Annotated in this window: 51 protein-coding genes and 1 riboswitch (1 of these 52 running past the window's edge); of the genes, 17 read left to right on the forward strand and 34 right to left on the reverse strand. The window is 69.0% G+C overall.

What is annotated here, in order from left to right; all coding sequences use genetic code 11:
* Positions 1-255 precede the first annotated feature (255 nt).
* A complete protein-coding gene (locus IE307_RS44935) occupies positions 256-1,602 on the reverse strand; it encodes a polysaccharide lyase 6 family protein (protein WP_191305626.1) in 1,347 nt (448 codons plus the stop codon).
* A gap of 43 nt (positions 1,603-1,645) precedes the next feature.
* Positions 1,646-2,080, reverse strand: a complete 435-nt coding sequence (locus IE307_RS44940) for an NUDIX hydrolase (protein WP_191305627.1) — start codon at positions 2,078-2,080, stop codon at positions 1,646-1,648.
* Positions 2,081-2,154: 74 nt separating this feature from the next.
* Between IE307_RS44940 and IE307_RS44945 the strand changes: the two genes are divergently transcribed.
* Together IE307_RS44945 and IE307_RS44950 are read left to right on the forward strand one after the other, a co-directional pair.
* Complete coding sequence (locus IE307_RS44945; RefSeq protein ID WP_191305628.1) at positions 2,155-3,087, forward strand: SPFH domain-containing protein; 933 nt, start codon at positions 2,155-2,157, stop codon at positions 3,085-3,087.
* A complete protein-coding gene (locus IE307_RS44950; protein WP_191305629.1) occupies positions 3,087-3,299 on the forward strand; it encodes a type II toxin-antitoxin system antitoxin in 213 nt (70 codons plus the stop codon). Before IE307_RS44945 ends, IE307_RS44950 begins: the two co-directional genes overlap by 1 nt.
* Here the strand turns inward: IE307_RS44950 and IE307_RS44955 are convergent.
* On the reverse strand, positions 3,296-4,030 hold the full coding sequence (locus tag IE307_RS44955) for a PIG-L deacetylase family protein (protein WP_191305630.1): 735 nt from the start codon (positions 4,028-4,030) through the stop codon (positions 3,296-3,298). The two genes, IE307_RS44950 and IE307_RS44955, sit on opposite strands and share 4 nt — an antisense overlap.
* Before the next feature lie 150 nt (positions 4,031-4,180).
* Between IE307_RS44955 and IE307_RS44960 the strand changes: the two genes are divergently transcribed.
* From IE307_RS44960 to IE307_RS44970, 3 genes are all read left to right on the forward strand, one after another.
* Positions 4,181-6,445 (forward strand): glycoside hydrolase family 3 N-terminal domain-containing protein, encoded by a 2,265-nt coding sequence (locus IE307_RS44960; RefSeq protein ID WP_191305631.1) that lies wholly within the window; start codon positions 4,181-4,183, stop codon positions 6,443-6,445.
* A gap of 125 nt (positions 6,446-6,570) precedes the next feature.
* Positions 6,571-6,837, forward strand: coding sequence for a 30S ribosomal protein S20 (gene rpsT, locus IE307_RS44965; RefSeq protein ID WP_089928157.1), 267 nt, complete (start codon positions 6,571-6,573; stop codon positions 6,835-6,837).
* Between the two features lie 78 nt (positions 6,838-6,915).
* On the forward strand, positions 6,916-7,713 hold the full coding sequence (locus IE307_RS44970; RefSeq protein WP_191305632.1) for a class I SAM-dependent methyltransferase: 798 nt from the start codon (positions 6,916-6,918) through the stop codon (positions 7,711-7,713).
* A gap of 1 nt (position 7,714) precedes the next feature.
* Here IE307_RS44970 and holA read toward each other — a convergent pair whose 3' ends face one another.
* Complete coding sequence (gene holA / locus IE307_RS44975) at positions 7,715-8,683, reverse strand: DNA polymerase III subunit delta (RefSeq protein ID WP_373306094.1); 969 nt, start codon at positions 8,681-8,683, stop codon at positions 7,715-7,717.
* Between the two features lie 87 nt (positions 8,684-8,770).
* A riboswitch (SAM riboswitch) is annotated at positions 8,771-8,903 on the forward strand.
* Positions 8,904-8,914: 11 nt separating this feature from the next.
* Here holA and thrC point away from each other — a divergent pair.
* Positions 8,915-10,171 carry a threonine synthase gene (thrC, locus tag IE307_RS44980; protein ID WP_191305634.1) on the forward strand — a complete coding sequence of 419 codons (1,257 nt, stop codon included), beginning with the start codon at positions 8,915-8,917 and terminating at the stop codon, positions 10,169-10,171.
* Here the strand turns inward: thrC and IE307_RS44985 are convergent.
* The 10 genes from IE307_RS44985 to IE307_RS45030 form a co-directional block, all read right to left on the reverse strand.
* Positions 10,155-12,962: a DNA internalization-related competence protein ComEC/Rec2 gene (locus tag IE307_RS44985; RefSeq protein ID WP_308436457.1), complete on the reverse strand. Its 2,808-nt coding sequence runs from the start codon at positions 12,960-12,962 to the stop codon at positions 10,155-10,157. The genes thrC and IE307_RS44985 overlap by 17 nt on opposite strands.
* An 896-nt stretch (positions 12,963-13,858) precedes the next feature.
* Positions 13,859-14,557, reverse strand: coding sequence for a ComEA family DNA-binding protein (locus IE307_RS44990; protein ID WP_191305635.1), 699 nt, complete (start codon positions 14,555-14,557; stop codon positions 13,859-13,861).
* 87 nt (positions 14,558-14,644) lie between these two features.
* Positions 14,645-15,538: a DegV family protein gene (locus IE307_RS44995; protein WP_191305636.1), complete on the reverse strand. Its 894-nt coding sequence runs from the start codon at positions 15,536-15,538 to the stop codon at positions 14,645-14,647.
* A 20-nt stretch (positions 15,539-15,558) separates the two neighbouring features.
* Positions 15,559-16,326, reverse strand: a complete 768-nt coding sequence (octT, locus tag IE307_RS45000; protein ID WP_229905661.1) for a diglucosylglycerate octanoyltransferase — start codon at positions 16,324-16,326, stop codon at positions 15,559-15,561.
* The gene (locus tag IE307_RS45005; RefSeq protein ID WP_191305637.1) at positions 16,287-16,892 is read right to left on the reverse strand and encodes a histidine phosphatase family protein; all 606 of its coding nucleotides are present in this window, start codon (positions 16,890-16,892) and stop codon (positions 16,287-16,289) included. Before IE307_RS45005 ends, octT begins: the two co-directional genes overlap by 40 nt.
* 8 nt (positions 16,893-16,900) lie before the next feature.
* Positions 16,901-17,284: a ribosome silencing factor gene (gene rsfS / locus IE307_RS45010; protein ID WP_030468098.1), complete on the reverse strand. Its 384-nt coding sequence runs from the start codon at positions 17,282-17,284 to the stop codon at positions 16,901-16,903.
* Between the two features lie 141 nt (positions 17,285-17,425).
* Complete coding sequence (gene cspE / locus IE307_RS45015; RefSeq protein WP_030468099.1) at positions 17,426-17,629, reverse strand: transcription antiterminator/RNA stability regulator CspE; 204 nt, start codon at positions 17,627-17,629, stop codon at positions 17,426-17,428.
* Between the two features lie 85 nt (positions 17,630-17,714).
* Positions 17,715-18,296: a nicotinate-nucleotide adenylyltransferase gene (gene nadD / locus IE307_RS45020; RefSeq protein ID WP_191305638.1), complete on the reverse strand. Its 582-nt coding sequence runs from the start codon at positions 18,294-18,296 to the stop codon at positions 17,715-17,717.
* Between the two features lie 182 nt (positions 18,297-18,478).
* Positions 18,479-19,558 carry a cytochrome P450 gene (locus IE307_RS45025; RefSeq protein ID WP_308436458.1) on the reverse strand — a complete coding sequence of 360 codons (1,080 nt, stop codon included), beginning with the start codon at positions 19,556-19,558 and terminating at the stop codon, positions 18,479-18,481.
* A 106-nt stretch (positions 19,559-19,664) separates the two neighbouring features.
* Positions 19,665-20,930, reverse strand: coding sequence for a glutamate-5-semialdehyde dehydrogenase (locus IE307_RS45030; protein WP_229905662.1), 1,266 nt, complete (start codon positions 20,928-20,930; stop codon positions 19,665-19,667).
* Positions 20,931-20,993: 63 nt separating this feature from the next.
* On the opposite strand from IE307_RS45030, the gene IE307_RS45035 reads away from it, so the two are divergent.
* Together IE307_RS45035 and IE307_RS45040 are read left to right on the forward strand one after the other, a co-directional pair.
* Positions 20,994-23,078: a RecQ family ATP-dependent DNA helicase gene (locus IE307_RS45035; protein WP_191305641.1), complete on the forward strand. Its 2,085-nt coding sequence runs from the start codon at positions 20,994-20,996 to the stop codon at positions 23,076-23,078.
* 40 nt (positions 23,079-23,118) lie between these two features.
* Complete coding sequence (locus tag IE307_RS45040; RefSeq protein ID WP_229905663.1) at positions 23,119-24,303, forward strand: cytochrome P450; 1,185 nt, start codon at positions 23,119-23,121, stop codon at positions 24,301-24,303.
* Here the strand turns inward: IE307_RS45040 and IE307_RS45045 are convergent.
* A complete protein-coding gene (locus IE307_RS45045) occupies positions 24,281-24,691 on the reverse strand; it encodes an anthrone oxygenase family protein (protein ID WP_191305642.1) in 411 nt (136 codons plus the stop codon). The genes IE307_RS45040 and IE307_RS45045 overlap by 23 nt on opposite strands.
* Positions 24,692-24,773: 82 nt before the next feature.
* On the opposite strand from IE307_RS45045, the gene IE307_RS45050 reads away from it, so the two are divergent.
* A complete protein-coding gene (locus IE307_RS45050; RefSeq protein WP_191305643.1) occupies positions 24,774-25,673 on the forward strand; it encodes an AraC family transcriptional regulator in 900 nt (299 codons plus the stop codon).
* Here the strand turns inward: IE307_RS45050 and IE307_RS45055 are convergent.
* Positions 25,655-26,038 (reverse strand): VOC family protein, encoded by a 384-nt coding sequence (locus tag IE307_RS45055; protein WP_191305644.1) that lies wholly within the window; start codon positions 26,036-26,038, stop codon positions 25,655-25,657. The genes IE307_RS45050 and IE307_RS45055 overlap by 19 nt on opposite strands.
* 38 nt (positions 26,039-26,076) lie before the next feature.
* Between IE307_RS45055 and IE307_RS45060 the strand changes: the two genes are divergently transcribed.
* Together IE307_RS45060 and IE307_RS45065 are read left to right on the forward strand one after the other, a co-directional pair.
* A complete protein-coding gene (locus tag IE307_RS45060; protein ID WP_191305645.1) occupies positions 26,077-26,661 on the forward strand; it encodes an alpha/beta fold hydrolase in 585 nt (194 codons plus the stop codon).
* Between the two features lie 12 nt (positions 26,662-26,673).
* The gene (locus IE307_RS45065; protein WP_191305646.1) at positions 26,674-27,939 is read left to right on the forward strand and encodes an MFS transporter; all 1,266 of its coding nucleotides are present in this window, start codon (positions 26,674-26,676) and stop codon (positions 27,937-27,939) included.
* Here the strand turns inward: IE307_RS45065 and IE307_RS45070 are convergent.
* The 7 genes from IE307_RS45070 to IE307_RS45100 form a co-directional block, all read right to left on the reverse strand.
* Positions 27,902-28,300, reverse strand: coding sequence for a VOC family protein (locus tag IE307_RS45070; protein WP_191305647.1), 399 nt, complete (start codon positions 28,298-28,300; stop codon positions 27,902-27,904). The genes IE307_RS45065 and IE307_RS45070 overlap by 38 nt on opposite strands.
* 174 nt (positions 28,301-28,474) lie before the next feature.
* Positions 28,475-29,602, reverse strand: a complete 1,128-nt coding sequence (gene proB, locus IE307_RS45075; RefSeq protein WP_191305648.1) for a glutamate 5-kinase — start codon at positions 29,600-29,602, stop codon at positions 28,475-28,477.
* 3 nt (positions 29,603-29,605) lie between these two features.
* Complete coding sequence (gene obgE / locus IE307_RS45080) at positions 29,606-31,057, reverse strand: GTPase ObgE (RefSeq protein ID WP_191305649.1); 1,452 nt, start codon at positions 31,055-31,057, stop codon at positions 29,606-29,608.
* A gap of 103 nt (positions 31,058-31,160) precedes the next feature.
* Positions 31,161-31,418, reverse strand: coding sequence for a 50S ribosomal protein L27 (gene rpmA / locus IE307_RS45085; protein WP_090071165.1), 258 nt, complete (start codon positions 31,416-31,418; stop codon positions 31,161-31,163).
* Positions 31,419-31,432: 14 nt separating this feature from the next.
* Entirely contained in the window at positions 31,433-31,744 is a 312-nt protein-coding gene (rplU, locus tag IE307_RS45090; RefSeq protein ID WP_030479431.1) for a 50S ribosomal protein L21, read from the reverse strand.
* 267 nt (positions 31,745-32,011) lie between these two features.
* Positions 32,012-35,101 (reverse strand): translation initiation factor IF-2 N-terminal domain-containing protein, encoded by a 3,090-nt coding sequence (locus IE307_RS45095; protein WP_191305650.1) that lies wholly within the window; start codon positions 35,099-35,101, stop codon positions 32,012-32,014.
* Between the two features lie 228 nt (positions 35,102-35,329).
* Positions 35,330-36,055, reverse strand: a complete 726-nt coding sequence (locus tag IE307_RS45100) for a TIGR03936 family radical SAM-associated protein (RefSeq protein ID WP_191305651.1) — start codon at positions 36,053-36,055, stop codon at positions 35,330-35,332.
* A 229-nt stretch (positions 36,056-36,284) separates the two neighbouring features.
* On the opposite strand from IE307_RS45100, the gene IE307_RS45105 reads away from it, so the two are divergent.
* Positions 36,285-37,688, forward strand: coding sequence for a S8 family peptidase (locus IE307_RS45105; RefSeq protein ID WP_229905664.1), 1,404 nt, complete (start codon positions 36,285-36,287; stop codon positions 37,686-37,688).
* Between the two features lie 296 nt (positions 37,689-37,984).
* Here the strand turns inward: IE307_RS45105 and IE307_RS45110 are convergent, their stop codons facing one another.
* The 4 genes from IE307_RS45110 to IE307_RS45125 are packed head-to-tail and all read right to left on the reverse strand — an operon-like array spanning position 37,985 to position 42,525.
* Positions 37,985-39,946, reverse strand: coding sequence for a TIGR03960 family B12-binding radical SAM protein (locus tag IE307_RS45110; RefSeq protein ID WP_191305653.1), 1,962 nt, complete (start codon positions 39,944-39,946; stop codon positions 37,985-37,987).
* Between the two features lie 44 nt (positions 39,947-39,990).
* On the reverse strand, positions 39,991-40,836 hold the full coding sequence (locus tag IE307_RS45115) for an ABC transporter permease (RefSeq protein WP_191305654.1): 846 nt from the start codon (positions 40,834-40,836) through the stop codon (positions 39,991-39,993).
* Between the two features lies 1 nt (position 40,837).
* Positions 40,838-41,611, reverse strand: coding sequence for an ABC transporter permease (locus tag IE307_RS45120; RefSeq protein ID WP_191305655.1), 774 nt, complete (start codon positions 41,609-41,611; stop codon positions 40,838-40,840).
* On the reverse strand, positions 41,611-42,525 hold the full coding sequence (locus IE307_RS45125) for an ABC transporter ATP-binding protein (RefSeq protein ID WP_229905665.1): 915 nt from the start codon (positions 42,523-42,525) through the stop codon (positions 41,611-41,613). The genes IE307_RS45120 and IE307_RS45125 overlap by 1 nt, the downstream gene beginning before the upstream one ends.
* 56 nt (positions 42,526-42,581) lie before the next feature.
* Between IE307_RS45125 and IE307_RS45130 the strand changes: the two genes are divergently transcribed.
* On the forward strand, positions 42,582-43,169 hold the full coding sequence (locus tag IE307_RS45130) for a GNAT family N-acetyltransferase (RefSeq protein ID WP_191305656.1): 588 nt from the start codon (positions 42,582-42,584) through the stop codon (positions 43,167-43,169).
* Between the two features lie 457 nt (positions 43,170-43,626).
* Here IE307_RS45130 and ndk read toward each other — a convergent pair whose 3' ends face one another.
* Positions 43,627-44,037, reverse strand: coding sequence for a nucleoside-diphosphate kinase (ndk, locus tag IE307_RS45135; RefSeq protein ID WP_191305657.1), 411 nt, complete (start codon positions 44,035-44,037; stop codon positions 43,627-43,629).
* A 152-nt stretch (positions 44,038-44,189) separates the two neighbouring features.
* On the opposite strand from ndk, the gene IE307_RS45140 reads away from it, so the two are divergent.
* From IE307_RS45140 to IE307_RS45155, 4 genes are all read left to right on the forward strand, one after another.
* Complete coding sequence (locus tag IE307_RS45140; protein ID WP_229905666.1) at positions 44,190-44,807, forward strand: hypothetical protein; 618 nt, start codon at positions 44,190-44,192, stop codon at positions 44,805-44,807.
* 292 nt (positions 44,808-45,099) lie between these two features.
* Positions 45,100-45,846, forward strand: coding sequence for a MarR family transcriptional regulator (locus IE307_RS45145; RefSeq protein ID WP_191305658.1), 747 nt, complete (start codon positions 45,100-45,102; stop codon positions 45,844-45,846).
* Positions 45,843-46,154, forward strand: coding sequence for a roadblock/LC7 domain-containing protein (locus IE307_RS45150; protein WP_229905667.1), 312 nt, complete (start codon positions 45,843-45,845; stop codon positions 46,152-46,154). The genes IE307_RS45145 and IE307_RS45150 overlap by 4 nt, the downstream gene beginning before the upstream one ends.
* A gap of 152 nt (positions 46,155-46,306) precedes the next feature.
* Positions 46,307-46,678, forward strand: a complete 372-nt coding sequence (locus tag IE307_RS45155; RefSeq protein ID WP_191305660.1) for a hypothetical protein — start codon at positions 46,307-46,309, stop codon at positions 46,676-46,678.
* Between the two features lie 65 nt (positions 46,679-46,743).
* Here IE307_RS45155 and IE307_RS45160 read toward each other — a convergent pair whose 3' ends face one another.
* From IE307_RS45160 to IE307_RS45185, 6 genes are all read right to left on the reverse strand, one after another.
* Entirely contained in the window at positions 46,744-48,186 is a 1,443-nt protein-coding gene (locus IE307_RS45160; RefSeq protein ID WP_191305661.1) for a DHA2 family efflux MFS transporter permease subunit, read from the reverse strand.
* Positions 48,187-48,226: 40 nt separating this feature from the next.
* Positions 48,227-48,709 (reverse strand): MarR family winged helix-turn-helix transcriptional regulator, encoded by a 483-nt coding sequence (locus IE307_RS45165; RefSeq protein ID WP_229905668.1) that lies wholly within the window; start codon positions 48,707-48,709, stop codon positions 48,227-48,229.
* A gap of 49 nt (positions 48,710-48,758) precedes the next feature.
* The gene (pulA, locus tag IE307_RS45170; RefSeq protein WP_191305662.1) at positions 48,759-54,158 is read right to left on the reverse strand and encodes a pullulanase-type alpha-1,6-glucosidase; all 5,400 of its coding nucleotides are present in this window, start codon (positions 54,156-54,158) and stop codon (positions 48,759-48,761) included.
* A gap of 94 nt (positions 54,159-54,252) precedes the next feature.
* Positions 54,253-55,497 carry a hypothetical protein gene (locus IE307_RS45175; RefSeq protein ID WP_191305663.1) on the reverse strand — a complete coding sequence of 415 codons (1,245 nt, stop codon included), beginning with the start codon at positions 55,495-55,497 and terminating at the stop codon, positions 54,253-54,255.
* 22 nt (positions 55,498-55,519) lie between these two features.
* Entirely contained in the window at positions 55,520-57,028 is a 1,509-nt protein-coding gene (locus IE307_RS45180) for an alkaline phosphatase D family protein (RefSeq protein WP_191305664.1), read from the reverse strand.
* A gap of 69 nt (positions 57,029-57,097) precedes the next feature.
* Positions 57,098-57,671: the 3' portion of an ESX secretion-associated protein EspG gene (locus IE307_RS45185; RefSeq protein ID WP_191305665.1), read on the reverse strand. 146 nt of this gene lie beyond the right edge of the window; 574 of the gene's 720 nt are visible here — the last part of the coding sequence; its start codon lies off the right edge, out of view; the stop codon is at positions 57,098-57,100.

A 57,671-nucleotide genomic window follows, 5' to 3' on the forward strand; every position in this document is an offset into this window, starting at 1 on the left:
CACCGCAGTCACATCAGCTTTTCGCTGACTTACTTCCGGGGCTGTGTTTGAAGCTTATTTGGTCTTGCTCTCCGGTGTCAAATCGGCCTCTCGGAGGCTCTTTCTCTTCCGGTTTTTTGGCCAGGCCCGTTCCGGTCTGTATTTCCCGGCCCGCTTCGCTCTGACATGGAGAACATTACACGGGCCTGTTTCGATCTCCAAATCGGGGGGTCCTGGTAACCGCCACACGGGCGGCTACCAGGACAAATGCGTTCGTCAGGGTGCGGAGACCCCGACATCGGCCTTCGTCAGCGGCTTCCGCACCGCCGACGAGTTGTACTCATCCGCCCCGACATCACGCGTGCCCGAGCGCGCCTGAAGGTCGAAGTCACGCGTCACATAGGAGTAGGTGCCCACCGACGCGTTGATGGCGGGACTACCGGACGCGAGCCGGAACAGTCCGTTGGCGTCCTTCACCAGCTTCGGGTCCACGGACTTGTAACCGGACGACGGCATGCTGCCGCCGGTACCACCCCAGATGACGTTGCCCTCGTACTTGACCGTCGAACCGGACTGCAGCGTGACGACGCCACCGGAAGATCCCCGGATGACGTTGTTCGCGAGCACGCAGTCCTTGGGCGCGTATGTACCCGTGTCGCTGTCGACCACCGCGCCCGTGCCGACCAGGGTGTTGAACGCGACCGTCACGCGGTCGGGACGGTCGTGCGACGTGGACGTCGGGCCGCTGTCGGTCTCCGAGCCCTTCCCGAACACGATCGCCCGGTCCCCGGTGTTCTGCACGTAGTTGTTGAACACCTTGTGGTCGTTCCCGTGGAACCGGATGCCACTGCCGAACAGCAGGTTGCCCTCGACGGTGGTGCGGTTGCCGTGACGCAGGACGATGTAGCCCTTGCTGTCGCGGATCGTGTTGAAGCGGATCGTGTTGTCCGAGGACTTCACGGAGATGGCCTCGGGATCACCGTTGGCCTTCTCGAACAGGTTGTGCTCGATCACCGCGTTCGCCGACTTCGACTGCTTGTGGCTGTACCCGAGCCGGATCGACTCGCCGCCGTTCGCGCCGGAGAAGCTGTGGTTGTAGAAGTAGTTGTGGTGGACCCAGGTCCTCTTGGCGATCTCACTGCCCGGACCGGTGATCTGCAGGTAGACGCCCTCGCTGCTGCGGTTCGAGAACGTGTTGTGGTCCACCTGGACGTCGTCGGCGCTCACGGTGAGCGAGGCGCCGTCCTTGTTGCCGTTGTAGGTGTTGCGGGTGATGCGCGTGGCCTGCGCTTCAGCCGGCACCGACAGCGTGCTGGTTCCGTTGAAGACGAAACCTTCGATCGTCACGTCCCGAACGGCCCCGAGTTCGAAGCCGCCCTTGTCAAACACGGTGCGGCCGGCGCTCGCGGCGGCCACGGTGATGCCCGACTTGGTGATCTTGACGGGTCGTTCGGCGGTGTGCACGCCCTCGGCCAATACGAGGCGCTGACCAGGTCGTGCGGTGTCGATCGCGGCCTGCAGGGAGGACACGGTCGAGACGCCGACGACAGCAGCGAAAGCAGGCACGTGAACGAAGGACGACAGCAGGGCGGCCGCGCCGACTGCGGCTAGTGATCGGATCATTCGCCAACTCCGGTGTTGGGTCGTCGGCGGCGGTAGGGCGAAGCTACCGCAAGATTCCGGCGGGTGGGGTGGTTCGGTACAACCCGAGGGCTGTGTCGAGTGACGGCACTCGCTCCAGTTGTCCGATGTCTGCGAGCGGGTGCCACTGGGCGAGGTCGGTCGTGCCACCCACCTCGTTGCGCAGCTCGCCACCCACGATCCGCACCTCGTACATGATGCGAAGAGCGTGGTAGTCGCGGTCCGGGTCCTGGCGGAGCTCGGAGTCGATGCCGAGCAGGCGGACCACCTCGGCGGCGTACCCGGTCTCCTCCTCGATCTCCCGGATGACCCCGTCGTACGGGTGCTCGCCGTGGTCGATGCCGCCTCCGGGCAGGATCCAACGTTTGCCCTTCGGGCCAAGCCAGCGCGCCAGCAGGATCTCGTCGCGTTCGTTGACGCACACCCCGTACGCGGCCACGCGCTGCTTCTTCGCCCTCATGCGACGCAGCGTAACTTGCGATCACCGCGAGAAAAGTGATATCACTTAGATACTACTTCGCTAGGGGGTCCTGGATGAGTGCATCCATCGAAACGACGGTCCAGATGCCGGCGCCTGTCGTCCGCGAGAAGCAAGCGCGGGAACTGCCCGGTCTCCTCATGTTCTTCGCTGGGTTGGCGGTGCTGGCTGTGAGCGTGTGGACGTTCATCGAGGGGATCAAGACGACCGACGCCGCCGACGGCGACCCGGCGGTCGGGCTGCTGCTCACCGGTGTGCTGTTGTTCCTGGCCACCGCGGTGATCTGGAAGGGGCTGTTCACGGTCGCGCCCGGCGAGGTGCGCGTGCTGCAGTTCCTCGGCCGTTACGTGGGCACGGCGCGCACGGACGGTCTGCGGTGGGCGAACCCGCTCACCACGAGGGAGAAGATCTCCGTCCGCATCCGCAACCACGAGACGGCGACGCTCAAGGTCAACGACGCGGACGGCAACCCGATCGAGATCGCGGCCGTGGTCGTGTGGCAGGTCGAGGACACTGCGCGCGCACGGTTCGAGGTCGACGACTTCGTGCGGTTCGTCGGCATCCAGACCGAGACGGCCGTGCGGCACATCGCCAACAGCTACCCGTACGACAACCACGCCGAGACCGGCCTGTCGCTGCGGGAGAACGCGGACGAGATCACCGAGACCCTGGCGATCGAGATCGCGGCACGGGTGCAGTCGGCGGGCGTGAAGGTGATCGAGTCGCGGCTCACGCACCTCGCCTACGCACCGGAGATCGCTCACGCCATGTTGCAGCGGCAGCAGGCGGGCGCGGTCGTGGCGGCGCGGACGCGGATCGTGGAAGGCGCCGTCGGCATGGTCGAGCTCGCGCTGGAGCGGCTCGCCGCCCACGAGGTCGTCGAGCTCGACGAGGAGCGCAAGGCGGCGATGGTCTCGAACCTGCTCGTCGTCCTGTGCGGTGACCGTTCCACTCAGCCCGTGGTGAACACCGGTTCGCTCTACACCTGATGGCAGACCGCAAAAGCGTTCTGCTCAGGCTCGATCCGGCGGTGCACGACGCGTTGAGCAGGTGGGCGAACGACGAGCTGCGCAGCACCAACGCGCAGATCGAGTTCCTGCTGCGGCGTGCGCTGGCGGACGCGGGCCGGCTGCCCGGCGAGGCGAAGAAGATGCCTCGCCGCGGCCGTCCCCCGAAGAACCCCGAGGGCGAGGAGTCCTAGAACTCGGGTGGTGCCTGGAGGTCGTGGGCGCGGAAGAGCACGGCGTGCTCGACGCCCATGGCCTTGCCTCCCATCGAGGTGAACATCGGGATGAGGTCCGCGGGGGCGGGATGCCCCGGCAACGCGGCGAGGTAGGCGGCGTGCGCTTCGAGGGAGGCCACGCCGCGCCTGAGCGGCTCCCCCGTCACGTCGACCCCGTGGGTGGCGTCATCGCCCATCGCGACCCTGAGGTACCAGCGCGGGGAGTGCGGTTCGAGGCCCTCGTCGACCTGCTCGGGGAAGATCCAGCGGTTGCCCGCGTCGCGCAGCGCGTCGAGGGTCGCGAGGCCCGCCGCGCGGTGGTCGGCCTGGTCGAAGCCCCACGGCGTCTCGATCTCGTACCCGCTGCCGATCACGACGTCGGGCTTGAACCGGCGGATCTCGCGGCAGATGTCGCGGCGCAGGTCCAGCCCGTGGACGAGGACTCCGTCGGGATGCTCCAGGACCGTCAGGTGCTCGACGCCGACGACGTCGCACGCGGCCCGTTGCTCGGCGACGCGCAGCCGGGCGGTCTCCTCCGGCGGGTTCGGCATCCCGGCCTCGCCGCGGGTGAGCAGGAGATAGCCGACCTCGATGTTGCCGGCGGTCCAGCGGGCGACAGCCGCGGACGTGCCGTACTCCATGTCGTCGGGGTGCGCGACGACGCAGAGCACCCGTCTGAACGACTCCTCGGGTAGTGCGGGCAGTGTCATGCGGCCATTTTCCTCCTTTCGGCCGAAGTGGCTGAGCAGGCGTTTCACCAGCATGAAAGCGTTTGCAGTGAGTTCGCCCGTTCGGAGGTGTGCCGGTCTGGGTCCTCACGCGATGGTGTGCGGCGGGCGCACCGGGAACGTGGAGGAGTCTTGTCTTTGTTCTCCCGCAAACGCGCCGGTCTCGGCGTGCTGGGTGTTGCTGTGGTGGTCGCGTCGCTGACACCGGCCGGTGGTCTGGCGGCCGGCAAGGAGGTCTACCTGGACAGCCGGGCGTCGACCGAGCGGCGGGTCGAGGACCTGCTCCGGAGGATGACGCTCGAGGAGAAGGTCGGGCAGATGGCCCAGATCCGCGTGGGAAAGCTGCGCGGTGACTGCAACAACGTCAACGGGCCGTTGGTGGACTCGTGCTTGAAGGCGGTGCTCTCCGACGCGCACGTGGGGTCGATCCTGTCCGGCGGTGGTGACTCACCGGTCGAGAACACGCCCAAGGCGTGGGCCGAGATGAACAACGCCATCCAGCGCTACGCGTTGGAGAAGAACCGGCTGAAGATCCCGATCATCTACGGCTCGGACGGCGTGCACGGGCACAACAACGTCATCTCCGCGACGATGTTCCCCCACCAGATCGGGCTCGGCGCGACGTGGAACCCCGGCCTGCAGGAGCAGATCGGCGTGTCCGCGTCGAAGGCGTTGCGCGCCACCGGTGTCTTCTGGAACTTCGCGCCCGTCTCGGACATCGCGCGGGACACGCGGTGGGGCCGTTACTACGAGACCTACAGCGAGGACCCGTTCCTGTCCGGGCAACTGGCGGCGGCGAACGTGCGCGGGCAGCAGTCGAAGGTGGACGACACCGCGCAGCTGACCGCGACCGCCAAGCACTTCGCCGGCTACTCGGCGCCGGAGAACGGGCACGACCGCGCGGCGGCGCAGATCCCGATCCGGCAGTTGCAGGACCTCGTGCTGCCGTCGTTCCAGGCGCAGTTCGACGCGGGCGTGCGCACGGTGATGATCAACTCCGGTTCGATCAACGGCGTGCCGGTGCACGCGTCGAAGTACATGCTGCAGACGCAGCTGCGCGACAAGATGGGGTTCAAGGGCGTCGCGGTCTCGGACTGGCAGGACATGCGGTACCTGGTGGACCGGCACAAGGTCGCGCCGGACTACAAGTCGGCGATCGCGATGAGCGTCAACGCCGGTGTGGACATGGCGATGGAACCGTCGAACGCGGCCGAGTTCACGTCGTTGCTGCTGGCGAACGTGCGTGACGGTTCGGTGTCGCGCGGGCGGATCGACCAGGCCGTGCGGCGGGTGCTGAAGCTCAAGTTCGACCTCGGGCTGTTCGAGAAGCCGTACGTGGACCCGGCGAAGGCCGACGGCAACGTGGTGGGCGTGGACCGGGACCTGGCGCGCAAGGCCGCCGCCGAGGGCACCGTGCTGCTGAAGAACGACGGCGTGCTGCCGTTGTCCTCTGCTGCGAAGAAGATCGTCGTGACCGGGGAGACCGCGGACGACGTGCGCCGCCAGCTCGGTGGCTGGACCGTCGAGTGGCAGGGCGTGCCGGACGACTCGCCGTTGCCGCCGACCGCGACCGTGCTGACGGGTGTGCGCGAGGCCGTTCCTGGTGCGTCCGTGGTGCACGCTCCGACTCAGGCCGCGGCGGTGGCTGAGGCGGACGGCGCGGACGCGGTGGTCGTGGTGCTGGGTGAGAAGCCCGGTGCGGAGGGTCCGGCCGACACGGAGAACCCGGTGCTGACGCCTGAGCAGCAGGCGTGGGTGGACGCGGTGCAGGCGACCGGCAAGCCGGTGGTCGTGGTGCTGCTGACCGCGCGTCCGCAGGTGCTCGGCGCGGCGGCGGACGCGAACGCGCTGGTCGCGGGCTGGTTGCCGGGCAGCGAGGGCGGCAGGGCGATCGCCGACGTGCTGTTCGGCGCGGTCAACCCGAGCGGCAGGCTGCCGATCTCGTGGCCCAGGGCGCTCGGTGACCCGACGCTGACCTACGACCAGCTGCCGGGCGCGAACACCTCGGCGGGCGCGAAGTACGACCCGCTCTACGCGTTCGGGCACGGGCTGTCGTACACGTCGTTCACGACCTCGGGGCCGTCGGCGGCGGCGGACCGTTCGAACGGGGTGGTGAAGTTCACCGTGGCGAACACCGGTGCGCGTGCGGGTACCGCCGTGGTGCCGGTCTACGTGCGTCAGCCGGCCTCGCCCGTGCTGACGCCGGACGCCCGCCTGGTGGGCTTCACCCGCGTGGAACTCGCTGCGGGACAGTCGAAGCAGGTCGAGGTGTCGTTCAAGCTCTCGCAGCTGGCCCTGACCGCCGGCGACGTGGACGGCGACGGGCGGCGTGAGGTCGCCCGCGGCGGTTACGAGGCGGTGGTCGGCGCCGAGAAGGCCGCCTTCACGGTGCGCTGAGCTGGCCTGATATCCTTCGTCGTCGTGAACGCGCGGCTCTCCGCCGTGGAGGAGACCCGGTCCTCGTGACCGGTGCCGACATAGCGCGCCACGAACCCCGGTTTCGACAAGAAGGGTGATGTCGCATGGCGAACATCAAGTCCCAGCTCAAGCGGATCAAGACCAACGAGAAGGCCCGCCTTCGCAACAAGTCGGTCAAGTCGTCCCTGAAGACGGCCATCCGCAAGTTCCGCGAGGCTGCCGAGGCCGGCGACAAGGCGAAGGCCCTGGAGCTGCTGCAGGACGCGTCCCGCAAGCTCGACAAGGCCGCCAGCAAGGGCGTCATCCACGCCAACCAGGCCGCCAACAAGAAGTCGGCCATGGCGCTGCGCGCGAACTCCCTCGAGGGCTGATCTCGCTCGCCAGAGCTTTGGTGAAGGGCCCCATCTCCTCCGGGAGGTGGGGCCCTTCCTCGTGTAGGGGTAGAGCTCATGGAATCGCTGCCACGTCTGGACTTCTTCGAGCTGCACGACCTCGACGGCACCCCGCCCGTGCTGCGGACCCTGCACACGGAGTCGATCCTGACCATCTACCGGCTGACCGATGCCGCGCGCGAGTACTCACGCCCGTTGGCGCTGGCTCTGCGATCAGGCGCGGACCACCGGATCGTCGACCTCTGCTCGGGTTCGGGCGGACCGGTGCCGTTGATCCAGCGGCGGCTGCACGCCTCGAGTGTCCACACCCAGGTCACGCTGACGGACCTGGTGCCGAACGTGCCCGCTTTCGAGCGTGTTTCTCGCCGCCGTGCGCCCGGCTCGTGCTGCTCGGTGGACTACGTGGCGACGTCGGTCGACGCCACGGACTGCCGGGTGGAGGGCACGCGGACGATCTACGGCGCGTTCCACCACTTCCCGCCGCCGCTGGCCGCCCGCATCCTGCAGAACGCCGTCGACACCCGGCAGCCACTTGTCGTCGTGGACACCAAGAGGTCGTGGCTCTACGTGCTGGTCTTCCCGTTCTTCCTGACCCTGGCGGTGTTGCTGGCGGCGCCGTTCCAGCGCAATCCCCTGCCGCGCTACCTGCTGCGGCTGCTGCTGACGTACGTCGTGCCGGTGCTGCCGTTCATGATGTTCTTCGACAGCGTCGTGTCGTTCCTGCGCATGTACGGCCGCGCGGAACTGCGGCGGATCGTCGACGGCCTGGACGGCACCGAGTCGTTCACGTGGACGATCGGCGTCGAGCCCGGCTTCACGGGAGCCCAGTACCTGATCGGGATCCCGCGGCCCTGACTCAGCGGCGGCTGTGCGCGGCCACGATCCGGAGCACGGCGCGTTCCAGCGCGTAGTCGGCGTCGGCCGCCACGCCCTTCACGTCCGCATTGAGCCCCGCGACCACCTGCATCGCGTCGGCGAGACCCGACTGGTCCCAGCCGCGTGACTGGGCCTGCGCCTTCTTGATCTTCCACGGTGGCATGCCGAGCGGCCCGGCCAGGCTGAACGGGTCGGCGCGGCCCACGGCGGACACCCGCGCGACCGTGCGCACCGCGTCCGCCAGCGCGTCCGCGACCAGGACGTGCGGCACGCCGAGCTGCATGGCCCAGCGCAACGCCTCCATGGCGCCCGCCCTGTCCCCGACGACGGCCTTCTCCGCGACGGCGAACCCCGTCACCTCGGCCTTGCCCTGGTGGTAGCGGCGGATCTCGTCGACCGTCACCTTGCCGTCGGTGTCGGAGACGAGCTGCGACGAGGCCGCGGCGAGCTCGCGCAGGTTCGTGCCCACGGCGTCGATGAGCGTGGCGACGGCCTCCGGGTCGATCTTGCCGCCCGCGCGCCGCACCTCGTTGCGCACGAACGCCTCGCGCTCCGCGGCCTTGGTGACCTTGGCGCACTCGGTGACCGCGGCTCCGGCCTTCTTCAGCTGTCCCGGCAGGTCCTTGGCCGCCTTGCTGCGACCACCGCCGGTGTGGACGACGACGAGCGTGACCCCGTCCGCGGGCGCCTTGACGTAGGAGAGCACCGTGTCGGCGACCTCCTTGCTGATGTCCTGCCCGTTCTGCAGGACGATCACGCGACCCTCCGCGAACAGCGACGGGCTCACCAGTTCGGCCAGCTCCGGAGGCGTGAGATCAGTCACCTGGACGCGGGTGAGATCGGCCGTCGAGTCGACCTCGCGCGCGGCCTCCAGAGCCGCTCGAACAGCCCGTTCGACCAGCAACTCCTCCTCGCCGATGACGAGGTGCAGTGACTCCAGTGCGCTCACGCCCGGCATCCTCCCACGTCTCGAATCGTGGGCGTTTGTGGCTCGGTGACAGACCTATGCCGTAACTTGGTGGCCACAACTGAACACCGCTCATCCAGAGGGGCAGAGGGAACGGCCCGACGAAGCCCCGGCAACCGGCGTCAACGCCGCAGCACATCGCTGCGCGCAGACGATCACGGTGCCAATTCCGACCCGTTAGATTTCGCGGGACAGATGAGGAGATACCTCGCGATGACTGCTGTCACTGTGCCCACCGGCACCAAGTTCGACCTCGGCCCTGCCCGTGCACTGCTGTGCCGGGAATGTGGGAATGAAACCCCTCTCGCTCCTGAGTACGCCTGTCTCGAGTGTTTCGGGCCGCTGGAAGTGGCCTACGACTTCGGGAAGATCCGGCGCGAGGACATCGAGGCCGGCCCCAGGTCGATCTGGCGCTACCGCGGCCTTCTCCCTGTTCCGTCCACTGTGGAACAGCACCCGAACACCGACCCCGGCGGCACCCGCCTGGTCGAGGCGCACAACCTCGCCAAGGCCCTGGGAGTCCGCAAGATCTGGGTCAAGGACGACACCGGCAACCCCACGCACTCGTTCAAGGACCGCGTCGTCGGCGTGGCGCTCGCCGCCGCCCGCGAACTCGGTTTCAAGGTGCTGGCCTGCCCGTCCACCGGCAACCTGGCGAACGCCGTCGCCGCGGCCGCCGCCCGCGCGGGCTGGAAGTCCGTCGTTCTCGTGCCCTCCAACCTCGAGCGCGCCAAGATCCTCATGAGCGCCGTCTACGAAGGCGCCCTGATCGCCGTCGACGGCAACTACGACGACGTCAACCGCCTCGCCCAGGAACTCGCCGCGGAGAACGAGGACTGGGCGTTCGTGAACGTCAACGTCCGCCCGTACTACGCGGAAGGCTCGAAGACCCTCGGCTACGAGGTCGCCGAGCAGCTCGGCTGGCGCCTGCCCGACCAGATCGTCGTGCCGATCGCGTCCGGCTCGCAGCTCACCAAGGTCGACAAGGCGTTCCGCGAACTCGGCCAGCTCGACCTGGTGGAAGCCTCGCCGTACAAGGTGTTCGGCGCGCAGGCCACCGGCTGCTCCCCGATCTCCGCCGCCTTCAAGGCGGGCCACGACGTCATCCGCCCGGTCCGCCCGGACACGATCGCCCGTTCGCTGGCGATCGGCGCCCCGGCCGACGGCCCGTACGTGCTCGACGCGGTGCGCCGCACCAACGGCGCCATCGAGGACGTCACCGACGAAGAGGTCGTCGAGGGCATCAAGCTGCTCGCCCGCACCGAGGGCATCTTCGCCGAGACCGCCGGCGGCGTGACCGTCGCGACGGCGAAGAAGCTGATCGAGTCGGGCCAGCTCGACCCCGACGCCGAGACCGTGCTGCTGATCACCGGCGACGGCCTCAAGACCCTCGACGCGCTCGGCGACACGATCGGCCCGCGCGCGACGGTCCCGCCGTCGGCCGAAGCCGTCATCAAGGCACTGGGTTAAGCACCTCCTTCCGGCTTGGGGACGCACGCGCGTCCCCAAGCCGTTCTCGTCTCACAAGGCGATCGCGTCCGTCTGAAGCCAGCCGGTGCGCGGGAACCGCTGCAAGCCGTCCACCACGTGCGGTCCGACCGCCTCCACGGTGGCGCGCCACGCCACGATCCGTTGCGGCCACGGGGCTTCCGCCTTGAGCGCGTTGTAGTGGTAGTCGTCCCAGTCCTCCGGCCCGATCCGCAGGTCGTCGTCGAACACGTGCTCCACGACGAGGTCGTACGCGTCTTCCGTCGTCTCGGCATTCGTCGGGGGCAGCACGTGCGTGGTCGTCGCCTTGTACGTGACGGCGCGCGTGCCGTCTTCGAGTGTTTCGCAGATGTAGTAACCGAAATCGGGCTTGAGTTCGTCGTGCGGCCACGGCGTCGCCGTGTAGTTCTTCTGCCACAACGCCCACGCGAGACCCGGCGTGCCACCGGGGATCGGGTAGCGAGCGTTGAACAACCTGACCCAGACCATGTCTTCTCCTTCGTACGATTCGGTTCCCCGGCAGCACCGCCAGGTCGCCGTCCTTGTCCGTGCGCAACACCAACGCACCTCCCGCCCGCAACACGTCGATGACGTGCGGGCTCGGATGCCCGTACCTGTTGCCCGTGCCGACACTCACCAGCGCCACCCGCGGCCGCACAGCCTTGAGGAACGCGGGCAACGAGTACCGGGAGCCGTGGTGCGGCACCTTGAGCACCTCGGCGTTCAGGTCCCGCTCCCCCAGCAACGCCGCCTGGCCGGCCAGTTCGACGTCACCGGTGAGCAACACCCGGCCTGCCCTCGTGTGCGCTTTGAGCACGAGCGAGTAGTCGTTCACGGTCGTGTTCTCGTCCTCGGCGACCGGCGGCCGCCTCGGCCCCAACACCTCCAACTCCAGTCCCGGCAAGGCGAACCGCTCCCCCGCCTTCGGCTCGACAACCCGCACGCCGTGAGCGCGCGCTCGCCTGCTGACCTCCTTCCACGCCCACTCGGGCTCTCTGAGCGGCCCGACCGCGACCGCCCCCACCGCACGCCCGGTGAGCACGGCGTCGAGACCGCCAACGTGATCCGCGTGCAGGTGCGTCAGCACCACCAGCGGGATCTTCTTGATTCCCAACGTCTTCAGACACCGGTCGACCGCACCGGGGTCGGGCCCGGTGTCGACCAGCACCGCCGTCTCGGCGTCATCGGTGGCCAGGACCAGCGCATCGCCCTGCCCCACGTCGCAGCTGACGACCTTCCACCCCTCGGGCGGCCACACCGGCGCCACGACTTTCAACGGCACCAACACGACGAACCCGCCGACGAGCACCGCGACGACCAACGTTCGCGTCTTCTTGAACCGCAACAACAACACGACCACGACGGTGACGGCCGTGAGCGCGATCGCCCCCGTCCAACCGTCCGGCCAGCCGACCGCCGCACCGGGTACGGCCGACGCTTGCCGCCCGACCACGACCAACCAGCTGACCGCCGGCCCGGCGACATGGGTGACGAATTCGGCCGCCTGCGGTGAGAGCGGCGCGACGGCTGCCGCCACCACACCCAGCACCGTCGCCGGCGCGACCACCGGCCCGGCGACCAGGTTGGCCACCACCGACACCAGGCTCACTTGCCCGGACAGCCCCGCCACCACCGGAGCCGTGGCCAGGCTCGCGGCCATCGGCACGACGATCGCCTCGGCCAGCCCGTTCGGCACACCACGTTTCTTGAGCGCCCGTGCCCACTTCGGCGCAACGAGCACCAACGCCGCCGTCGCCACCACGGACAACGCGAACCCCGGATCACCGCCCAGCGCCGGATCGTGCAGCACCAGGACGAGCACCGCCGTCGCGAGACTCGGCACCGCGGACCGTTGCCGGCCCAGCACCAACGCCAGCAACGCAACGGCACCCATGACCGCCGCCCTGAGCACGCTCGGCTCCGGACCGGCCAGGATGGCGAACCCGACCAGGGCCATCAGCGCCGCGACGGCCGCCGGACGCGGGCCGAGCCGCCTCGTCAGGAGGTAGACCGCCCCGCAGATGATGGCTAGATTCGCGCCGCTGACGGCAAGTAGGTGAGCGAGGCCGGCTGTCCGGAACTCGTCGACGATGCGCGGCACCATCCGTTCGGTGTCGCCCACGACCAGCGCCGGCAGGAGTCCGGCTTCCTCGTCGTCCAGCACCGCGCTGGCCTGTCTGAGGCCGTCGCGGTGTTCGTCGGCCCAGGTCTGCCAGATCGGCGGCGGTCGCGGGTTCTGCGGTGGGCCGCGGACTCTCAACAGCGCCGACGCCAGGTCGCCGCCTCGGGGTGGGGCCAGCGTGCCTTTGACCGTGACCTCCTGGCCCGGCAACAGGTCTCGCCACCTGTCCGCCGGGGCGAAGAGCACCAGTTGGGCTCCGTTCGCCGTCGCCCTGATCACGACGTTCTCCACACCTGCCTGGGTGCCGCCGAAGCCTGCGGCTCGGATTCCTTTCGGTCGGGTGGTGAGCTCGACGGTGAGGGTGGTGCTGCGGCCTTCGTCGGCGGCTTGGCGGAGTGGGTGGGATTCGGCCCTCAGGACGTGGCCGCCCACCCAGGCCGCTGCCACCGGACCCGAGATCAGGAGGGCGATCGCGGTGGTCTTGGTCCACCACGCCCTTCGCCAGGCCGTCAGGCCGATGGCTCCTGCTGTCAGGCCGGTGATGGCTCCTGCTTGCCAGCTCAGGAAGAGGCCGGCGACGGCTGTCGTCCAGACCGCTGCGGCTGCTGGGACCAGGCGGTAGTCGTGGGTCAGCGGGAGTTTGCGGGCCACCTGGGCCTCCCTTGGTCGGTGGGAGGGCTTGGGTCACGGGTGGGGCTGCCTTGGCGGGGTTGGGGCAGCTTCGGGCGACGGGGGTGGTGAGGGAGGGGGTGTGGCTGGACCTGGGGGCGTCGGGTTGCGGGGTGGTGCCAGGTGGTGTCGATGCGGGGTGGGCGGGTGATGCGGACGGATCGCACGGCTGGCTCCAATCGGCGGGAGGGCACAGGACGGTTCGGGGCGGGTGGATTTGTTGGTGTGGCGGCAGGTTCGAGGGGCAGCACGGTTGGTGCGCGGAGGTGGCTGGGGTGATGGGAGCGGCTGGGGTGTTGGGGAGCGGCTGGCGATGGGGATGGCTGGGGCTGTTGGGGTTGCTGGGTGTTGGAAGCGGCCGGGGCGTTGGAAGTGGCTGGGTGTTGGGGTGGTTAGGACGCGGAGTTGTTGGGGTGGCGGAGTTGAGGGCGGATGGGGTCGAGCGGGTTGAGGCGTGACGGGACCGGCCGAGGCTGGTCGGCCTGAGGTGAGTGGGGCGGGGTGTGGCGGTCAGCGCCTGGAAGGAAAGGCTGATGCCGAGCCCGGTTCGGCGGACGGGCGGCGGGCGCTGGGGTGCGGCTCGGTTGCAGCGCACAGGCGGCAGGGGCGTGGGCGGAGAGCCGGTGTGGTGGGGATCGGAGGTGGGAGCGGGGTCGGGCTTGGGGGTGGTGGGAAGGCTGCGGCGAGCAGGTGGCGGAGGGCTGTGGTCAGGGGGCGGCGGCTGGGGCGGGGTGGTGTTGGGGAGCGGTGCAGGGCGGAGGCGAGGGTCAGTGGGCGGGTGAGGTGGTTGTGGTCGGCGGGGATCAGGGAGTGGCGGGTCAGGTGGTGGTACTGGGCTTTGGTGCGGTGGTAGAGGGCCAGGGCCTTGGCGGTGGCCGTCATGTGTGGACCAGGTCGGCCAGCTTGGCCAGTTTTGATTCGCCGATGCCTTCGACGTCGCGGAGTTGGTCCACGGAGGCGAAGGGGCCCTTGCGCACGCGGTGGTCGACGATGCGTTGGGCCGTCACCGGGCCCACGCCGGGGAGGCCGTCCAGTTCGGTGGCGGTGGCGGCGTTCAGGTTCAGCTTCGACTGGGCCCCGCCTGGTTGAGGCGCGCCGATTTGGGGTGGGGGTGGGATGCCTACCGCTATCTGCTCGCCGTCGGTGAGTTTGCGGGCCAGGTTCAGGTTGTGGAGGTCGGTGCCCGGCTTCATGCCGCCTGCCAGGTGGATGGCGTCGGCGACCCTGGCGCCTGACGTGGCTGTGACCAGCCCTGGTGTGGCCACCTCGCCGATCACGTTGACGACCAGCTCGGGGGCTGGGGCCGAGGTGCTCACCAGTGCGAGGTCCGGGGCGGGTTCGGCGGCGGGGCTCTGCCACCAGCTGCCCAGGCCTATCACGGTGCAGGCGACGGCCACGCCCAGCGCCAGCAGGCCTCGGCGCGGGAGGTGCGGCAGGCGGAAGCGGCGGCGGGGTGGGCCGTGTTCGTCCGAGTCCTCTGAGCGGGCGTAGACCAGGGTCGGGTCGGCTCTCACCTTGTCGGCCAGGGCTGCCAGGCGTTCGGTCGGGAGGGGGTCCGGGTGGGAGCGGGGGAGCATGCGAGGGACGTTACGGAGCGGGGTGGGCGGGGAGGTGGGGTCGGCTCCGGGTCTGTGGATTACTCGCTGGTTGTGGACAGGTCGCGATCACTCGCCGGTCGGGGACGGGGAATTGTCGGGGGTGTGTGGGAGGCTGTCCGGTCCTCCCGGCAGCACCACGACGCCCAGCACGCCTGGGCCCGTGTGCGCGCCGATCACCGCGCCCACCTCCGAGATCACGCATCCCGTCGAGCCGGGCAGGCGTTCGTCGAGGCGGGTCGCCAGTTCGGCGGCGCGTTCGGGTGCGGCGAGGTGGTGCACGGCCAGTCCGACGGGGCCGTCGCCCGCCGCGGCCGCCGCCAGGTCGACCAGGCGGCCCACGGCGCGGCTCATCGTGCGGACCTTCTCCAGCGGCACGATCCGGCCGTCGTCCATGTGCAGCAACGGTTTCACGGCCAGCGCCGTGCCCACCAGCGCCGCCGCCGTGCCGATGCGGCCTCCCCGGCGCAGGTGGTCCAGGGTCTCGAGGCAGAAGAACATCCGCGTCTGGCCGGCGGCCGCCGAAGCGGCGTCCTCCACCTCGGCGGACGAGTGCCCGGCGGCGACGGCCGCGCACGCGCGCAACACCGAGAAGCCGAGGCCCATGCCCGTCGACCGCGAGTCGACGACACGGATCCGAGAAGGGCCGACCTCTTCCGCCGCCAGCCGTGCGGCCTCCCACGTCCCCGACAGCTCACGGGAGAGATGCACGGACACGACCTCGTCCGCTGTGGACAACGCCTCGCGGTACACGTCGGCCATCTCGCCGGGTGTGGGACGTGAGGTGGTCACCCTGCGGTGCTCGGCGAGGGCATTGGCCAGCTCGAAGGGGCCGAAGTCGACGCCGTCGAGGCGTCCGGCACCGTCCACCGCGACGTGCAGCGGCACCACGGTGATCGCATGGCGCTTCGCGAACCCCTCGGGCAGGTATGCCGTGGAGTCGGTGACGATGGAGATGCGCACGAGCGACGAGCCTACGGGGCTCACTCGTCCGAGGGACTCAACGCCACGGACGAGATGAAGCCCGGAGAAGAGATGAGCTCCGCCATCGCCTTGCCCACGAGTTCGTGGCCCTCCCAGCCCCAGTGCATCCCGTCCGGGTTCCCGGCACCGGACCGCACGTGCTCACCGATCACCGCGGGCAGGTCCAGCAACGGCACATCCGCACCTGAGGCCCACCCGCGCACGGCCGCGACCGCAGCCGCGTGCCCCTGGTGCGCGTACGCGTACGTAGCCGCGCGATGCACCGACGGCACGATCCCGACCGCGGGCATCGTGTACTGGAGGTTGCGGACGGACTGCAGCATGTCCCGCAGGTAGCGCGCTGTCAGCGCGGGAGGCAGCGACGCGCGCGTGTAAGGCGCCAACCGGGGCTGCACGAACTGATAGCCCGCACGCACCCGCCGCCGCAGCCAGTCCGGCCGCACATAACGCAGCCCCTCGCGCAGATACGTGGGCAACGGCGAGGGCAGCGTGTCCATGCTGCCCACCGCGAACACCAGCACGTCCGTGCGGGGCAGCAACGACCAGATCCGCGGATCCCCGGTCAACGCCCACCAGGCGTCCCGCGCCGTCCACCCGAACCCGGCCGCCAGCTCCGCCGAACCACCCAGAGCGGAAGCACAGACGTTGTGCCACAGCTGTGGATGATCAGCGGGCAGCGGCCCGGACGGCCCGAAGAACGACAGCGAGTCCCCGAGGACGAGCAGTCTCAACGCGTGGTGCCCGCGTTGTACGACGACAGCCGCCACCGGTCGTTGCGGCGGGTGAACACGGTCCAGTGGCAGTTCGAGATGCCGCCGAGCTGCGACCAGTTCTCCACCGGCAGGTCGAGCAACCGCCCGGTCAAAGCGCTGATCAGGCCACCGTGCGCGCACAGCAGGACCGTCTCGGAGAACTCCGCGTCGACCTCCCGCACGACCTGGATGGCCCGTTCGGCCACGTCGACGCGGGACTCGCCGTCGGGCGGGGTGTAGGTCGGGTCGGTGCGCCACACGGCGACGGCACCCGGCCACTCCTGCTCCACCTCGGCGATGGTCAGGCCCTGCCACTTGCCCAGGTGGGTCTCGCGCAGGCGCTCGTCGATCCGCAGCGGAACGTCCGCGGACGACGTGAACACGCCGGCGGTGTTGCGCGCACGCTGCAGGTCGGAGGCCACGACGACCTCAGGTTCGAACCCGGCGAGCACCGGCACGGCGAACCTGGCCTGGTTCAAGCCGGTCTCGGTGAGCGCCGAGTCCAGATGACCCTGCAGACGACCTGTCGCGTTGTAGTCGGTCTCACCGTGCCGCCACAGCACGAGCCGGCTCAGGGCCATCAGCTACCTCATTCAGCCGTGGAGTCCGCGGGGACGTCCGCTTCGAACTCGATGCGCGGGCAGTCCTTCCACAGCCGCTCAAGGCCGTAGAAGCTGCGCTCCTCGACGTGCTGCACGTGCACCACGACGTCGACGAAGTCCAGCAGCACCCACCGGCCCTCACGGGCCCCTTCGCGGCGCACCGGCTTCGTGCCGGCCTCCCGCAGCTTCTCCTCGATGTTGTCGACGATCGCGCCGACCTGCCGCTCGTTCGGAGCGGACGCGATCACGAACACGTCCGTGATCACGAGCTGGTCGGAGACGTCGAGCACCGTCACGTCGTGCGCCTTCTTGTCGGCCGCTGCGTTCGCCGCGACCAGCGCCAGCCGTCGTGCCTCGTCGGTGGCTGCCACGTCACTCCTCTGACTTCCGGCGGGCGTCGATACGCCCACACGAGTTACTGAGGGTACCGGCGCGCGCCAACGGGTACTTCACACGCAGGCATGACGAAGGCCACCTCAGCGCCCTGAGGTGGCCTTCACCTGCGCCGATGCTTAGAGCGGGCGGACCTGCTGGGCCTGAGGGCCCTTCTGGCCCTGACCGACCTCGAACTCGACCTTCTGGTTCTCTTCGAGCGAACGGAAACCCTTCGACTGGATCTCCGAGTAGTGCACGAAGACGTCTGCCGAGCCGTCGTCGGGCGCGATGAAGCCGAAGCCCTTTTCAGCGTTGAACCACTTCACGGTGCCAGTAGCCAAAGTCTTGCCTTCCACGAACCAGCAACAACCCGCTGATTGTTGCTCCCCGCGCGCTCGGATGCACGCAAAATCCACTCGAACGTGGTTACGACTCGGAGTACAGGCCTGTTTTGGCGATGTATTGGACGACCCCGTCGGGCACGAGGTACCAGACCGGCTGACCTGAGGCGGTACGTGCACGGCAGCCGGTTGACGAAATGGCCATGGCCGGGATCTCGACGAGTGAGACAGCGCCCGGCGGCAGGTGCCGGTCGTTCAGCGTGTAACCCGGACGGGTGACCCCGATGAAGTGAGCCAACTCGAACGCGTCCGCCGCGCGTTTCCACGACAGGATCTGCTCCAGCGCGTCGGCGCCCGTGATGAAGAACAGGTCGGCGTCCGGGTACTGCTTCTTGAGGTCTGTGAGCGTGTCCACGGTGTACGTGGGCCCGTCGCGGTCGATGTCGACCCTGCTGACCGAGAACCGGGGGTTGGAGGCCGTGGCGATGACCGTCATCAGGTAGCGGTCCTCTGCGGCGGAGACCTCCCGCGACGCCTTCTGCCAGGGCTGACCCGTCGGCACGAAGATCACGCGGTCCAGGTCGAACCTGGCCTGCACCTCGCTGGCGGCCACGAGGTGGCCGTGGTGGATGGGATCGAACGTGCCACCCATGACGCCGATGCGCATCGATCCAGCGTAGACCGGCGCCGGGCCGCTCCCGAGACCCAGCGCCGGTCGTGCTGATCACACCGAACGGCTCAGGGGGAGGACGAGCCGTGCGGGTCGCGGCTCACCCCGAAGCAAAGCCGCGCGCACTGGAGGAACGCGCGGACCGCTCCCCCATTACGCGACTCGGCCAAGATTTTTCTTCACCAGGCCACGACGAGCTTCAGCGGGCCTCTGACCAGCGAACCCTTGCGGAACTCGACGGGCTCCGCGAGCCGCAGGCCGGGCATGCGGCGCAGCAACGCGCCCAGCGCGACCTGCAGTTCCATCCGCGCGAGCTGGGAGCCGAGGCAGAAGTGGATGCCGTGACCGAACTGCATGTGCTGCCCGACCTCACGCTCCAGGTCAAGCTCGGCGCTGTTGGCGTACATCGCCTCGTCACGGTTCGCCGACGACACGACCACCAGCAGGGCGTCGCCTTGCTTCACCAGTGCATTGCCGACCTGGACGTCCTCGGTAGCGATGCGGGTGAAGCCGGCGCCACTGCCCAGCGGGATGTACCGCAGCAGCTCCTCGATGGCGTTGGGCAGCTTCTCCGGGTTCTCGCGCAGGCTCTTCATGTCGTCCGGGTGCTCGAACAGCGTGATGACGCTGTTGGCGAGCATGTTGGCCGTGGTCTCGTGCCCGGCAACGAGGAGCGTGATGCCGAACCGGACGAGCTCGTCCTCGGACAACCGGTCTTCGTTGTCGCGTGGGGCGACGAGTGCGCCCATCAAATCGTCCGTGGGATGCGCACGGCGCTTCGCGACCAGGTCAACGAAGTAGGCGTGCAGCTTCATCATGCCGTGCATGGCCTCTTCGGGCGTGTACCCGCCGACCGTGGACACCACCTGGTTCGACCACGTCTGGAAGTCGTCGCGGTCCTCGAACGGCACGCCGAGCAGCTCGCAGATGATCGTGACCGGGAACGGCATGGTGAAGCCCTCGACCAGGTCACCGGGGTTGGGCAGGCGGTCGAGGAGGTCGTCGGTGATCTGCTGGGCACGCGGCCGCAGCTCCTCGATCCGGCGCACCGTGAACGCCTTGGACACCAGCCGGCGCATGCGCGCGTGGTCGGCGCCGTCGTGCGTGAGGATCGACCCGCCCGGTGCGATGAGCGGCAGCATCCGCGGCACGTCCTGGCCGACCGTCAGCGCACGGCTGAACCTCGGGTCGCCCAGGACGAACTTCGTCTCTTCGTAGGACGTGACGAGCCAACCCTCGCCGCCGTACGGATACGTCACGCGCGAGACAGGCTCATCACGCCGTAGACGTTCATAGGTCGGATCGAGGGTCAGGCCGTCAGTTTCGGAGAACGGATAGGTGGGAGCCATGTCTCCGAACGTAGAGCTACGCCTTCGGGCGTGTGTGCCCTTCGCCCCACACGACCCATTTAGAGGACGTCAGCTCGGTCAGGCCCATCGGACCGCGTGCGTGCAGCTTCTGCGTGGAGATGCCGATCTCCGCGCCCATGCCGAACTCCGCGCCGTCGGTGAAGGCCGTGGAGGCGTTGACGAACACCGCCGCCGCGTCCACACGGGCCGTGAACCTGCGTGCCGCCGTGACGTCCTTCGTGACGATGGCCTCGCTGTGGCCGGAGCCGTACGTCGCGATGTGCTTCACCGCGTCGTCGAGGGAGTCGACGACCTTCGCGGCGATGTCGAGGCTCAGGTACTCAGTACCCCAGTCGTCGTCGTTGGCTTGAAGGACATCCGCCTGCCGTGCGAACTCCTCGTCGCCGTGGATCGTCACGCTCTCCTGCTGCAACGCCTTGGTGATGCGCGGGACGAACTCGTGCGCGACGTCCTTGTGCACCAGCAGCGACTCCGCCGCGTTGCACACGCTCGTCCGCCGCGTCTTGGCGTTGAGGACGATCGCCTCGGCCATGTCGAGGTCGGCGTTCGCGTCCACGTAGACGTGGCAGTTGCCGACGCCGGTCTCGATCGTGGGAACCGTGGCCTGCTCGACGACGGCGTTGATGAGACCGGAGCCGCCGCGCGGGATCACCAGGTCGACCAGGCCGCGCGCGGTGATGAGGTGGGTGACGGACGCGCGGTCGTGGCACGGCAGCAGCTGCACGCAGTCGGCCGGCAGGTTCACGCTTTCGAGTGAGTCGCGCAGGACCTCGACGAGCTTGGTGTTGGAGTTCTCGGCGGTCGAGGACCCCCGCAGCAACGCCGCGTTGCCCGACTTCAGCGCGAGACCGGCGGCGTCGACCGTGACGTTCGGGCGGCCCTCGTAGACCATGCCGACGACGCCCATCGGGACGCGGACCTGCTTGAGCTCGAGCCCGTTCGGGAGGATGCCGCCGGTGATCACCTGACCGACCGGGTCGCCCAGTCCCGCAACGGTTTCCAGGCCGACGGCGACGCCCTCGATGCGGCTGTCGTTGAGGGTCAGGCGGTCGAGGATGTTGTCCGGGAGACCCGCTGCCTTGCCCGCGTCGAGGTCCTTCTGGTTGGCCTCGATGATCTCTGGCGCGCGCTTGCGGAGCGCGGCGGCCATCTCCAGGAGCGCGGTGTCCTTGCGCTCGCGGGTGGCGAGGACGAGTTCGTCGGCGGCGACTCGGGCGCGGCGCGCTGCCGCGTGCACCTGGTCACGCAGGTCATCAGTCACGCCACACAGCTTACGACCAGCGACAATCACAATTGTCAGAGTGGCCTGGCAAGCTTGCTCCTCATGGACGACATCGCGTTGCGAGAACTGGCGGAGGAACGGCTCCGGGCACTGGCGGGCCCGAAGGCTGCTCTGCGCGAGGACCAGTGGACCGCGATCCACACGCTCGTGGCCCAGCGCCGCCGGGCTCTCGTCGTCCAGCGCACGGGCTGGGGCAAGTCGGCCGTGTACTTCATCGCGACGGCGCTGCTGCGTCAGCTCGGTGAGGGGCCGACGGTCATCGTGTCGCCGTTGCTCGCGTTGATGCGCAACCAGATCGACGCGGCGGCGCGGGCCGGGGTGCACGCCGTGACCATCAACTCGGCGAACCCCGGCGAGTGGGACGCCGTGCAGGAGCAGGTCGCGGCCGGCGAGGTCGACGTGCTGCTGGTGAGTCCCGAACGGTTGAACAACCCCGATTTCCGCGATGCGGTGCTGCCCTCCTTGACGGCGTCGGCGGGCATGCTCGTCGTCGACGAGGCGCACTGCATCTCGGACTGGGGGCACGACTTCCGGCCCGACTACCGCCGGTTGCGGACGTTGCTGACGGAGCTGCCGGCGGGTGTGCCGGTGCTGGCGACGACGGCGACGGCCAACAACAGGGTGGTCCACGACGTCACCGAGCAGCTGGGGCTCGGTGCCGACGAGGGCACGCTGGTGCTGCGCGGGCCGCTCGACCGCGACAGCCTGCGCCTGTCGGTCGCCCTGCTGCCGACCGCGGAGTCACGGCTCGGGTGGCTGGCCGAGCAGCTCGACCGCATGCCGGGTTCCGGGATCATCTACACGCTGACGGTCGCCGCGGCGGACGACATCGCGGCGTTCCTCGCCTCGCGCGGGTTCGCGGTGGCCGCCTATTCGGGCAAGACCGAGCCCGCCGAACGGGAGCGGGCCGAGACCGACCTGCTCGAGAACAAGGTCAAGGCGCTCGTCGCGACCTCCGCGCTGGGCATGGGTTTCGACAAGCCGGACCTGGGGTTCGTCGTGCACGTCGGTGCACCATCGTCGCCCATCGCGTACTACCAGCAGATCGGTCGTGCGGGCCGTGGCGTCGAACGTGCCGAGGTGGTCCTGCTGCCCGGTCACGAGGACCGGGACATCTGGGCGTACTTCGCGTCCTTGGCCTTCCCGCCCGAGGTGGTGGTGCGGCAGGTGCTGTCCGCGCTCGACGGCGCGGGCAGGGCGCTGTCGACGGCGGCGCTGGAGCCGATGGTCGAGCTGTCGCGCGGCAGGCTCGAGGTGGTGCTGAAGGTGCTGGACGTCGACGGCGCGGTCCGGCGCGTGAAGGGCGGCTGGGAGTCGACGGGCCGGCCGTGGGAGTACGACGGTGAGCGGTACGCGCGCATCGCGGAGGCACGCAGGGCCGAGCAGCAGGTGATGATCGAGTACCAGCGCACCGGTTCGTGCCGGATGAAGTTCCTGCAGGACCAGCTCGACGACCCGACCTCGCACGAGTGCGGTCGTTGCGACAACTGCACAGGCGAGCGGTTGTCCGTCGAGGTGTCCGAGGTGGCGGCGGAGGCCGCCCGCGAACGGCTGCTGCGCCCCGGCCTCGACGTGGCGCCGCGCAAGATGTGGCCGACGGGCATGAACGCGATCGGCGTTCCGCTGTCCGGCAAGATCCCCGCGACCGAGGTGGCGGCGACGGGCCGGGCGCTCGGTCGCCTCACCGACATCGGCTGGGGCAACCGGCTGCGCGACCTGCTCGCGGACGGCACCGACCGCGAGATCCCGGACGACGTGTTCGCGGCGTGCGTGAAGGTGCTGACGGCGTGGGGCTGGGACGAACGGCCGGTCGGCGTGGTGACGGTCGGTTCGCGCCGGCGCCCGCAGCTGGTCGGCAGCTTCGGTCAGAAGATCGCGGCGATCGGACGGCTGCCGCTGCTCGGCACCGTGTGGCTCGGCGAGTCGACGCACCGGGCCAACTCCGCCCAGCGGCTGGCAGGGCTGGTCCGGGCGGGCGAGGCGCCGGACGTGTCCGGTGTGGACGGTCCGGTTCTGCTGGTGGACGACCACATCGACACCGGGTGGACGATGACGGTGGCGGCTCGGATGCTCAGGAAGGAGGGGGTGTCCGCCGTGCTGCCGTTCGCGCTGGCGGTGACGAACTGAGCCTGCCGAACTGGCTCTGCCCTGTGGCACTGTCAGCGGCATGACTCCGGACGTCGTGCGGTACCGGCAGGCCGATCTCCTCGCGGGCCTGTACCGGCGGTTCGGACCGGTCGTGCGGGTGGGGCCGCACACCTACCTGCTCGGGCCCGAGGCGAACCGGTTCGTGTTCGCGCACTCCGAGCTGTTCGAGGTGGAGCGGGCGTTCCAGTCGCTGGTGCCGGTGGACGGGCCCACGTCGTTGATCGTGAGCGACGGTGAGGACCACAAGCGGCGGCGGCGGTTCGTGCAGCCGGCGTTGGCGCATCGGCAGATCGCCGGGTACGTGCCGGTCATGCGGGAGAACGCCGAGGCCATGGTGGACGCGTGGCGGCCCGGTGAGGTCGTGGACGTCTACCAGGAGTTCCGGCGGGCGATTCGGCGCAGCACGATTCATGCGCTGTTCGGAGAGGAGTTGGCGGAGGAGTCGGACTTCTTCGGTGCGCACCTGCAGGTGTTGATCAACCTGATCGACCGCAACCCGGCGGTGGTGAAGGTGCTCCGGACGATGAGGGCGCCCGCTTGGCGCGACGCCATGAGGGCGCGCAGGGTCGTCGACGCTCGGGTCTACCAGGCGATCGAGGAGACGCGTCAGGGCAAGGAGGCCGGTGACGTGCTCGCCGCTCTCGTGGAGGGGGACGGGCTCAGCGATCTGGAGGTGCGCGACCAGGTCGTCACGCTGATCGCGGCCGGGTACGAGACGACGAGCGGCGCCATGGCGTGGGCGGTGTTCAACCTGTTGCGGCACAACGGGGTCTGGGAGCGGGCGCGGGAGGACGACGAGTACCTGGCGAACGTCGTCAGCGAGACGCTGCGGCTGTACCCGCCGGCGGTGGTGTCGGCGCGGGTGGCGGCGCAACTGTTCGAGTTCGCCGGGAAGAAGATCAAGCAGGGCGCGTTCCTGCTGTACAGCCCGTACGTCACGCATCGGCTGGCCGAGATCTACCCGGACCCGCTGAGGTTCGATCCCGATCGCTGGGAGTCGAAGCCGGCGCCGCACGAGTTCCTGCCGTTCGGTGGCGGGCCGCACCGGTGCGTCGGGGCCGGGCTCGCCACGACCGAACTGACGGTGATGCTGAAGGTGTTGCTGGAGAGGCCGAAGCCGGAACTGCTCCCCCAGCGGTTGGTGGCGACCGGGCTCGCCGCGATGCGTCCGAAGAACGGGCTCAGAGTCCGAGCAGCAGGGTGACGGTCGAGGCGAGGCAGCAGGCTGCGCGCACGTGGTTCCAGAGCGTCCACTTGCGCAGGTACTCGGGCCAATAGGCGTCGTCGGTGCGTTCGAGGCGGTTGTTCATCGGCACGTTGACGGCCATGGTCAGCACGAAGCAGCCGAGGACGTAGAGCAGGCCGCCGGCGATCCGGCCCTGGAAGACCTCGATGCCGCACACGACCGCGGTGCCGAGGAACACCAGCAGGAACACCGGGTTCTGGATGCGGGCGTTGATCCGCCGCATGGCGCCGCGGGCGTGCTCGGGAGTCAGGTCCGCGAGGCCGGGCATGACGGCGACGGAGAAGGCGAAGAACACGCCGGCCATCAGACCGGTGGCGGCGACTGCGATCAGAGTGGTTGTCCCCATGGCGACAACTCTGACGTTCGGCGACCGGACTCTCAATGACAGTTCATCGCGCGGGCTTGCTCGTTCGTCCAGAATCAACGGCATGACGGACGCGCTGGGCGAGGCACTGCACCTGTTGAGGATGTCCGGCACCTTCTACTGCCGCAACGAGCTCACCGAGCCGTGGGGCGCGACGATGCCCGACATGGGCGACTGCCTGTGGTTCCACGTCCTCACCAGCGGCCGGTGCGACGTCGAGGTCGACGGCCAGGTCATCTCGCTCGAGCCCGGTGACGTACTGCTCGTCCCTGGTGGGCAGCGCCACCGGCTGTTCTCCGGGGAGGCGGAGTCGCCGGTCGTGACGACGCTGCCGCACGAGTTCGAGACCGACAACTACGCGATCCTGCGGCACGGTGGCGGCGGCGCGGTGACACATCTCGTGTGCGGCGCGGTCCGCTTCGAGCACCCGGCCGCGAAGCACCTCGTCACCGTGTTGCCGAACGTGCTGTACGTGCGGCGTGCCGATGACATGCGCGCCACGATCGACCTCATGGCGGCCGAGGCGAAGGCCGTGCGCCCCGGCGGTGAGGCGGTCATCACCAGGCTCGCGGACGTGCTGGTGATCCAGACGATCCGCTCGTGGCTCGCCAACGACCCGGCCGCGCGCACTGGCTGGCTGGGAGCGTTGCAGGACCAGCAGATCGGGCAGGCGCTCGCGCTGATCCACCGCGATCCCGCGCAGCCGTGGACAGTTGAACGCCTCGCGCACCAGACCGCCATGTCGCGGTCGGCGTTCGCGGCGCGGTTCACCGAACTCGTCGGCGAACCGGCCATGCGCTACGTCACGCGGTGGCGCATGCACGTCGCGATGAACCGCCTCAAGGACCGTGACAGCACGGTAAGCGAGATCGCCCGCGGCCTCGGGTACGAGTCGGAGGCCGCGTTCAGCCGGGCGTTCAAGCGGGTCGTCGGGGTGTCGCCCGGTCAGGCGCGGGCGGGCTGAAGCAGGTCCCAGCGGTTGCCGTAGAGGTCCTCGAAGACGGCCACGCGGCCGTAGACCTCGTCGCGCGGCGTCTCCCGGAAGTGCACGCCGTACTCGACCATGCGGGCGTGGTCGCGGTCGAAGTCGTCGGTGTTCAGGAAGAACCCGACGCGGCCACCGGTCTGGTCGCCCACTCGTGCCTGCTGCTGACCTGTGTCAGCCTGTGCCAGCAACAGCGACGTCCCCTCCCCCGGCGACACCACGACCCAGCGCTTGTCGCCCTGCGGAAGGTCCTCGACCAGCGTGAACCCGAGTCCCTCCACGTAGAAGCGGATCGCCTCGTCGTAGTCGCGGACCACCAACGTCACCAAACCAATAGATCGCACGGCGATGAGTATCGACGACGAGAGAGGTCTACTCCCACATGGCCGACTCACTTGTACTCCTGCACCCCGGTGGCGCGGACCCCTCGGCGTTCGGGCCGCAGTTCGACGCGCTCGCCGACTTCGCCCTGCACGCACCCCATCGCGTCGACCAGGCCACTCAGGACCACACGGAGATGGCGCGGGAGACCGTGGCGTTCCTGGAACGGACCGGGCCCGCACATCTGCTCGGCTGCAGCGACGGCGCCACGATCGCGCTGCTCACCGCCACCCTCAGACCTGATCTCGTGCAACGCCTTGTGGTCGTGTGCGGTGTCTACCACCACACGGGCTGGGATCCGGCCACGGAACTGACGCCGATGCACCGCCGTTCGCCCGCGTTGACCGGAGCAGACCTCGAAAAGGTGCCCAACCGGACACTCGTCATGATCGGTGATGACGACGAGGTGACCCTGGAGCACGCCACGGCCATGTACCGGTCGCTGCCGAACGCGGAGCTGGCGGTCGTTCCCGGCACGTCACACGGGCTGCTGCACGAGAAACCCGCGCTGTGCAACGCGATGATCGTCGACTTCCTGACCAACGATCCAGTCGAGACGTACGCACCGATTCGTCGCCGTATGTGATTGGGTGCGTCTATGGCGGTTACTTCGGAGAAGCATCGACTGCCCGTGCGCACGCTCGTCGCGTCGAGCGCGGGCAACGCGGTGGAGTGGTACGACTGGGGCATCTACACGGCCTTCAGCATCTACTTCGCCACGCAGATCTTCCCCTCCGGCAACGAGGCCGCGGCGCTGCTGAGCACGTTCGCGACTTTCGCGCTCGCCTTCTTCTTCCGCCCGCTCGGCGGCTACCTGCTGGGCCGGTTCGCGGACCTGAAGGGCCGCCGCACGGCGATGCTCTTCACCATCGTGCTGATGTCGGGCGGTTCGGTGGTGATCGGGCTGCTGCCGACGTTCGAGCAGGTCGGCTGGCTGTCGCCGGCGTTGCTGGTACTGGCGCGCATCGCGCAGGGCATGGCGCTGGGCGGCGAGGTGTCGAACGCGTCGGCGTACCTGGCGGAGATCGCACCCGCCTCCCACCGCGGCCGGTACTCGTCGTTCTTCTACATCTCGACGGGCGCGGCGGTGCTGATCGCGTCGCTGCTCGGGTTCTTCCTGTCGCGCAACCTCGACAAGGCCGCGATGGCCTCCTACGGCTGGCGTGTCCCGTTCCTGATCGGCGGTGTCCTCGGCCTCATCGGACTGTGGTTGCGGCGCGAGCTCAAGGAGACCGACCAGTTCGAGGAGAACAAGGCCAAGGCCGAGAGCCTGCGCAACCCGCTGCTGATGACGTTGAAGGAGCACCCGAAGGCCGTCGGGCAGCTGATCGGCATCACGCTGCTCTCGACGCTGAGCTTCTACACGTTCTTCAGCGCGCTGACGCCGTTCGCCGTGAAGACCAAGGGCGCCAACGACATCGACGTGTTCCTGGCGCTGTCGATCGGCACGGTCGTGTTCATCGCGCTGCAGTACCCGATGGGGTGGACGGCCGACCGGTACGGCCGCAAACCGCAGATGCTCGTGTGGGCGGCGGCGATGGCGTTGCTCGTCGTGCCGCTGTCGACGCTGGTCAAACCCGGTCTGGCGAACCTCGTGGTCGTGTTCGCCGTGGGACTCGGGCTCTACACGGCGATCACGTCGATCGCACCCGCGATCATGAGCGAGCTGTTCCCGACCGAACTGCGCGGCCTCGGCATCGGCGCCTGGTACAACCTGACCGTCGCCGTGTTCGGCGGCACCGCCCCGCTGGTCATCCAGGCCGTGGGCGGCACCATCTTCTTCTGGTACGTCGCGGTCGCCGCCGTGATCACGTTCCTCGTGACCCTCACGCTTCCGGAGACAAGGGGTGTTCGGTTGAGCTGAGGCAGAACTCGTTGCCCTCGGGATCGGCCAGCACGAACCACACGCCGTCGCGGCTCACCACGGACGCGCCCAGGTCGACGAGCCGCGCCACCTCGGCCTCGACGTCGTCGCACCACAGGTCGACGTGCACGCGGTTCTTGACGGTCTTCGGCTCCGGCACCCGGTTGAAGAAGAACCGCGGCGACCCGGCGAGCAGCACCGACGGGTCGTCCTCCGGGTCGTCGATCCCGATGGCGCTCAGCCGCGACAGCTCAGCGTCGTCGTACGGCGCGATCTCGTGGTCGTCCAGCGCCTGCGCCCAGAACCGGGCGAGCGACGCGGGATGGGCGCAGTCGATGACGACGTCATGCATCCGGGCCATGCATCCGACACTAGGGCCTGTGTCGAAGTCTGGTTCGATGAGAGTCGCGCTTGAGGTGGTTCCTGGTGGTGCGGCCGGACGGCCCGCGTACCGGTGTTGTACGTGGGTCGTCCGGCCGTGCCGCCAGGGGCCGCCTCGGGCCCGGCTGTCGCGGATCAGACTTCGACACAGGCCCTAGCGGTGCAGCGGCACCAGATCATCGGCGTGCACGACCTCGCGGCGCTGCTCCTCCGGCAGGTCGTGGGTCTTGCGGCCGATCAGCGACGGCAGCTCCGCGGAGTCGTAGCCGGCCACACCGCGGGCCACGACCTCGCCCGCGAGGCTGACCAGTTCCACGACGTCCCCGGCCTCGAAGTCGCCGTCCACGCCGGTGATCCCGGCGGCCAGCAGCGAACGACGCCGGCCCACGACCGCGGCGACCGCGCCGTCGTCGAGGTGCAGGCGGCCGTTGGCGTCGGTGGCGTAGCCGAGCCAGAAGCGGCGGGCGGTGAGACGCGAACCCGTTGCGGCGAACGCGGTGCCGACGTCGGCCGAGGTCAGGGCGCGACCGGCTTCGGTGGCGCTGGTGAGCAGGACCGGGATGCCCGCGGACGAGGCGAGCCGTGCCGCGGCGAGCTTGGAGGCCATGCCCCCGGTGCCGAGGCCGGAGGCGCCCGCGGTCCCGGCCTTCACACCGTCCACATCGGACGCTGACGCCACCTCGTCGATGCGGACGGCTCCCGGCTTGCGCGGGTCGCCCGAGTAGAGCGCGTCCACGTCGGACAGCAGGAACAACGCGTCCGCGCCGACCAGGTGCGCGACCAGGGCCGCGAGGCGGTCGTTGTCGCCGAAGCGGATCTCCTCGGTGGCGACCGTGTCGTTCTCGTTCACGACCGGCACCGCGCCGAGGGCCAGCAGGCGGTCGAACGTGCGCTGGGCGTTGCGGTAGTGGGCACGCCGCACCACGTCGTCGGCGGTCAGCAGGACCTGGCCGACCGTCAACGAGTAACGGCCGAACGAGTTCGCGTAGGCGTGCGCGAGGGTGAGCTGCCCGACGCTCGCCGCGGCCTGCTGGGTGGCGAGGTCACGCGGGCGGCGGGAGATCTTCAACGGCGCCAGGCCGGCGGCGATCGCGCCCGAGGACACGAGCACGACCTGGCTGCCCGCGGCGGAACGAGCGGCGAGGGCGTCGACCAGCGCGTCGAGGCGCGCTGGGTCGAGGCCACCCTCTGCCGTGGTCAAAGAAGAAGAACCGACCTTGACCACGATGCGGTGCGCCGAGGCGACCGCGGTTCGAGCTTGTGAGACCACAGGGGCCGTCACGTCTTACTCCTCGTCGAAGTCGTCGCCGTACTCACCGGGCGCGCGGCGGGCCTTCTTCAGGGCCTTGCGCTCGTGGGCGCCGATGCGGTCGTTGCGCTCGAGACGGATGTCCGTGCCACGCCCGGTCATCGTCATCGCGATGCCGGCCGGGGTGGTCGGTTCCCAGTCGAAGATCAGGTCGCCGATGGTGACCTGGCAACCGGGGACGGCGCCCATCTTCACGAGCTTCTCCTCGACGCCCAGCCTGTTGAGGCGGTCCGCGAGGTAACCGACGGCTTCGTCGTTGGAGAAGTCGGTCTGGCGGATCCAGCGCTCGGGGCGTTCGCCCTTGACGATGAAGCCACCCTCGACCGAGGGGTCCTCGGTCACGGTGAAGCCCTGGTCGTCCACGGCGGTCGGCCGCAGCACGATTCGGGTCGACTCCTTCTTCGGCTGGGCCGCGCGGTACTCGTTCACGACCTCGGCCAGCTTGAAGGTCAGCTCGCGCAGGCCCTGGCGGGACACGGTCGACACCTCGAAGACCGGCAGGCCGCGGGCCTCGATCTCGGGGCGGACGATGTCGGCGAGGTCCTGGGCGTCCGGGATGTCGACCTTGTTGAGGATCACGACGCGCGGGCGGTCCTCGAAGTTGCCGCCGAGAGCCGGCGTGTACTCCGAGAGCTCTTTCTCCAGCGCGTCGATGTCCGCGATCGGGTCGCGGCCCGGCTCGTACGTCGCGCAGTCGACGACGTGCGCGAGAACGGCGGTGCGCTCGATGTGGCGCAGGAAGTCGAGGCCGAGGCCCTTGCCCTGCGACGCACCGGGGATCAGGCCGGGGACGTCCGCCATCGTGAAGATGGTCTCGCCCGCGGTGATCACGCCGAGGTTCGGGACCAGCGTGGTGAACGGGTAGTCGGCGATCTTCGGCTTCGCGGCGGAGAGCACGGAGATCAGCGACGACTTGCCGGCCGACGGGAAGCCGAGCAGGCCGACGTCCGCGACGGACTTGAGCTCCAGCACCAGGTCGCGCGTCTCCCCGGGCTCACCGAGCAGCGCGAAGCCGGGGGCCTTGCGGGCCCTGGACGCGAGCGAGGCGTTGCCCAGACCGCCGCGGCCACCGGCGGCGGCGATGAGCTGGGTGCCCTCGCCGACGAGGTCCGCGACGATCTCGCCGGCCTCGGTCAGCACGACGGTGCCGTCCGGGACGCGGAGGACCAGGTCCTCGCCGTTGGCGCCGTCGCGGTTCGCACCGGCGCCGGCCTTGCCGCTCGTGGCGGAGGCGTGCGGGCGGAAGTGGAAGTCGAGCAGGGTGTGCACCTGCGAGTCGACGACGAGGATGACGTTGCCGCCACTGCCCCCGTTGCCGCCGTCCGGGCCGCCGAGCGGCTTGAACTTCTCGCGGTGCACTGAAGCACAACCGTTGCCCCCGTTGCCGGCGGCAGCGTGGATCACCACCCGGTCTACGAAGCGGGCCACGGAAATACTTCCTCTCAAAAGACTGGGACAAACAACGAGGGGCGGTTCCGGTTGACCCGGTCCCGCCCCTCGCAGAGGTCTAACTACGTCGCGGAAACGGTCCTCAGACCGCGACCGGAACGATGTTGACGGTCTTGCGACCGCGCTTCGAACCGAACTCCACCGCACCGGGCAGCAGGGCGAACAGCGTGTCGTCCTTGCCGATGCCGACGCCAACGCCGGGGTGGAACTTGGTGCCGCGCTGACGGATCAGGATCTCGCCGGCCTTGACGACCTGACCGCCGTACCGCTTCACGCCCAGGTACTGAGCGTTGGAGTCACGGCCGTTGCGGGAACTGGATGCACCCTTTTTGTGTGCCATGAGAAGTCAGGTCCTCACTTACCGGTGATGCCGGTGACCTCGACGCGGGTCAACTTCTGACGGTGACCCTGTCGCTTGTGGTAGCCGGTCTTGTTCTTGAACTTGTGGATGCGAATCTTCGGGCCCTTGGTGTGCTCGACCAGCTTGCCGGTAACCGAGAACTTCGCCAGGGCAGCCGCGTCAGCGGTGACGTCAGTGCCGTCGACCACGAGCAGCGCCTGGAGGGAGATTTCGGTGCCCGGCTCGCCCTCGAGCTTCTCGACCTCGACGATGTCGCCGACAGCGACCTTGTACTGCTTGCCGCCGGTCTTGACGATCGCGTACATCAGGACGGAAGTCTCCTGCTACTCGATGGTGACGGGCCATGTGCCAACCAGTCTGGGAAGGTGTTTCCACCAAGTGACACCAGAGGAGGCACACGACAGGACCCGTCGGATGGCGGGCCGTCGACAAGGTTACGGGAGTGGGTGCGCCGGGAGCAAACCGGGGTGCCCCGATCACGTTCCCGCAGGCTGTGCGGTCGCTCACAACGTTGTCCCGCAACGCAAAACCGGGGCCGCCCCAGCAGGCGACCCCGGTCTCACTTCCGCTCGTCAGTCCTCCTGGACCGGCGGTCCCGCGGGCCGCGACACGGCGCGGCGCCTGCGAGTGGTGGTGGTGACCACCGGTGCGGGCATCTGGACCTCGGGCTGCTTGGGCACCTCGACGACGACCGGGGCGGGTGCCTCGGTCGCGGCGGGGGCGCCGGCCGCGCGCTTGGCCGCACGGCGCCGCGGACGGGCCGCGGGGGCCTCCACGGCGGCCGCAGGGGCCTCGGCGACGGGTTCGGGCGCGGAGACCGGCTCAGGGGCCGTCGCGGGCTCCTGCTCGGGCTCGACGGCCGGAAGAGGCCGCTGCGAACCGATGCGGCCGGTCACGACGGGCTGCTGAGCGCCGATGCGACCCGTCACGACGGGCTGCTCCTGCTCGGGCTCGGCGGGCCGCTGGGCTCCGATGCGACCGGTCACGACGGGCTTCTCGGCGACCGGGGCGACCGGCTCGACGAGTTCCTCGGCCGCTTCCTCGATCACCGCGGGTTCGGTCTCGGAGACCACCACGGGGTCGACCTCGACCGGCTCCGGGTCCTCGGCGACCTCGTGCGGCACGTGACCGTTGAGCGCCTGCTCCTCGACCACGACCGCGTCGACGACAGCCTGCGGCTCCTTGTCGCGGCCACGGCGACGGCGGCGACGACGGCCGTGGCCCTCGTGCTCCTGGTCGGCCGCGACCACGTCCTCGGAGGTGTCCTCCGGCTCGCCGGGCTCGACGACCTCGGGCTCGACCGGTGCCTCGGGGGCCTCGACCGAGGCCTCGACGACCTCGGTGGTCTCGGCCGCCTGCTCGCCGCCGCCCTTGTTGCGGCGCGACTTGCGGCCACCGCCCTGGGCCTGCTGTTGCTGCTGCTGGCCGCCACCACCGCCACCACCGTGCGAGTGCACGGGCTCGGTGGACACGACGACGCCACGGCCGCGGCAGTGCTCGCACGTCTGGCTGAACGCCTCGAGCAGGCCGGTGCCGACCCGCTTGCGGGTCATCTGCACGAGACCCAGCGAGGTGACCTCGGCGACCTGGTGACGCGTGCGGTCGCGGCCGAGGCACTCGGTCAGGCGGCGCAGCACCAGGTCGCGGTTCGACTCGAGCACCATGTCGATGAAGTCGATGACGATGATGCCGCCGATGTCGCGCAGCCGGAGCTGGCGGACGATCTCCTCCGCCGACTCCAGGTTGTTGCGCGTGACGGTCTCTTCGAGGTTGCCGCCGGAACCGGTGAACTTGCCGGTGTTGACGTCGATGACCGTCATCGCCTCGGTGCGGTCGATGATCAGGTAGCCGCCCGAGGGCAGCCAGACCTTGCGGTCGAGCGCCTTCATCAGCTGCTCGTCGATGCGGTACTCGACGAACGCGTCGTTGTTGCCGACGTGCTTCTTCAGGCGGTCCTGCAGGTCCGGCGCCACGTGGCGGACGTAGGAGTCGATGACCTCCCACGCCTCGTCGCCCTGGACGACGAGCTGCGCGAAGTCCTCGGTGAACAGGTCGCGGACGACCTTCACCAGCAGGTCCGGCTCTTCGTAGAGCAGCGCCGGGGCCTTCGTGGAGGTGGTCTCGGACTTCTCCTTGATGACCTTCCACTGGGCCTGCAGACGCGTGACGTCGCGGCCGAGCTCCTCCTCGGAGATGCCCTCCGAGGCGGTGCGGATGATCACGCCGGCGTCCTCGGGGACGACCCTCTTCAGGATGTCCTTGAGGCGCTTGCGCTCGTTGTCCGGCAGCTTGCGGCTGATGCCCGTGGCACCGCCGCCCGGCACGTAGACCAGGAAGCGGCCGGGGAGGCTGATCTGGGTGGTGAGGCGCGCGCCCTTGTGGCCGACCGGGTCCTTGGTGACCTGGACGAGCACCGAGTCGCCGCTGGAGAGCGCCTGCTCGATCTTGCGGGACTTGCCCTCGAGACCGGCGGCGTCCCAGTCGACCTCACCGGCGTAGAGCACGGCGTTGCGGCCGCGGCCGATGTCGATGAACGCGGCTTCCATGCTCGGCAGCACGTTCTGCACGCGGCCGAGGTAGACGTTGCCCACGATCGAGCCGGTGCCCGACGACGTGACGAAGTGCTCGACCAGCACGCCGTCTTCCAGCACGCCGATCTGGGTGCGGTCGCCGCGCTCGCGGACGACCATCGTGCGGGCCACGGCCTCGCGGCGGGCCAGGAACTCGGCCTCGGTCAGGACCGGGGCGCGGCGGCGGCCTGCCTCGCGGCCGTCGCGGCGGCGCTGGCGCTTGGCCTCCAGGCGCGTGGAGCCGCGGATGCTGCGCACCTCGCTCTGCGCGGCCTCGGAGTCGGCCTTGTCGTCGCGCGCGTCGCGGGACTCGCGGACGTGCACGACCGTGTTCGGCGGGTCGTCCTCGGCGACGACCTCGTCGTCCGTGCCGGTCTTGCGGCGACGGCGACGGCGGCGACGGCGGGTCGAGCCCTCGTCGCCCTCGTCCTCGGCCTCGTCGGAGGCGTCGGACTCCTCGCCGGCCTCGGCGTCCTCCGCCGGCGCGTCGTCGGACTCCTCGGTCTCGCCGTCGGTGCCCTTGCCGCGGCCGCGGCCACGACGGCCCCGGCGGCGGCGACGGCGACTGTCGCCCTCGTCGTCACCGTCGGCCTCGGCGTCCGCGTCGGTCTCGGACTCCGCCTCGGCGGCGTCGAGCTCGTCCGCGGCGATCTCGCCGACGGACTTCTCCTCGGCGACCGGCTCGGGCTCCTCGACGACGAACGGCGAGACGGGCGCCTTGGGGCGCTCGACCGGCGTCGGCGGCAGGAAGACCGCGCTCGGCGCGGCGAAGAGCGGCGCGAGCGCCGGTGCCTCGAACGCCGGGATCGCGGGGGCCTCGTAGTCCTCGGTGACATCACCGGTGACCACGTCGTCCCAGTCGACCAGCGTCTCGGCGACCTTCAGGGCCACGTCGCGGCTCACGCTCGACTGCGCGCTGCGGGCGACCTCACCGAGGTCGGCCAGCGCCGTCATCACGTCCTTGCTGCTGACCTCCAGCAGCTTCGCCAGTGCGTGGACCCGCAACTTGTCCGGCAGGTCCGCCAGTGCCGGGCGTGCGGCAAGCACACCCTGCCCGCCGGTGACACCGGCAGGCTTGTCCTCGTTCGACATGCAGCTCCTCCACCCCCGGGCGCGTCCCGTGAGGACGCGGCCGCGCAGGGGCCTCTCTCGTCTCTTCCACCGCTTCTCGCGGCGGGAATCCTTGCCTCGCGCGCAGCGGCGTGGCGCCTCACTGGGCGCACGCTTGCGCAGGTCCCACGACGACGCCGCTGTCAGCGCCGCTCCTCCTGTATGCGCGTCCCGGCTGGACCGGACCGAACAGACAACCGTCTGCGCTCGTCAGGACTCTCTGTCCTGCTGGAGCGGGTCCACCAGCCTGCCCTCGCCGTCGAGCCTTCCCTGCGCCATCCGGGTTGCTCTCGCAGGTACCGGCGGCACGAGATCGGCCACGACGCGAAGCGCATTCAGCACGTCGTCGGGTCGCACGGTAGGCGTTACCTGCCGTACGACCGTCATGAGTATCCCACACGGTCGTGACAAAGCGGTGTCATCGTGTCCGGCGTCGCTCGAACGTGGTTCGACCAGCGCCGACACGACGGCCGGCCGCACGTCGAGCATCTTCGTGCCGTTCTTGGTGAGGCGTTCGACCTCGACGGACTCCGCCGCGAGGAAGACGCTCACCGCCTTCGCGAGCTCATCGGGCCCGACTCCGTCGAGCTCGATCCGCCACTCGCTCGCGTCGATGCGCTCGGTGAGGTTGCCACCGAGCGACTGGACCACGTCGACGACGTCGATGCCGGGGGGCAACGCCTCGTCGAGCGCGGCCTTGAGCGCCACCGGGTCGACCTTCTCGACCACCGACACCTCGACGTACTCGGCCTCGCTGGCGACACCGGTCGGCGCGGCGCCGACCCACGACACCTTCGGGTGAGGGCTGAACCCCTGGGAGTAGGCCATGGGCACGCCTGCCCGGCGCAGCGCACGTTCGAACGTGCGAGCGATGTCGCGGTGCGAAGTGAAGCGCAACCTCCCCCGCTTGGTGTAGCGGAGGCGCAGTTTCTGCACCGCCGCGGCGGAGGGGTTGTTGGGCAGGTTGCGGCTCAGCGGTGCTCCCGAGTGGTGTTCCGACGGGTGAGCGGTCCCATCGGCGCAGGCTGTTCGTCCAGTAGGACGGTACCGTGAACCTGATTCAGAACGTTCAGCTTGTCTAGATCGTTGCGCGTGGTTACGGTCCGGCTGACTGGACGCCCTGCCTACCTGGAGGTCACTGGTGCCTCTGCTCCACCGCGCTCGAGTGGCTGCGTTGACCGCACTGCTCGCGGCCGGGTGCTTGGCGGCGTCCCTGCCCGCGGCCGCGCAGCCCTGGGTCTCCCCCGTGACCCCCGAGTGCATCCAGCCCGGTCCGCTGCTGCGCTACCTGGTGGTGTTCTCGCAGCTCACCACCCCTGCGATGGCGGACGCGGAGATCACGGAGGCGTGCGGTACCACGACCGTCTACTACCCCGAGATCTCGATCGCCGTCGCGACCTCGCCGGACCCGTCGTTCCTCAAGCTGATCGGCCCGCAGCGCGCCTACAGCGCCCAGGCCGAGAGCTCCAAGCGGTCGGTGAAGCGCAAGAAGGACGACACGGAACTGCTCCGGCCGTCCGGCGTGCGCTCCAGCGAGCAGTGGGACATGGATCTCATCAAGACCTCCGCCGCGCACGAGGTGACCACGGGCTCCAAGTCCGTCGTCGTGGGCGTGCTGGACTCGGGCGTCGACGCGAAGCACCCGGACCTGGTGGACGCGCTGGCGCCCGAACTGTCCGCGGGCTGCCTGACCGGCAAGCCCGACACGTCACCGTCGGCCTGGGCCCCGACGACCTCCGCCCACGGCACGCACGTCGCCGGCACCATCGCCGCCGCTGACGACGGCCGCGGCACCACGGGCGTCGCGCCGGGCGTGCGCATCGCGTCCGTGAAGGTCGTGGACGACGAGGGCTTCATCTACCCCGAATACGCGGTGTGCGGCTTCATGTGGGCCGCCTCACAGGGCATGACGATCACCAACAACAGCTACTTCATCGACCCGTACCTGTTCACGTGCCAGAGCGAGCCTGGCCAGCGCGTCATCTACGAGGCCGTGCGCCGTGCCGTGGACTACGCGACCTCGCGCAACGTGCTGACGGTCGCCGCCGCGGGCAACGCGGGCGCGGACCTGTCCCGGCCTGGGCGCGACTCGATGTCGCCGACGAACGGTGAGGCGCAGACGCGTCCGGTCGACTCGACTTGTGTGGTGCTGCCGGCGCAGCTCAAGAACGTGGTGGGCGTGTCGGCGGTCGATTCGAACAAGACCAAGGCCGGGTACAGCTCGTACGGGCTGGGGGCGATCGACGTGACGGCTCCCGGTGGTGACCCCCGCACGCCTACCGGGTGTGTGTTGTCGACCGTGCCGTCCGGGTACGACTACTCGTGCGGGACGTCGATGGCTGCGCCGCATGCTGCTGGGGTGGCGGCGTTGATCGCTTCGGTGCATCCAGAGGCGGATGCTGTGTCGCTGGGGCGGATGTTGAACGTGCAGGCTGAGACCCTGGCTTGTCCTGGGGACTATGACTTGAACGGGACCGGGGTGCAGGACGCTTTCTGCACCGGGTATTCGGAGTACAACTCGTTCTACGGGCACGGGCTTGTGGACGCGTTGGCCGCTGTCACGAAGTAGGGCCCGGCTTGGCAGGGCGGCATCTGGTGCGTTGGAGAGACGCCGTGCGCGCGTCGGATGCGAACGGGACGCGCGTGGCCAACGAGACGTGTGTGCTCGTTCGGACGCGCTGACCGCCACCACACAGCAGGCACTCTCTCGCGAACATCCACCCGCACGTCACCTGGCACGCGCCAAGCGCCACCGTGCGCGCGTCGGATGCCAACGAGACGTGCATGCCGCTGGACCCCCTGAGCGAGTTGCCCAAACGAAGCAGGGCCCGCTTTCGCGGGCCCTGCGGCACAGCTCGGGGTGTCCTACGGCGTGAGAGCCGGGTTCTTCACCGGGGAGCCGACGCCGACCGGGGAGATCGGCAGCAGCTTGCGGCCCGTCGGGCCTACCTCGATGTCCGTGCCCATCGCCGGGCAGACACCGCAGTCGAAGCACGGGGTCCAGCGGCAGTCGTCCTGCTCGCGCTCGTCGAGCGCGTCCTGCCAGTCGGCCCAGAGCCATTCCTTGTCGAGGCCCGAGTCGAGGTGGTCCCAGGGCAGGACCTCCAGCTCCTCGCGCTCGCGGGTGGTGTACCAGGCGAGGTCGACGCCGAGCGGCTCCAGCTGTTCCGCGGCCTTCGCGGTCCAGCGGTCGTAGGAGAAGTGCTCGCTCCAGCCGTCGAAGCGGCCGCCGTCGCGCCACACGGCCTCGATGACCTTGCCGATGCGGCGGTCGCCGCGGCTGAGCAGGCCTTCGATGAGGCTGGGCTTGCCGTCGTGGTAGCGCATGCCGATGTTGCGGCCGAGGCTGCGGTCGCTGTTCACGGCCTCGCGGAGCTTGCGCAGGCGGTCGTCGACCACGTCCGGGTCGCACTGCGGGGCCCACTGGAACGGCGTGTGCGGCTTGGGCACGAAGCCGCCGATCGAGATGGTGCAGCGGACGTCGTTGCGGCCGCTGGCCTGGCGGCCGGCGCGGATGACGTTCTTCGCCATCTCCGCGATCTGCAGGACGTCCTCGTCCTCCTCGGTCGGGAGGCCGCACATGAAGTAGAGCTTCACCTGCCGCCAGCCGTTGGAGAACGCGGCCGAGACCGTCCTGATGAGGTCTTCTTCCGACACCATCTTGTTGATGACGCGGCGCATCCGCTCGCTGCCGCCCTCGGGCGCGAAGGTGAGGCCCGAGCGCCTTCCGTTGCGGGAGAGCTCGTTCGCGAGGTCGATGTTGAACGCGTCGACGCGGGTGCTCGGCAGGCTCAGGCCCGTGTTCGTGCCCTCGTAGCGGTCGGCGAGGCCCTTGGTGATCTCGGCGATCTCGCTGTGGTCCGCGCTCGAGAGGGACAGCAGGCCGACCTCTTCGAAACCGGTCGCCGCGAGGCCCTTCTGGACCATGGCGCCGATGCCCTCGATGGAGCGCTCGCGCACCGGGCGGGTGATCATGCCGGCCTGGCAGAAGCGGCAGCCGCGGGTGCAGCCGCGGAAGATCTCGACGCTCATCCGCTCGTGGACGCTCTCGGCGAGCGGCACCAGCGGCTGCTTCGGGTACGGCCACGCGTCGAGGTCCATCGTGGTGCGCTTGAAGACGCGGTACGGGACCCGGTCGCGGTTCGGCACGACGCGCTGGATGCGGCCGTCGGGCAGGTACTCCACGTCGTAGAACCGCGGGATGTACACGCCGCCGGTCTCGGCGAGCCTGGTCAGCACCTCGTCGCGGCCGCCGGGGCTGCCCTCGGCCTTCCACGCGCGGACGATCTCGGTGATCTCGAGGACGGCCTCCTCGCCGTCGCCGAGCACCGCCGCGTCCACGAAGTCCGCGATCGGCTCCGGGTTGAACGCCGCGTGCCCACCGGCGACCACGATCGGGTCGTCCTCGGTGCGGTCCTCGGCGTGCAGCGGGATGCCGGCGAGGTCCAGCGCCGTCAGCATGTTCGTGTAGCCCAGCTCCGTCGCGAAGCTGATGCCCATCAGGTCGAACGCCTTGAGCGGACGGTGCCCGTCGACCGTGAACTGCGGGACGTCGTGCTCGCGCATCAACGCCTCGAGGTCCGGCCACACGGCGTACGTGCGCTCGGCGAGCACGTCCGGCAGCTCGTTGAGGATCTCGTAGAGGATCATCACGCCCTGGTTGGGCAGGCCGACCTCGTACGCGTCGGGATACATCAAAGCCCAGCGCACGGACGCCGCGTCCCAGTCCTTGACGGTCGCGTTGAGCTCCCCGCCGACGTACTGCACCGGCTTGGAGATCCGTGGCAGCAGGGGCTCCAACCTGGGGAAAACAGACTCGACACTCACACGAGGAGAGTAACGGCCCCCACAGGCGGGGGCCGAATCGCGCCTCAGTCCAGCAACAACTTGCCCAGCCGGCGCGCCGCGACCACCGTTCCCACGGCCGCCAGGACCGCGAAGTACGCGAGGTGGCCGAGCATGCCCCAGCCGACCATGCCCAGCGTGAGGCCCCGCATCAGCTCGATGGCGTGGTAGAGCGGCGTCCACGTCACCACCGTCTGCAGCCAGCCCGGGTAGACCGACAGCGGGTAGAACGTCGTCGAGAACAGGAACAGCGGCAGCACCGCGAGTTGCACGAGGTCGAAGTCCTGCCACGAGCGCATGAACGTCGTCGCCGCCATGCCCACCGCCGCGAACGCGAACGCCACCAGCAGAGCCGCGGGCAGCGCCAGCAACGCCCACGGCGAGGCGATGAGCCCCATCCCGAGCATCACGCCGAGGAACCCCGCCGAGTACAGACCGCCGCGCAGCAACGCCCACGAGATCTCGCCGATCGCGATGTCCATCGGCCCCATCGGCGTCGTGAGCATCGCGTCGTAGAGCTTCGCGTACTTGAACTTGAAGAACACGTTGAACGTCGCGTCGTACACCGCTCCGTTCATCGCGCTCGCCGCCAGCAGCGCGGGTGCCACGAACGCCGCGTAGCTGATCGGCCGCCCGTCCGGCCCGGCCACCGCCGTCACCATCTGCCCGAACCCGAGGCCCAGCGACCACAGGAACAGCATCGGCTCGAACGCCCCGCCGACCAGCACGAACCACGCGCGCTTGTTCACCACCGCGGACCGTTCGACGAGCATGCTCGCCCGCCTGCCGTAGAGCCCCGGCGGGATCACCCGCCACAACAGCCCCACGCTGGCGGGTTTCGCCTGATCAGCACGGTCGAGTGTCTGCGTCATGTCACACCGCCAGCCTTCGGTGGAAGAAGCGAACGCCGAGCGCGACGCCCACGGCGACCAACGCACCGAGGTATGCGAGGTGCCCCAACGCGGGTAAGAGGTCCAACGACCCGAACGTCGCCCCGCGCGCGAGCTCGATGCCGTGCCACGTCGGCGTCAGCCACACCAGCGGCAGCAACCAGTCGGGCAGCTGGCTCACCGGGAAGAACGCGCCGGTGAACAACGTCATCGGCATCAGCACGAACCGGAAGATGTTGTTGAAGGCCTCCGGCTTCTCCAACGTCGCGCTGTACGCCACCAACGGCGCGCTGAACGCCAGCCCCGCCAGCGTCGCGACCGGTATGGCGAGCAGGACGCCCGGCCCGGCCGCCGCGCCGAGGAGCACGGCGATGCCCACGAACACGATCGACCGCAGCAGCAGCTGCGACCCGATCCACATCACCTGCGAGTAGAGCACCTGCGCCGGCGTGATCGGCGTGGCCACCATGGCGATGAACGACTTCTGCCACATGAACTGCGACATGACCGGGAACGTCGACTCGAACGTCGCCCCCTGCACCGCCGTGACGACCACCAGCGCGGGCGCGAGGTACTGCAGGTACGGCACGCCACCGATCAGCGCCGTCGACTGCACCTGCGACCCGAACCCCAGCCCGAGCGCCAACAGGAACAGCACCGGCGTGAGGAAGCTCGACACCGCCGTGGCCCGCCAGTTGCGCCGGTACCACGTCCAGGTCTTCTCGAACCCGAACCACGAAGCCCTCAACGTCTCCATCAGTCCACCAACGTCCGGCCGGTGAGCCTCAGGAACACGTCCTCCAGCGAACTGCGCCGCACCAGGCTCTGCACCGGCTGAACCCCGTGCTCGTGCACCTTGGCCAACGTGTGCTCGCCGTCCTGCGTGTAGAGCAACAGCCGATCCGGCAGCACTTCCACCCTCTCGGCGAACCTCTCGAGGTCCGGTTTCTCGGCCCCCGGCTGGAACCTCAGCTCCAGCACTTCCCTGGTGGAGTACTTGTCGATCAACGCGCTGGGCGACCCCTCGGCCGCGATCCGCCCGCCGTCCATCACCACGAGCCGGTCGCAGAGCTGCTCGGCCTCGTCCATGTAGTGGGTGGTGATGATGAGCGTGACACCGTCCTGCTTCAACCTGAACAGCCTGTCCCACAACAGATGCCGGGCCTGCGGGTCCAACCCGGTGGTCGGCTCGTCGAGCAGCAGCAACTCGGGGTCGTTCACCAGCGACCGCGCGATCGTGAGCCGCCGCTTCATCCCACCGCTGAGCGGCTCGACCTCGTGATCGGCCCGATCAGACAGCTGCGCGAACTCCAGCAACTCCTCGGCCTTCTCCCGGCACCGCTGCCGCGACATCCCGAAGTACCGCCCGTAGATCTGCAGGTTCTGCCGGACCGTCAGCTCCGTGTCGAGGTTGTCGAGCTGCGGCACCACCCCCAGCCGCGCACGGATCTGCGGCCCCTGCGTGGCCGGGTCCATGCCGAGCACTTTCAGGTCCCCACCCGTCCGCCCGGACACGCACGAGATCATCCGCATGGTCGACGACTTCCCCGCCCCGTTGGGCCCGAGAAACCCGAACGCCTCACCCCGCCGCACGTCGACATCGATGCCGCGCACGGCCTCGAACGATCCGAAGTGCTTGGTCAGAGCCTTGGCCTCAACGAGGTTGTCCACCCACCCGACGTTAACGAACAGGTCTGACAATTCTCGACGCAATTACGATCAGCACCATGCCCACGACCTTGCGCTGGCTCTCGGAAGCCGACGACCACCTCCGCGCCGAGATCCACGCGGTCGTGCACGACGTGGTGGCAGCGGGCGGCGCGGTCGGCTACCACTCGCCTCCCTCCCACGACCGCATCTCCGACTGGCTGGACTCAGTGCTGAAGCTGGTCCGCAACGGCGACGCGGCGTTCGCAGTGGCTGTTGTGGACGGCATCGTGCGCGCCGTGGGGATGTGGCGCCGCGGCTCGACCGCCGTGTTCCAGCACCGCGCCGAGGTCCAGCAGATCATGGCCCACCCCTCGGCCCGCGGCCTCGGCCTCGGACGGCTGGTGATGGAGGGCTTGGTGGAGAACGCCCGCGCGCAAGGCCTGGAGATCCTGATGCTGGGGGTGCGCGGCAACAACCATGGCGCGATCGAGCTGTACGAGAGCCTTGGGTTCCGGGAGTGCGGGCGGATGCCGAACGCGATCGCCGTGGGCACGCAACGGTGGGACGACGTGTGGATGTACCTGCCGCTCGGCTATCCGGAGGGGACACAGTTGAACGGGGCCGCGGCAGGCGGGCTGGGCAGCAGCCCACGACGAACGGCCTGACGACACGCGACGCCGCAGGCGAGCCGTCTTCCACGCGACGCCGAAGGCGAGCCGTCCTTACCAAGAGGCTCGGGCGTGGTGGTTTCGTCACGAGTCGTGCCACAGCTCTTGCTGCATGCAGGTAGGGGTGTCAACTCGACACGCTCTTCGTCGAGTTGACACCCCTACCTGCATGTGGCCAGCTCTTGGTACGGCTTGGGACGAAACCACCACGCCAACGCAACCCAACTACGCAACGCGCATCCGCCCAACGCAACAGGCGTGCCATCAACCCGCGCACGGCGCAGGCCCGGTTTCGGATCAGATTGGCGGGGTCTGGGGCGGAGCCCCAGGAATCAGCAGACACATCCCCTCGCACGGCGACCACCTACGAACACGAAACCGCCGCCCGCCAACGAAACAGGGGGACGCCCCACGCAACAGATGCGCAAACCGTCCCCCTGGAACAACCAGAACCTCAGAGGTTCGGGAACCAGATCTTGATCTCACGCTCGGCCGACTCGGCGGAGTCGGACCCGTGAACCAGGTTGTACTGGACCTCGGTCCCGAAGTCCCCGCGAATCGTGCCGGGCGTGGCCTTCTCGACGGGGTCGGTCCCACCGGCCAGCTGGCGGAACGCCGGCACGGCCCGGACACCCTCGACGACGAGGGCGACCAACGGCCCACCGGTGATGAAGTCGACCAGGTCGCCGTAGAACGACTTGCCGTCGTGCTCCGCGTAGTGCTGCTCGGCGGTGGCGCGGTCGGCGGTGCGCAGCTCGAGGGCGGCGAGCTTCAGGCCCTTGCGCTCGATGCGGGCGATCACCTCGCCAACGAGACCACGGGCGACGCCATCGGGCTTAACGAGAACCAGGGTGCGCTCGGACACGACGGTGTGACTCCTCGAAAACAGGTACGGGATGTGCGGACAAGGGTAACCGCGCACGTGCGGCACACGTCCGGAGGGCTGTGACCGGGGATACGTTGGTGAGCTCGTCGCCACCAAGTTGCATCAGCGACCGATGCGACATAGTTCTGCGCGTGAGTGCAAAGCACACGGGTTCCGCGCTGACCGGCGCCGCGGTCCTGTTCGTCCTCCTGCGGCTGCTCGCGGTGAGCCACTACGACTGGCACACGGCGTTCGCCCTCCTTCACACCCTCGAACTGGACGACGCGCCAGGCCTGTTCCTCGGCACGTTCATGGCCGACGACCGCATCAGCACGGTGCTGCTGATGGTCGTCACGCCGGCCACGTTCTTCTTCTACCTCCGCACGCGCAAGGACCCGGAGCGGGCGAACACGACGGCGCTGCTCACCTTGATCGTGCTCATCGCGTTGATGGTGTCGCACACGCTGACGTACCACCGGTGGTGGCTGGCGGTGGGCGCAACAGCAATCGGGGTGGCGATGGTGCTGGCCATTCGCAACGCGCGGTGGCTGCTCAAGTGGTTCGCGTGGCTGCTGGCCGGGTCGGCGTTGGCGGTCGCCGCCGTCGTGAGCACGCCGTGGGTGCCGAAGGAGCGGATCAACGACGCCCAGGAGGTCTACGTGTTCGAGACGAGTCCCGGGTTCCTGAAGGTGCTCCAGGCGCACGACCGGAAGTTCGCCATTCTGCGGACCGATGACGTGCGGAAGCGCGAAGAACTGGCCGACCACTGAATTCCATAGAACCCGGATAAATAAGTTTCGAAAACCTTGCCACACGATCTGGAATCCTTCACTCGATCGTGTACTGCTTGGCGCGCTTTTGCGATACGGACAGGTATGAAGTAACGGCGTCGGTCACTCCTTCGATGAGCCAGAAGTGCCCGATTGGGCGGTCATTCGCCAGGATTCCGCTCTGTTAGATCGAATTGACTCGGAGTTACCTCTGTTACGCGATCATCAAGCCGCATTCGACGCCCTCGCATGCGCCTTGACCCAGTGCCACGAGGATCGTGTCACCGGGGCGTTGAGCGTCACCGGAAATGCGGGAGGACTGTTCCACCTGCGTGACGGCGCCGTGATCGCCGTGGAGAGCGCCGGCTCGCCCGGCGTGGAGACGTTGCTGCTGAGCTCTGGCGGGATCAGCGCGGAGGACTGGGACGCGGCGCTGGTGGAGAGCGTCGGGACCGGGTCGCTCCAGGCGGCGCTCGTCGCGCGCGGGTCCATCGGACTCGCCGAGGTCGAGGCCGTCGCGGTGGCCGCGCTGCAGGACGGGGCGTTCGCCGTCGCTGCCGGTGACGTGCAGGAATGCGTCGTCGTCAGCGATTCCGCCGACGTGCCCCTGCTGCCCGTGACCGGCGGTGTCGCACCGGCTCTGCTGCTCGCGGAGACGGCGGGCCGGCTCGACGCCATCGCCTCGCTGCCGGTCCCCCTGTCGCCCTACCGGGACCGCGTGGTGCCGGGTCGTGCGACGAAGTCGATGTCCGGGGAACGGCGGGAGATCGTCGCGCACGCCACCGGAAGGCGGAGCGCGCGGGACATAGCTTTCGCGACAGGCAGGAGCCTCCACTCGGTCACCGTCGAGATCTCCCGAATGCTCGGTGAAGAACTGCTGGAAATCGCCCCGCCTGCGACGGCCTTCAGTTTTTCGCACTGGGGTCTGCCCTCCCTGCGCCCTCGGGCACCAGGGCAGAGCAGCGGAAAGGAAATGGATTGGACTACGACGCCCTGGCCGCCGAACTGCGGACGATCAGAGAGAACGTCGCCGGAGTGACGGACACGGTGATCGCCGCGTCCGACGGAATTCCGATTCTCACCGACGTGGCGAAAAACGTCGAACCCTCGCACATCTCCGCGCTCGCGGCCGCCGATCTCGGCATCGCGCGCCAGGCGGCCGAGGTGGTCGGCCTGGGCGCGCTCCGCCAGACCGTGGTCTTCGGCAGTGAGGGCTACATGGCCGTGTACTCGATCAGCAGGACCGCGCTGATGGTCGTGCTCGGGGACAAGGGGCTGAACCTCGGCCGCCTCCTGCACGAGTCCCGGCCCTCGATCGAACGGATCGGCTCGATCATGACCCCCTGAGGCACCGTCCCACCGAACAAAAATGGTCGCAGCACATGTCCGCATTCGGTTCATTGCTCTCGTCAATGTGGAGACGTGTCCGCATGCGATCGGGGAGCGAGAAACCGATCACGTTGCCTCGATCACCAGTTGACACAGAAAAGTGGAGTTTGATGAACATCGACACCGCACTAAAAGAGGCCATGTCCATCTCCGGCGCCGTCGGCGTCGCGCTCGTCGACTACGACAGCGGCATGTCGCTCGGCACGAGCGGCGGAGGCGACTGGCTGAACCTGGAGATCGCGGCCGCCGGGAACACCGAGGTCGTCCGGTCGAAGCTCCGGGTGATCCAGACGCTCGGCCTCAGCGACACCATCGAGGACATCCTGATCACCCTGCACCGCCAGTACCACCTGATCCGGCTGATGGGCGGCGTGAAGGCGAGGGGATCGCTGTTCCTGTACCTGGTGCTGGAAAGGGACGTCTCGAACCTCGCGCTGGCGCGGCACCACCTCAAGCGCATCGAGGCCGAGCTCCAGATCTGAGCCTGGAACTGAAAAGGGGTGTCCAGTTCTCGGAGAACCGGACACCCCTTTTCAGCGAATCGTTCTCAGTGCACCAGAACGGGCTGCGAATCGCGCGACACGGCGACCTGCCGCAGCACGAACACCGCGAGCCCCAGTGCCACCGCCACGAGCACGGCCGAGATCCAGAACGCCAGGTGGAAGCCCGACGTCAGCGCCTCCAGCCGCCCGACACCCGAGGCCAGCAGCGACGACGTGTAGGTCGTCGAGGTCGTGGCCAGCACGGCCAGTCCCAGGGCACCGCCCACCTGCGCGGTCGTGTTCACCAGACCGGACGCGAGACCCGCCTCGTCGTGCGAGGCGCCGGACATCGCGAGCGTCATCAGGGCCGGGAACGACAGCCCCAGCCCGATCCCGAGCGGGGCCACCGCCGGCAGGATGTGCGCGAGGTACGAGCCGTCGACCGGCACCTGCGTGAAGACCAGCATGCCGGCGAGCATGAACAGCAGGCCCACGATCAGCATGTTGCGCTCGCCGAACCGGGTGTTGAGGCGCGCCGACAGCGACACCGAGAACACCGCGATGGCACCGGCGACGGGCATGAACGCCAGGCCGATCTGCAACGGCGTGTACTGCAGCACGAGCTGCATGTAGAGCGTGCCGAGGAAGAACAGCCCGAACATGCCGGCGACCATGGAGATCTGCACGAGGTTCGCGCCGGTCACGTTGCGGGACTTGAACACCCTCAACGGCAGCAACGGCTTCGCGGCAGTTCGCTGGCGAAAGACGAATCCCACCAACAACGCCACGGCCACGGCGCCCAGGCCCAACGTGTGCGCGGAGCCGAAGCCGTAGTGCTCCGCCTTGACGATCGTGTAGACGCCGAGCATCACCGCGGCGACGATCAGCAGCGCCCCGAGGACGTCCGCGCCCTCCCGCAGTCCCAGGCCTTCCGAGTCGGGCACCAGGCGCACGGCGGCGACAGCGGCCACGATGCCGATCGGGATGTTCACGAAGAAGATCCAGTGCCAGGACATGGCGTCGGTCAGCACACCGCCGAGCAACAGGCCCAGGGACGCGCCCGCCGCCGCGACGAAGCTGAACACGCCGATGGCGCGCCTCTGCTCGCCGGGCTCGGGGAACATCGTCACGACCATGCCCAGCGTCACGGACGTGGCCAGCGCACCGCCCGCACCCTGCACGAACCTCGACACGATCAGCATTTCGGCGCTCAGCGACAGGCCGCACAGCAGGGACGCGACCGTGAAGACGCCGAGGCCGATCAGGAACACCTTCTTGTGCCCGATCAGGTCACCCAGCCGGCCCGCGAGCAGGAGCAGACCGCCGTAGGCGATCAGGTACGCGTTCACGACCCAGGCCAGCCCGGCCTGGCCGAACTTGAGGTCTTCTGCGATCGCCGGCAGCGCGACGTTCACGATCGTCTGGTCCAGCACGATCATCAACATCCCCGCGCACAGCACGATCAGCGCGAGCCAGCGCGCGTCGGTTCTCGATCCCCCTGAGGTCATAAGAGGGACCGTAGCAGATAGTTTTGTACGGGACTATCTGCTACCCAATCGCATGACGCAGAGCACGCTTGCGCGGCGGCTTGTCACACGCCACGACAGTGCCCAACCGGCCCTCCACCAGCCTCGTCAGACCGTTGACCATGCCTTCTCGCTCGTCAGGAGGAAGCGAACCGAGCACGCTGCCGACGACGTCCTCGTACACGTCGTCAGCCTTCGCCACGATCTCGCGGCCCTTGCCGGTCACGACCACGACGCGGGCACGGCGGTCCGTCGGCGACGGCTCGCGCTCGGCGTAGCCAGCGGCTTCGAGCGCGTCCATCGTCACGACCATGGTCGTCTTGTCGATGCCGACGTGATCGGCGATCTCGGTCTGCGTGCGCCCCGCGTCGAGGGCGCTGGACAGCACGCAGCGGGCTCGCGGAGTCAGTCCGATCTCCGCGAGCCTCGCCGTCAGTTCGGTCTCCAGCGCGTGACCTGTGCGATGCAGCAGCATCATCAGGTCGGTACACCCCTTCGTGCCCATGAGCACGACGGTACCAAATAGTCTCAATCCGAACTATTTGTCAGCGGGACTACCTCTCGAGCACCACGACCGACCGCGCCGCTCCGGCCCGCTTCTCGGTCGTCACCGGCTTCCAGTCGCCCACCGGCAGCGAGACGGCCTTGTCCGTCGGGTAGGGGTTGATCACCACGACCAGGCCGCGGCGAGCGGGGTCGACGTCCGGCCCGACGGTGTCGTCGACGTGCATGACGATCACGCCGGACTCCGCGGCCGGGAAGGACACCTTCTGCTGCACCAGGTCCGCCGACCCCAGGGAGAACAGGGGTGAGGACTGGCGGATCCGCAGCAGTTCCAGCGTCGCGTCCAGCGAGGCCCTCATGTCCGCCGGCGACGGCTTGGGGCCGGCCAGCAGCGGCTTCGCGTACGGCCACTTCGCCTCGTTGTCGGCCTTCGGCGGCAGACCCCGGCCGAACCCGTTGTCGCGCAACGACGGGTCGTAGGCGTTGAACCAGTCCCCCGAGTCGTAGCTGTTGCGGTCCAACGACTTCGAGCGCATGAACTCGGTGCCCGCGTGCACGAACGGCCGCCCCTGCCCGAGCAACGCCGGCGCCAGCGAGACCGTCTGCATCTTCACGCGGTCGGCCATCGAGGTCTCCGGCTTCAGCTTGAACATCAACGCGTCGAACAGCGCTTCGTTGTCGTGCGCGTCGACGTACGTGATCGCCTCCAGCGGCTGCCCGGTGTACCCGGCGGCGGTGCCGTTGTAGTTCACGTCGCGACCGGAGACCACCGGCCCGGCCGTCGACTGGAACCGGTACGACGCCATGTTGCCCGCCATGCCGAGCTTCACCAGGTCGCTGTAGTTCTCCAGCCGCGCGGCCACGTTCCCGTTCGCGGGCGAGGAGTTCACGTCGCCCGCCAGCCCGGAGCCGATGCCCTGCACGCGCGGGTCGTCGTCGAACGGCCCGCCGCCGCGCACGGCGTCACGGAGCCGGTCGCTGAACGTGCCGATGCCCGTGCCGGCCATGTTCGCCTGGGTGGCCTGCTCGAACCGGGCGTTGCCGGCGACCTCGCCGAAGTCCCAGCCCTCGCCGTAGACACCGATCTTGCGCCCGTCCACGCCGTCGCGTTCGACGGTCAGCGCGTCCAGGGCCGCCCGCACGGCGAGGATGTTCGCCTTGGGGTGGTGGCCCATCAGGTCGAACCGGAACCCGTCGACCTTGTACGTGCGCGCCCACCGCACCACCGAGTCCACGACGAGCTTGCCCATCATGGCGTTCTCGGTCGCGGTGTTCGCGCAGCACGTGGAGTTCGCGACCGAGCCGTCGAGGTTGAGCCGCTGGTAGTAGCCGGGCACGACCTTGTCGAGCACGGACGTCGGTGCGTCGCCGAACGCCGCCGTGTGGTTGTAGACCACGTCCACCACCACGCGATTGCCGTTGTCGTGCAACGACTTCACCATCTCGCGGTACTGCTTCGACCGTGCCCAGCCGTTCTGCGCGTCCTCCGTGGCGTACGAGCCCTCGGGCACGTCGTAGTGCAGCGGGTCGTAGCCCCAGTTGAAGCCGTCCTTCGCCGCGACCGCACCGACACAGGCCTGTTGCTGGTCCGAGTCGGCGGGCAGCGAAGGCAGGTCACAGGCCGGGGTGGCCTGGTCGGAACGCTTCTCGGGGATCGTCGCGATGTCGAACGTCGGCAGCAGGTGCACGGTGTCCATGCCCGCCGCAGCCAGCGTCTTCAGGTGCTTCATGCCCGTCGAGTCGCGGTGCGTGAACGCCTTGTACGTACCGCGATCGGACGCAGGAACGGACTGATCGTTGATCGAGAAGTCGCGCACGTGCAGCTCGGTGATCGCGCCGCCCATGCCCTTCGCGACGTCCTTCGACCACCCGGAAGGCATCGAGCGACCGTCCTTCAGGTCGGCGAACTGCGAGTGCGTCGAGTTCACCGACAACGCCACGGAGTACGGGTCGGTGACCACGACCGTGCGCTGCCAGTCGGTGACCTCGAACTGGTAGTACTTGTTCTTCCAGTCACCCGTGCCGCTCCACGAACCCGAGGCGTCGTCGCGCTGGAGCTGCACGACCTTCCTCGGTTCGCCGGACGGCTGGTCGAACAGGCGCAGCTTGACGTTGCGAGCGGTCGGCGCCCACAGCCTGATCGACGCGCGGTCGCGGTCGAAGGTCGGACCGAACGCCAGTTTCGTGGCGGCAGCGGCATAACGGTCATCGAGCACACCGGCGATCTGCACGCTCGTGCGGTGCCGGATCGAGCCGCCCGCGTCGACGTGCACGGCGGAGAGCTTGTCCCGCAACGCCTCGTCCACGAACCCGCGCACGGCGAACACCGGCTTGCCCTTGAGGTGCGGGAACTGCGCCGGCACCTCCTCGGTCGTGGGCGACAAGCGCAGCACCTTGGAGCCGTACTCGAGCCGGTAGCCGTCGGACTGCACCGACGGGACGTCCCAGACGACCCTTTCCCTGGAGATCCAGATCGCCTTGGCCTTGGTCAGGTCGTCGTCGGCGGCCGGACCGGCGTTCGGCGGGAGCAGGTAGGTCTCGTCGCCCTGCAACTGCCACACCTCGTTGCCCTTCTGCCCCAGGTCGAGGAACTGGTCGGGACCGGGGTCCTTGGCGTCGCCGCGGTGGACGATGTAGCTCAGGCCCGCCGCGCCGGCCGCGAGCGGCACCGACCAGTACACGCCGAACTGGTCACGGCCGTCCGGCACCCGCGACTGGTTCCAGCCCGGTGACGGCTCCGCGGAACCCGTCCAGTGGTACATCGTCCAGTCGGTGTAGTCGCCGTCCGGGCGGTTGTAGTGGATCACCGCACGGTTCTCGGCGGCTGCCAGTGACGCGTGCACCTTGCCGCCCGCGACCCACGCGTGGCCGCTCGTGAACTTGCCCGAGGCCTCCACGGTCGTACCGCGCACGACCGAGAAGTCGTTGGTGGGCGGTAGTTCCGCGATGCCGTTGGTGAACGGCACGTCGCCACGTCCGGCGACGCGCACCACAGCACCGGCGGCGTCACCGACGTAGTGCACGACGGCCTTGCCCGTGGCCGCCTGCTCGGACGCGTGCACGGACGGGTCGCCCTGCTTCAGCCACACCTCGGGCGTCACGCTCGGGTCGACGATCCGGTCGACCGAGGTGTCCTTCTCGTCGCCCTTGTGCGCGATCAACCCGACCGACTTGGCACCCGGCTTCAGCTTGACCCACGCGAAGCGCCCGTAGGCGTCCTCGCCCGCGAACGGCAGCGGGGCGTTCCACTCGGTCGGCGTCTCGACGTCACCCCAGGCGTGCAGGCCCCAGCCGTCGTAGTTGTCGCGCGCGTAGTGCACGACCAGCCAGTCCGGGTTCTTAGTGCCGGGGTCCGGGAGCGGCGGTGCGGCCACGAGCGACACGAACGCGCCGTCCGCGCCGATCTCCCCCGACTTCGCGACCACGCGCAGTTCGACGCGCTTGCCGACCGCGGCGCCCGGCAGTGCCGACAGGTCGGCGAAGACCCGGTAGGGGGCGGCGTCGTCGGTGCCGAGCACGGTCCAGTCGCGGGTGCCCTCGACCCGAGCGGCGAACGTGGCCGCCGCGTTGGGGGCGCTGATGCCGTCGGCCCGGAGCTCGACACGCTCGTCCAGCACGGTTCCGGCGGCCGGGGCGACCAGCGTCGGTGCCGGCTTGGACTTCGCGACGTCGCTGGTTCCCTTGAGCACCAACGAGGACAGCGCGGGCACGGTCACCGTGACGCGGCCGTTCTGGACCTGGGCGTTCTCGAAGCCGGACGAGGAGACCGGCACGGTGACGGTCGCGGGCGCGGTGCCGGCGTTGGCGACGACGAGGTGCTCACGGCCGAGGATGCGGCTGAACGCGAACACGTCCCCGTCGGCGTACCGGAGCACCTGGTTGCCGTCACGCCACACCGGGTCCTGGTCGACCTGCGCGGCCAGGGCCTTGAGCTGCTGGTACAGCGGGTGGGAGGTGTTGAAGTTGTCGACAGCGCCCGTGCGGTCGGACCCGACGAGCTTCTCCGCCGCGTACTCGGGGGTCTTCGAGGCGAACATGTCCTGACGTGCGAGCTTGTCGCCGCCGGTGCCCGCGAAGCCCTGCTCGTCGCCGTAGTAGACGACCGGGTTGCCGCGCCACAGATACATCAGCTGGTTGCCGAGCTTGAGGCGCTCCAGCAGTTCGGCGTCCGTGATGCCCGGACGGTCGTTGCGGATCATCCACGCGATGCGGCCCATGTCGTGGTTGCCGAGGAACGTGGGCAGCGACGAGGCGTTGGAGTCGGCGTCGGTGTAGCGGTCGTCGTCGAGCAGGACCTCGCCGAGCCGCTGGGAACCCTTGCCGGACAGGAAGTTCAGCGCGCTGCTCTGGAACGGGAAGTCCAGCGTGGCCTGCATGCGGCCGTCCGTCGTGTACTTCGAGGTGTTCTCGGGCGAGGAGTCGAAGACCTCGCCGAAGACGAAGAAGTCCTTCTTGCCCTTGCGATTCGCGTACTGCTTCACGTGCGGCGCGAGAGCCTGCCAGAACTCCAGGTTGACGTGCTTGACGGTGTCGACGCGGTAGCCGTCGATGTCGAGCGTGTCGATCCAACTGGTGAAGATGTCCTTCATGCCGTTGACCACGCGCGGGTGCTCGGTCATCAGGTCGTCGAGGCCGGAGAAGTCGCCCTGCTCGCTCGACTCGCCGGAGAACGTCGAGTCGCCGCGGTTGTGGTAGAGCGTGGAGTCGTTGAGCCACAACGGGTACTTCGTCGGGCCGTCCTTCACGGGCGTGTACGGGAAGGACTTCTTGGCGTCGAGCTTCGGGAAGTCCTTGCGGCCCGCGTAGTCCGCGATGTCGAACGGCTTGCCACTCGCGTCCAGGTACGGCTGGGCACCCGTCGACACGTACTGGGTCTTGCCCTCCTCGTACTTGATCACGTCGGCGGTGTGGTTCGCGACGACGTCGAAGAAGACCTTGATGCCGCGCCGGTGCGCGTCGCGGATGAGGTCGCGCATCTCCTGCGTGGTGCCGAAGTGCGGGTCGAGCTTGGTGAAGTCGAGCGTCCAGTAGCCGTGATAGCCGGCGCTGTCGCCCTGCACCCAGCGGTTGAGGAACATCGGCGTCATCCAGATCGCCGTGATGCCCATGCCGTCGAGGTAGTCGAGCTTGCGGTGCAGGCCCTTGAGGTCGCCACCGTGGTAGAAGCCCTTGTCAGCGGGGTCGAACCCGTGCTCGGCGGCCTTCGAACGACCGCGGTCGTTGCCCGTGTCGCCGTTCGCGAACCGGTCGGGCATCACGAAGTAGAAGCGCTCACCCCGCAGGTCGTCGCGCTGGGGCGGCAACGCGAGCCTCGCGTCCCCGTCGCGCACACCGGGCGCCATGTCCACCACCTCCCCCACGGCCAGGCGTTGCGGTGGAGCGGCAACGGCCTGAACGGGTGTCAGGGGGAGCAGAACCAGTGCAGCGAGCGCGGCGACGACCCGACGCATCGCGACCTCCTTGTCGCAAACTCTTGCAGGGTTGCTGCACAAAACCACGACAAAGAGTGGGAAACAATACGTCGGCTATTGCAAATGTTTGCGATCAGCCCGTCGGACGGCGGTAGGTGATCGCCATCCGCAACGGGTGCGAGCGCCACTCGTTGACCGCCATGCCGGCGATCACGCCGATGCCCTCGACCGACTCCGCCGTCGCGGGAGCGCTCCGGCTCGGCGAGCCCGCCAGTGGTCCCTCGCTCGGCGGCGGCGAGAACTGGGCGATGACCACCTGCTGACCCTCGTGCGGCTGGACGGCCAGCAGGACGTGCGGATCGGCCTGCTCGCCGTCGTTCTCGATCGGTTCCAGCGACAGGAACTCACCGCGTTCCGCCGCCTCGCCGCACATCCGGCCGGCCCACCTGAAGGCGTCCATGACGTCCTCGTCGGAGAGCGCCGCGTCGGCCTCCTGCAGCGTGACTTGCTCCAGACGCGTGCCGTGGGCCGTCATCTGGCCGTTGGTGGTGAAGCGGTCGGGAATCATCGCCTCGCCGGTCTCGACGTCGACGAGCAGCATGTCGCGGAACCGGGTGTCGGCCAGCGGTGAGCGGCCCATCAGGCCGCGGCCGAGCATCTCCCCCAGCTTCGGGTCGGTCGTGCGCCAGTACGTCGTCTCCTCGCCGATCCGCAGGCCGACGAAGCCCTTGACCGGCAGGCTCGGCAGCGCCGTCATGAGGCTCTGACCAGGTTCGACCGGAGGCGGCGGGGGCTGCATCCGAAACGACGGCAGTGACGCGAAGCCCGGATCCACCCGTGCGGTGCGGACCACGTGGTGTGCCCACGCCCGCACGCGGGACAACGGGTGGTCGGGGAACCGTGCGTCGTGACGCGGGTCGTCGCCCGCGTGGAACGGCAGCACGCCCTCCAGTTCGGGCGCGTACGGATGGGCCTTGACCCAGTTCTCGAACCCGATCTCGGCGGCCAGGATCGCCTCACGCGTGCCCGTCATGCCCCGTTCCGCCGCCACCAGCTGCAGCACGGCGCTGGAGCGCTCCTTCGGGATGGTGAAGGAGCAGGTGAACACCTGCCCGTTCGGCTGGTTCGGCAGCGGCAACTTGACGATCCGCAGCAGCGCGGGCGTCCCGCCGAGCTGGACGACGTGCGCCTCGACCAGGCAGCCGGCCTCGCCGTGGATGATCGCGAGGTCGTGCCGGAGCGCCGGCAGGTCGTCCAGCCCGGCCGGAAGATCCGGGACCAGGCCGAAGTAGGTCAGAACGGCCTGGTCACCGTTGGCGTGCTGCCAGGTGTTCTGGTCGAGTTGATGGAAGCCGGCGGTGTCGAACGAGATGGGCACGCACCCGACACTACGGCGAACGTCAGCCGGCCTTCAGCGTTTTGGACCACAGCGAGGCGCCTGTCGCGTCGCGCAACCAGACCGTGAGCTCGTGGCGCGACGCCTTGACCTCACCGAAGTGCTGGAACCCGTCCAGCGGCGAGGTGTTGGCGGCGGGCGGGGCGTGCACGAACACGGCCTGCGGGCCGAACGTCGGGTCGAGCGTGTTGGGGCCGAACGCGCCGGAGTGCAGCGGACCGGACACGAACTCCCAGAACGGGTCGAAGTCGCCGACGGCCGCACGATCGGGTGAATAGTGGTGCGCGGCCGTGTAGTGGACGTCCGCCGTGAGCCACACGGTGTTCTTGACGCGGCGCTTCTTGAGCTCCCTGAGCACCCACGCGATCTCGTGCTCACGGCCGTTGGGCGCGCCGGGCAGCCCGTTCGCGACGCCCTCGACGTCGGTGCCGTCCGGGACGGTGAGGCCGATCGGCAGGTCCGCCGCGATGATCTTCCACGTGGCGGTGCTGCGGCTCAGGCCGTCGACGAGCCACTTCGCCTGCTTGGCGCCCAGGATCACGCCCGGCTGGTCCTTGGGCGAGGTGTTCTTGTCCTTGTAGGTGCGCATGTCGAGCACGAAGATCTCGACGTTGCGGCCGTAGGAGAACTTCCGGTACACGCGACCGTCCACCGCGCGCTTCTGGTCGATCGGCATCCACTCGTGGAACGCCTGGAAAGCACGCTGCGCCAACACGTCCACGCGCTTCTCGGTGTAGAGCGGGCTGTCGAGGATCTCGCCCGGATACCAGTTGTTGGTGACCTCGTGGTCGTCCCACTGCGCGTAGGTCGGAACCTGGGCGGCGAAGCGCTTCACGTTGTCGTCGAGGAAGTTGTAGGCGAACTGGCCGCGGTACTCGTCGAGCGTCTCGGCCACTTTGGACTTCTCCGGCGTGACGAGGTTGCGCCAGATCCGGCCGTCCGGGAGCGTCACGCTCGCCTGCATCGGGTTGTCGGAGTACACGCTGTCGCCGCTGTGGATGAAGAAGTCGGGCCTGCGGTCGGCCATGGCCTTGAAGATCGGCATGCCGCCGATGTCGGGGTTGATGCCCCAGCCCTGGCCCGCCACGTCACCGGACCACACGAAGCTCACCTCGTCGCGGCCGAGCGGGGCGGTGGTGAAGCTGCCCGTGACGGGTTCGCTGCGGCTGCGGCCGTGCAGGTCCTCGGCCGTGACGCGGTAGTGGGCGGGGCGGCCGGGCAGCAGGCTCGACACCCTGACCTGCCCGGTGCCGCCGGTCTCGGGCGTGAGCAACGGGCCGCGGAAGCGGCGGGAGAAGCGGAACTTCGGGTCGTTGGACACCTCGACGAGCATCCGCGACGGTCGGTCCGCGCGGGTCCAGACGATGCCGCCGTCCCAGGTCACGTCGCCGGACTGCACGCCGTGCGTGAGGATCGGGCGGTCGGTCTTCGCGAGGCTGATGCCCGAGGGCACCAGCGCCGCGGCCGTGCCGAGTGCGCCTGCCTTGAACAACGTACGACGGTCGAAGGTCATGCGCGGTTTCTAGTCGCCGTTTCTGGCCGGTGCAGAAACCCGGGGTGAACTTCAGCAGCGCGAGTCCGGTCAGGCGGCGGTGAACCCGTCCGCCGTCAGGCGCTTGAGCCAGTCGGTGATGATCTGGCGCGACGCCGGGGTCGCGTGCACCCACGTCTGGTGGTTCCGGTCGGTGTACTTGACCACGAGCCAGCGGCCGTCCTCGAAGTCGATCGTGGTGAGGAAGGTCTTGGCCCGCTGCCTGCCCTCGCCGTTGCGCCTCGCCGCGTACAGCTTCGCCGTGCCCTTGCGGGGCTGGGCCAGCAGCTGGCGCAGCGAGATGGACGGCGACGCCTTGCCCGGCTGGTGCAGCTTGATCTCGGTCTCGTGCACGTTGATCGACGCGCCACGGCCCGCCGGGACGTCCGGCAGCTGCATCGCGAGGACCTCCGGCGCGTTCTCCGGCCGGATCGGGTGCAGCTGCACGAACCCGTTGTCGTGCAGGGCGAGGACGCCGTACTGCGAGTTCGCCGCCACCACCACGGGCCTGGTCTCGTCCGGCGTGGCCGCGATCCAGGCCGAGTAGTCGTGCTCCGCCTTGGCGATCAGGTGCAGCGTGCCCCGGACGTCCGGGTGGTCGAGCCCGACACGGCGCAGCTCACCG

The sequence above is a fragment of the Lentzea cavernae genome (assembly GCF_014653695.1).
GTDB classification, from domain to species: domain Bacteria; phylum Actinomycetota; class Actinomycetes; order Mycobacteriales; family Pseudonocardiaceae; genus Lentzea; species Lentzea cavernae.

Excerpts from the sequence above, each read along its gene's own strand:
- IE307_RS45130 (WP_191305656.1), top strand. The coding sequence starts at position 42,582 with ATGCCCACGACCTTGCGCTGGCTCTCGGAAGCCGACGACCACCTCCGC.
- IE307_RS44935 (WP_191305626.1), bottom strand. The coding sequence starts at position 1,602 with ATGATCCGATCACTAGCCGCAGTCGGCGCGGCCGCCCTGCTGTCGTCC.
- IE307_RS44940 (WP_191305627.1), bottom strand. The coding sequence starts at position 2,080 with ATGAGGGCGAAGAAGCAGCGCGTGGCCGCGTACGGGGTGTGCGTCAAC.
- IE307_RS45035 (WP_191305641.1), top strand. The coding sequence starts at position 20,994 with ATGGACGACATCGCGTTGCGAGAACTGGCGGAGGAACGGCTCCGGGCA.
- nadD (WP_191305638.1), bottom strand. The coding sequence starts at position 18,296 with ATGCGCATCGGCGTCATGGGTGGCACGTTCGATCCCATCCACCACGGC.
- IE307_RS45040 (WP_229905663.1), top strand. The coding sequence starts at position 23,119 with ATGACTCCGGACGTCGTGCGGTACCGGCAGGCCGATCTCCTCGCGGGC.
- rplU (WP_030479431.1), bottom strand. The coding sequence starts at position 31,744 with ATGTACGCGATCGTCAAGACCGGCGGCAAGCAGTACAAGGTCGCTGTC.
- IE307_RS45045 (WP_191305642.1), bottom strand. The coding sequence starts at position 24,691 with ATGGGGACAACCACTCTGATCGCAGTCGCCGCCACCGGTCTGATGGCC.
- IE307_RS44990 (WP_191305635.1), bottom strand. The coding sequence starts at position 14,557 with ATGCTCCCCCGCTCCCACCCGGACCCCCTCCCGACCGAACGCCTGGCA.
- IE307_RS45095 (WP_191305650.1), bottom strand. The coding sequence starts at position 35,101 with ATGTCGAACGAGGACAAGCCTGCCGGTGTCACCGGCGGGCAGGGTGTG.
- IE307_RS45180 (WP_191305664.1), bottom strand. The coding sequence starts at position 57,028 with ATGACCTTCGACCGTCGTACGTTGTTCAAGGCAGGCGCACTCGGCACG.
- rpsT (WP_089928157.1), top strand. The coding sequence starts at position 6,571 with ATGGCGAACATCAAGTCCCAGCTCAAGCGGATCAAGACCAACGAGAAG.
- IE307_RS44970 (WP_191305632.1), top strand. The coding sequence starts at position 6,916 with ATGGAATCGCTGCCACGTCTGGACTTCTTCGAGCTGCACGACCTCGAC.
- IE307_RS45120 (WP_191305655.1), bottom strand. The coding sequence starts at position 41,611 with ATGGAGACGTTGAGGGCTTCGTGGTTCGGGTTCGAGAAGACCTGGACG.
- IE307_RS45060 (WP_191305645.1), top strand. The coding sequence starts at position 26,077 with ATGGCCGACTCACTTGTACTCCTGCACCCCGGTGGCGCGGACCCCTCG.
- IE307_RS45165 (WP_229905668.1), bottom strand. The coding sequence starts at position 48,709 with ATGGGCACGAAGGGGTGTACCGACCTGATGATGCTGCTGCATCGCACA.
- IE307_RS44950 (WP_191305629.1), top strand. The coding sequence starts at position 3,087 with ATGGCAGACCGCAAAAGCGTTCTGCTCAGGCTCGATCCGGCGGTGCAC.
- rpmA (WP_090071165.1), bottom strand. The coding sequence starts at position 31,418 with ATGGCACACAAAAAGGGTGCATCCAGTTCCCGCAACGGCCGTGACTCC.
- IE307_RS45005 (WP_191305637.1), bottom strand. The coding sequence starts at position 16,892 with ATGGCCCTGAGCCGGCTCGTGCTGTGGCGGCACGGTGAGACCGACTAC.
- thrC (WP_191305634.1), top strand. The coding sequence starts at position 8,915 with ATGACTGCTGTCACTGTGCCCACCGGCACCAAGTTCGACCTCGGCCCT.
- pulA (WP_191305662.1), bottom strand. The coding sequence starts at position 54,158 with ATGCGTCGGGTCGTCGCCGCGCTCGCTGCACTGGTTCTGCTCCCCCTG.
- IE307_RS45070 (WP_191305647.1), bottom strand. The coding sequence starts at position 28,300 with ATGGCCCGGATGCATGACGTCGTCATCGACTGCGCCCATCCCGCGTCG.
- IE307_RS45160 (WP_191305661.1), bottom strand. The coding sequence starts at position 48,186 with ATGACCTCAGGGGGATCGAGAACCGACGCGCGCTGGCTCGCGCTGATC.
- IE307_RS45155 (WP_191305660.1), top strand. The coding sequence starts at position 46,307 with ATGAACATCGACACCGCACTAAAAGAGGCCATGTCCATCTCCGGCGCC.
- IE307_RS44955 (WP_191305630.1), bottom strand. The coding sequence starts at position 4,030 with ATGACACTGCCCGCACTACCCGAGGAGTCGTTCAGACGGGTGCTCTGC.
- IE307_RS44945 (WP_191305628.1), top strand. The coding sequence starts at position 2,155 with ATGAGTGCATCCATCGAAACGACGGTCCAGATGCCGGCGCCTGTCGTC.
- IE307_RS45115 (WP_191305654.1), bottom strand. The coding sequence starts at position 40,836 with ATGACGCAGACACTCGACCGTGCTGATCAGGCGAAACCCGCCAGCGTG.
- IE307_RS45050 (WP_191305643.1), top strand. The coding sequence starts at position 24,774 with ATGACGGACGCGCTGGGCGAGGCACTGCACCTGTTGAGGATGTCCGGC.
- IE307_RS45065 (WP_191305646.1), top strand. The coding sequence starts at position 26,674 with ATGGCGGTTACTTCGGAGAAGCATCGACTGCCCGTGCGCACGCTCGTC.